Annotated in this window: 56 protein-coding genes and 1 pseudogene (1 of these 57 running past the window's edge); 29 read left to right on the top strand and 28 right to left on the bottom strand. The window is 70.1% G+C overall.

The window, feature by feature from the left end:
* Positions 1-228 carry the end of an ATP-binding protein gene (locus EJK15_RS15195; protein WP_138711061.1) on the top strand. Its footprint begins 240 nt before the window's first position, so only the last 228 of its 468 coding nucleotides appear in the window; its start codon lies off the left edge, out of view; the stop codon is at positions 226-228.
* Here EJK15_RS15195 and EJK15_RS15190 read toward each other — a convergent pair.
* Both EJK15_RS15190 and EJK15_RS15185 read right to left on the bottom strand, forming a co-directional pair.
* Positions 152-1,567, bottom strand: a complete 1,416-nt coding sequence (locus EJK15_RS15190; protein ID WP_138711060.1) for a hypothetical protein — start codon at positions 1,565-1,567, stop codon at positions 152-154. The two genes, EJK15_RS15195 and EJK15_RS15190, sit on opposite strands and share 77 nt — an antisense overlap.
* 306 nt (positions 1,568-1,873) lie before the next feature.
* The gene (locus EJK15_RS15185; protein ID WP_138711059.1) at positions 1,874-2,281 is read right to left on the bottom strand and encodes a hypothetical protein; all 408 of its coding nucleotides are present in this window, start codon (positions 2,279-2,281) and stop codon (positions 1,874-1,876) included.
* Positions 2,282-2,588: 307 nt separating this feature from the next.
* Between EJK15_RS15185 and EJK15_RS15180 the strand changes: the two genes are divergently transcribed.
* The 3 genes and pseudogenes from EJK15_RS15180 to EJK15_RS74500 all read left to right on the top strand — a co-directional run bounded on the left by EJK15_RS15180 (position 2,589) and on the right by EJK15_RS74500 (position 3,718).
* Positions 2,589-3,032 (top strand): transposase family protein, encoded by a 444-nt coding sequence (locus EJK15_RS15180; RefSeq protein ID WP_138711058.1) that lies wholly within the window; start codon positions 2,589-2,591, stop codon positions 3,030-3,032.
* A 175-nt stretch (positions 3,033-3,207) separates the two neighbouring features.
* Positions 3,208-3,339: pseudogene (locus EJK15_RS77550) on the top strand (transposase); the annotation flags it as partial.
* Positions 3,340-3,460: 121 nt separating this feature from the next.
* Positions 3,461-3,718 carry a hypothetical protein gene (locus EJK15_RS74500; RefSeq protein WP_240776994.1) on the top strand — a complete coding sequence of 86 codons (258 nt, stop codon included), beginning with the start codon at positions 3,461-3,463 and terminating at the stop codon, positions 3,716-3,718.
* Between the two features lie 141 nt (positions 3,719-3,859).
* Here the strand turns inward: EJK15_RS74500 and EJK15_RS15170 are convergent, their stop codons facing one another.
* The 3 genes from EJK15_RS15170 to EJK15_RS15160 form a co-directional block, all read right to left on the bottom strand.
* The gene (locus EJK15_RS15170) at positions 3,860-4,228 is read right to left on the bottom strand and encodes a hypothetical protein (RefSeq protein WP_138711057.1); all 369 of its coding nucleotides are present in this window, start codon (positions 4,226-4,228) and stop codon (positions 3,860-3,862) included.
* Between the two features lie 76 nt (positions 4,229-4,304).
* Complete coding sequence (locus EJK15_RS15165; protein WP_138711056.1) at positions 4,305-11,717, bottom strand: LamG-like jellyroll fold domain-containing protein; 7,413 nt, start codon at positions 11,715-11,717, stop codon at positions 4,305-4,307.
* 306 nt (positions 11,718-12,023) lie between these two features.
* Positions 12,024-12,374: a winged helix-turn-helix transcriptional regulator gene (locus EJK15_RS15160; RefSeq protein WP_138711055.1), complete on the bottom strand. Its 351-nt coding sequence runs from the start codon at positions 12,372-12,374 to the stop codon at positions 12,024-12,026.
* Positions 12,375-12,468: 94 nt separating this feature from the next.
* On the opposite strand from EJK15_RS15160, the gene EJK15_RS15155 reads away from it, so the two are divergent.
* A complete protein-coding gene (locus EJK15_RS15155) occupies positions 12,469-13,590 on the top strand; it encodes an NAD(P)/FAD-dependent oxidoreductase (RefSeq protein ID WP_138711054.1) in 1,122 nt (373 codons plus the stop codon).
* Positions 13,591-13,604: 14 nt separating this feature from the next.
* On the opposite strand, the gene EJK15_RS15150 is transcribed toward EJK15_RS15155, so the two are convergent.
* From EJK15_RS15150 to selA, 9 genes are all read right to left on the bottom strand, one after another.
* Positions 13,605-14,564, bottom strand: a complete 960-nt coding sequence (locus EJK15_RS15150; protein ID WP_240776993.1) for an ABC transporter substrate-binding protein — start codon at positions 14,562-14,564, stop codon at positions 13,605-13,607.
* A 142-nt stretch (positions 14,565-14,706) separates the two neighbouring features.
* On the bottom strand, positions 14,707-15,609 hold the full coding sequence (gene nrfD, locus EJK15_RS15145; protein ID WP_138711053.1) for an NrfD/PsrC family molybdoenzyme membrane anchor subunit: 903 nt from the start codon (positions 15,607-15,609) through the stop codon (positions 14,707-14,709).
* Entirely contained in the window at positions 15,602-16,417 is an 816-nt protein-coding gene (locus EJK15_RS15140) for a 4Fe-4S dicluster domain-containing protein (protein WP_138711052.1), read from the bottom strand. The genes nrfD and EJK15_RS15140 overlap by 8 nt, the downstream gene beginning before the upstream one ends.
* Position 16,418: 1 nt before the next feature.
* The gene (locus EJK15_RS15135; RefSeq protein ID WP_138711051.1) at positions 16,419-17,240 is read right to left on the bottom strand and encodes a formate dehydrogenase accessory protein FdhE domain-containing protein; all 822 of its coding nucleotides are present in this window, start codon (positions 17,238-17,240) and stop codon (positions 16,419-16,421) included.
* The gene (gene fdnG, locus EJK15_RS15130; protein ID WP_206060856.1) at positions 17,240-19,663 is read right to left on the bottom strand and encodes a formate dehydrogenase-N subunit alpha; all 2,424 of its coding nucleotides are present in this window, start codon (positions 19,661-19,663) and stop codon (positions 17,240-17,242) included. The genes EJK15_RS15135 and fdnG overlap by 1 nt, the downstream gene beginning before the upstream one ends.
* Before the next feature lie 12 nt (positions 19,664-19,675).
* A complete protein-coding gene (locus tag EJK15_RS72760) occupies positions 19,676-20,251 on the bottom strand; it encodes a dehydrogenase (protein ID WP_206060855.1) in 576 nt (191 codons plus the stop codon).
* A gap of 65 nt (positions 20,252-20,316) precedes the next feature.
* Positions 20,317-20,856, bottom strand: coding sequence for an LLM class flavin-dependent oxidoreductase (locus EJK15_RS15125; RefSeq protein ID WP_171074311.1), 540 nt, complete (start codon positions 20,854-20,856; stop codon positions 20,317-20,319).
* On the bottom strand, positions 20,849-22,663 hold the full coding sequence (gene selB, locus EJK15_RS15120; RefSeq protein ID WP_138711048.1) for a selenocysteine-specific translation elongation factor: 1,815 nt from the start codon (positions 22,661-22,663) through the stop codon (positions 20,849-20,851). Before selB ends, EJK15_RS15125 begins: the two co-directional genes overlap by 8 nt.
* Positions 22,654-23,949: an L-seryl-tRNA(Sec) selenium transferase gene (selA, locus tag EJK15_RS15115; protein ID WP_138711047.1), complete on the bottom strand. Its 1,296-nt coding sequence runs from the start codon at positions 23,947-23,949 to the stop codon at positions 22,654-22,656. Before selA ends, selB begins: the two co-directional genes overlap by 10 nt.
* Before the next feature lie 50 nt (positions 23,950-23,999).
* Between selA and selD the strand changes: the two genes are divergently transcribed.
* Both selD and EJK15_RS15105 read left to right on the top strand, forming a co-directional pair.
* Positions 24,000-24,992: a selenide, water dikinase SelD gene (selD, locus tag EJK15_RS15110; RefSeq protein ID WP_138711046.1), complete on the top strand. Its 993-nt coding sequence runs from the start codon at positions 24,000-24,002 to the stop codon at positions 24,990-24,992.
* Between the two features lie 69 nt (positions 24,993-25,061).
* Positions 25,062-25,601, top strand: coding sequence for a hypothetical protein (locus tag EJK15_RS15105; RefSeq protein WP_138711045.1), 540 nt, complete (start codon positions 25,062-25,064; stop codon positions 25,599-25,601).
* Positions 25,602-25,649: 48 nt separating this feature from the next.
* Here the strand turns inward: EJK15_RS15105 and EJK15_RS15100 are convergent, their stop codons facing one another.
* On the bottom strand, positions 25,650-26,534 hold the full coding sequence (locus tag EJK15_RS15100) for a MurR/RpiR family transcriptional regulator (RefSeq protein ID WP_138711044.1): 885 nt from the start codon (positions 26,532-26,534) through the stop codon (positions 25,650-25,652).
* A 161-nt stretch (positions 26,535-26,695) separates the two neighbouring features.
* On the opposite strand from EJK15_RS15100, the gene EJK15_RS15095 reads away from it, so the two are divergent.
* The 8 genes from EJK15_RS15095 (at position 26,696) to EJK15_RS15060 (ending at position 32,896) form a co-directional block, all read left to right on the top strand.
* The gene (locus tag EJK15_RS15095) at positions 26,696-28,069 is read left to right on the top strand and encodes an MFS transporter (protein ID WP_138711043.1); all 1,374 of its coding nucleotides are present in this window, start codon (positions 26,696-26,698) and stop codon (positions 28,067-28,069) included.
* Positions 28,066-28,494: a GAF domain-containing protein gene (locus EJK15_RS15090; protein WP_138711042.1), complete on the top strand. Its 429-nt coding sequence runs from the start codon at positions 28,066-28,068 to the stop codon at positions 28,492-28,494. Before EJK15_RS15095 ends, EJK15_RS15090 begins: the two co-directional genes overlap by 4 nt.
* The gene (locus tag EJK15_RS15085) at positions 28,491-29,702 is read left to right on the top strand and encodes a metal-dependent hydrolase family protein (RefSeq protein WP_138711041.1); all 1,212 of its coding nucleotides are present in this window, start codon (positions 28,491-28,493) and stop codon (positions 29,700-29,702) included. Before EJK15_RS15090 ends, EJK15_RS15085 begins: the two co-directional genes overlap by 4 nt.
* A 43-nt stretch (positions 29,703-29,745) precedes the next feature.
* A complete protein-coding gene (locus EJK15_RS15080) occupies positions 29,746-30,549 on the top strand; it encodes an alpha/beta hydrolase (protein ID WP_206060854.1) in 804 nt (267 codons plus the stop codon).
* 102 nt (positions 30,550-30,651) lie between these two features.
* Positions 30,652-31,107 carry a carboxylesterase family protein gene (locus tag EJK15_RS15075; protein WP_240776991.1) on the top strand — a complete coding sequence of 152 codons (456 nt, stop codon included), beginning with the start codon at positions 30,652-30,654 and terminating at the stop codon, positions 31,105-31,107.
* Positions 31,108-31,258: 151 nt separating this feature from the next.
* Positions 31,259-31,606, top strand: coding sequence for a type II toxin-antitoxin system RelE/ParE family toxin (locus tag EJK15_RS15070; protein ID WP_138711040.1), 348 nt, complete (start codon positions 31,259-31,261; stop codon positions 31,604-31,606).
* A complete protein-coding gene (locus EJK15_RS15065; protein WP_138711039.1) occupies positions 31,603-31,935 on the top strand; it encodes a helix-turn-helix domain-containing protein in 333 nt (110 codons plus the stop codon). Before EJK15_RS15070 ends, EJK15_RS15065 begins: the two co-directional genes overlap by 4 nt.
* A gap of 394 nt (positions 31,936-32,329) precedes the next feature.
* Positions 32,330-32,896, top strand: a complete 567-nt coding sequence (locus EJK15_RS15060; protein ID WP_138711038.1) for a hypothetical protein — start codon at positions 32,330-32,332, stop codon at positions 32,894-32,896.
* 67 nt (positions 32,897-32,963) lie between these two features.
* Here EJK15_RS15060 and EJK15_RS15055 read toward each other — a convergent pair whose 3' ends face one another.
* The 3 genes from EJK15_RS15055 to EJK15_RS15045 are packed head-to-tail and all read right to left on the bottom strand — an operon-like array spanning position 32,964 to position 36,210.
* Complete coding sequence (locus tag EJK15_RS15055) at positions 32,964-33,617, bottom strand: GntR family transcriptional regulator (RefSeq protein ID WP_138711037.1); 654 nt, start codon at positions 33,615-33,617, stop codon at positions 32,964-32,966.
* An 11-nt stretch (positions 33,618-33,628) separates the two neighbouring features.
* Entirely contained in the window at positions 33,629-34,786 is a 1,158-nt protein-coding gene (locus EJK15_RS15050) for a CaiB/BaiF CoA transferase family protein (protein ID WP_240776990.1), read from the bottom strand.
* Entirely contained in the window at positions 34,783-36,210 is a 1,428-nt protein-coding gene (locus EJK15_RS15045) for an aldehyde dehydrogenase family protein (protein WP_206060853.1), read from the bottom strand. Before EJK15_RS15045 ends, EJK15_RS15050 begins: the two co-directional genes overlap by 4 nt.
* A gap of 87 nt (positions 36,211-36,297) precedes the next feature.
* On the opposite strand from EJK15_RS15045, the gene EJK15_RS15040 reads away from it, so the two are divergent.
* On the top strand, positions 36,298-37,461 hold the full coding sequence (locus tag EJK15_RS15040; protein ID WP_138711035.1) for an acyl-CoA dehydrogenase family protein: 1,164 nt from the start codon (positions 36,298-36,300) through the stop codon (positions 37,459-37,461).
* A gap of 3 nt (positions 37,462-37,464) precedes the next feature.
* Here the strand turns inward: EJK15_RS15040 and EJK15_RS15035 are convergent, their stop codons facing one another.
* The 6 genes from EJK15_RS15035 to EJK15_RS15010 form a co-directional block, all read right to left on the bottom strand.
* Positions 37,465-38,520, bottom strand: a complete 1,056-nt coding sequence (locus EJK15_RS15035; RefSeq protein ID WP_138711034.1) for a C45 family autoproteolytic acyltransferase/hydrolase — start codon at positions 38,518-38,520, stop codon at positions 37,465-37,467.
* 68 nt (positions 38,521-38,588) lie between these two features.
* Positions 38,589-39,587 (bottom strand): P1 family peptidase, encoded by a 999-nt coding sequence (locus tag EJK15_RS15030; RefSeq protein ID WP_171074309.1) that lies wholly within the window; start codon positions 39,585-39,587, stop codon positions 38,589-38,591.
* Entirely contained in the window at positions 39,584-40,354 is a 771-nt protein-coding gene (locus tag EJK15_RS15025; protein WP_138711033.1) for an ATP-binding cassette domain-containing protein, read from the bottom strand. The genes EJK15_RS15030 and EJK15_RS15025 overlap by 4 nt, the downstream gene beginning before the upstream one ends.
* 58 nt (positions 40,355-40,412) lie before the next feature.
* Entirely contained in the window at positions 40,413-41,375 is a 963-nt protein-coding gene (locus EJK15_RS15020) for an ABC transporter ATP-binding protein (protein ID WP_138711032.1), read from the bottom strand.
* Positions 41,372-42,190, bottom strand: a complete 819-nt coding sequence (locus EJK15_RS15015) for an ABC transporter permease (protein ID WP_138711031.1) — start codon at positions 42,188-42,190, stop codon at positions 41,372-41,374. Before EJK15_RS15015 ends, EJK15_RS15020 begins: the two co-directional genes overlap by 4 nt.
* Positions 42,187-43,053 (bottom strand): ABC transporter permease, encoded by an 867-nt coding sequence (locus EJK15_RS15010; RefSeq protein WP_138711030.1) that lies wholly within the window; start codon positions 43,051-43,053, stop codon positions 42,187-42,189. Before EJK15_RS15010 ends, EJK15_RS15015 begins: the two co-directional genes overlap by 4 nt.
* Between EJK15_RS15010 and EJK15_RS15005 the strand changes: the two genes are divergently transcribed.
* From EJK15_RS15005 to EJK15_RS14970, 8 genes are all read left to right on the top strand, one after another.
* On the top strand, positions 43,052-43,258 hold the full coding sequence (locus tag EJK15_RS15005; RefSeq protein WP_138711086.1) for a substrate-binding domain-containing protein: 207 nt from the start codon (positions 43,052-43,054) through the stop codon (positions 43,256-43,258). The genes EJK15_RS15010 and EJK15_RS15005 overlap by 2 nt on opposite strands.
* A 364-nt stretch (positions 43,259-43,622) precedes the next feature.
* Entirely contained in the window at positions 43,623-43,943 is a 321-nt protein-coding gene (gene gvpJ / locus EJK15_RS78445; protein WP_138711029.1) for a gas vesicle protein GvpJ, read from the top strand.
* On the top strand, positions 43,940-44,689 hold the full coding sequence (locus EJK15_RS14995) for a GvpL/GvpF family gas vesicle protein (protein WP_138711028.1): 750 nt from the start codon (positions 43,940-43,942) through the stop codon (positions 44,687-44,689). The genes gvpJ and EJK15_RS14995 overlap by 4 nt, the downstream gene beginning before the upstream one ends.
* Positions 44,686-44,913 carry a gas vesicle protein GvpG gene (locus EJK15_RS14990; RefSeq protein ID WP_138711027.1) on the top strand — a complete coding sequence of 76 codons (228 nt, stop codon included), beginning with the start codon at positions 44,686-44,688 and terminating at the stop codon, positions 44,911-44,913. The genes EJK15_RS14995 and EJK15_RS14990 overlap by 4 nt, the downstream gene beginning before the upstream one ends.
* A 4-nt stretch (positions 44,914-44,917) precedes the next feature.
* Entirely contained in the window at positions 44,918-45,253 is a 336-nt protein-coding gene (locus EJK15_RS14985; RefSeq protein WP_240776989.1) for a gas vesicle protein, read from the top strand.
* The gene (locus EJK15_RS14980; RefSeq protein WP_138711026.1) at positions 45,246-46,076 is read left to right on the top strand and encodes a GvpL/GvpF family gas vesicle protein; all 831 of its coding nucleotides are present in this window, start codon (positions 45,246-45,248) and stop codon (positions 46,074-46,076) included. Before EJK15_RS14985 ends, EJK15_RS14980 begins: the two co-directional genes overlap by 8 nt.
* Positions 46,073-46,243, top strand: coding sequence for a gas vesicle protein (locus tag EJK15_RS14975; protein ID WP_138711025.1), 171 nt, complete (start codon positions 46,073-46,075; stop codon positions 46,241-46,243). Before EJK15_RS14980 ends, EJK15_RS14975 begins: the two co-directional genes overlap by 4 nt.
* Complete coding sequence (locus EJK15_RS14970; protein ID WP_138711024.1) at positions 46,240-46,524, top strand: gas vesicle protein K; 285 nt, start codon at positions 46,240-46,242, stop codon at positions 46,522-46,524. Before EJK15_RS14975 ends, EJK15_RS14970 begins: the two co-directional genes overlap by 4 nt.
* Before the next feature lie 50 nt (positions 46,525-46,574).
* On the opposite strand, the gene EJK15_RS14965 is transcribed toward EJK15_RS14970, so the two are convergent.
* Complete coding sequence (locus EJK15_RS14965) at positions 46,575-47,240, bottom strand: lytic polysaccharide monooxygenase auxiliary activity family 9 protein (RefSeq protein ID WP_138711023.1); 666 nt, start codon at positions 47,238-47,240, stop codon at positions 46,575-46,577.
* A 403-nt stretch (positions 47,241-47,643) separates the two neighbouring features.
* Between EJK15_RS14965 and EJK15_RS14960 the strand changes: the two genes are divergently transcribed.
* Both EJK15_RS14960 and EJK15_RS14955 read left to right on the top strand, forming a co-directional pair.
* Positions 47,644-48,681, top strand: a complete 1,038-nt coding sequence (locus tag EJK15_RS14960) for a pyridoxamine 5'-phosphate oxidase family protein (RefSeq protein ID WP_171074308.1) — start codon at positions 47,644-47,646, stop codon at positions 48,679-48,681.
* A 115-nt stretch (positions 48,682-48,796) separates the two neighbouring features.
* Positions 48,797-49,384: a Uma2 family endonuclease gene (locus EJK15_RS14955; protein WP_240776997.1), complete on the top strand. Its 588-nt coding sequence runs from the start codon at positions 48,797-48,799 to the stop codon at positions 49,382-49,384.
* Between the two features lie 57 nt (positions 49,385-49,441).
* On the opposite strand, the gene EJK15_RS14950 is transcribed toward EJK15_RS14955, so the two are convergent.
* The 3 genes from EJK15_RS14950 to EJK15_RS14940 are packed head-to-tail and all read right to left on the bottom strand — an operon-like array spanning position 49,442 to position 52,379.
* Positions 49,442-50,140, bottom strand: coding sequence for a response regulator (locus EJK15_RS14950; protein ID WP_138711020.1), 699 nt, complete (start codon positions 50,138-50,140; stop codon positions 49,442-49,444).
* The gene (locus tag EJK15_RS14945) at positions 50,110-51,228 is read right to left on the bottom strand and encodes a hypothetical protein (protein WP_138711019.1); all 1,119 of its coding nucleotides are present in this window, start codon (positions 51,226-51,228) and stop codon (positions 50,110-50,112) included. The genes EJK15_RS14950 and EJK15_RS14945 overlap by 31 nt, the downstream gene beginning before the upstream one ends.
* Positions 51,225-52,379, bottom strand: coding sequence for a sensor histidine kinase (locus EJK15_RS14940; RefSeq protein WP_138711018.1), 1,155 nt, complete (start codon positions 52,377-52,379; stop codon positions 51,225-51,227). Before EJK15_RS14940 ends, EJK15_RS14945 begins: the two co-directional genes overlap by 4 nt.
* Before the next feature lie 364 nt (positions 52,380-52,743).
* On the opposite strand from EJK15_RS14940, the gene EJK15_RS14935 reads away from it, so the two are divergent.
* From EJK15_RS14935 to EJK15_RS76285, 3 genes are all read left to right on the top strand, one after another.
* Positions 52,744-53,508 (top strand): SpoIIE family protein phosphatase, encoded by a 765-nt coding sequence (locus EJK15_RS14935; protein ID WP_138711017.1) that lies wholly within the window; start codon positions 52,744-52,746, stop codon positions 53,506-53,508.
* A 45-nt stretch (positions 53,509-53,553) separates the two neighbouring features.
* Positions 53,554-54,345, top strand: a complete 792-nt coding sequence (locus EJK15_RS14930; RefSeq protein WP_138711016.1) for an SAM-dependent methyltransferase — start codon at positions 53,554-53,556, stop codon at positions 54,343-54,345.
* Positions 54,346-54,556: 211 nt separating this feature from the next.
* Positions 54,557-54,679 (top strand): hypothetical protein, encoded by a 123-nt coding sequence (locus EJK15_RS76285; RefSeq protein WP_276615394.1) that lies wholly within the window; start codon positions 54,557-54,559, stop codon positions 54,677-54,679.
* Positions 54,680-54,956 lie beyond the last annotated feature (277 nt).

Below are 54,956 nucleotides of genomic sequence, written 5' to 3'. Positions count from 1 at the left end.
ATGGATGACGGTGGGCTGACCGTTCCCTACGTGCGCCAGCCCAGCGAAATGGAGTGCTCGGGCCGGGGCCTGCAGATCGTTGAAGAGACAGCGCTCCGCTGGGGCATCGGCGACAACGCCCTGGGCGGCAGGGTGACATGGGCCGAAGTGCTCACCACGGCCGACCCGCCGATCTCCGCCCTAGACGTGCCGGCCTACGCGACAGAGGTCTACGCGACAGAGGTGTAAGGGCACCGCAGAAGCAAGCCGGACAGACCGGATGGATCAGCCGAAGGAGCTCGGGCGGCGCTTGAGGTTGATCGGCCGGGGTGAGCGGGACGAGTAACCGGTTGTAGATCTTGGTGTAGAAGACGGCGATACGTATGCGCTCGTCGGTGAGCACGTAGCGGTTGGACCGTGGGAGTCGGCGGATCAGCCAGTTGAGGCGGAGCCAGCGCAGGTCGTAGATCATCTGGCTGGTGCTGTAGCTGGTGGTGCCGAGCAGTCCGGTCATCAAGACGCGAAGGTTCTTGTTGGTGAAGCCGGTGGCGGCGAGCAGCGTCTGGCACAGGGCGCCGGCCAGGGCCATGACCCGAGGATCGCCGAAGCGTAGCGCCGGGGTCCTCCGCCCCACCGCGTCCACGGTGGGGTGCGCGATCCGCTCAAAGGCTGGACTCGCCAGGACGCAGCCCTGGCCGGCACGTTCGACTTCCAGGATGCGCCGGTTGGCGGCGCGGGCCTTGGGCTGAAGCTCCTCAAGGTTGGGTAGCCGGACGTTGCAGCCCAGGCCACGGGGGGCGTTGACGACGGTTTCGATCCGCATCGCGCGGCCGTCTTTGAGGTACTGCTTGATCCGGGAGTGCTTGTAGAAGACGTTGACCAGGACGCCGCCGTTATCACGGCGATCGATCGCGGTGCGAAAGGTCCCCAGGGTGTCGCGACGCACCCGCCGACCGAAGATGATCTCGACGTTGTGCAGGCGGCCGATGTCGAGGTTGTCGGCGATGAGGGCTTCGAAGAAGCCGCGGGCGTGCCGGGGAGCGTCGAAGACCAGGGTGCGGGAGATCTCGATCTGCCGCATGAAGGTCTCCCACCAATAGCCCGCATCGTGGTCCTTCTCGGTGAAAGGCAATGGCAGGCGCGCCAGCCAGCGCTGGACGAATACGTTGATCGTCTCGGAGGCGAGCCGGTCGCAGATCTCCTGCAGGGCGGCTGGGTTCGTGCAGGTGGCGAAGCCGTTGGATAGCTCGGTGTAGCCGAGGCCGGCCTTGGCGGCTTGGCGTTTGGCCCATTCGTGGCCGTTGAACCAGATCTTGCCCGGGTAGGGGAAGTAGGCGCACACCTTGATGAAGGCCGGGCCGAAGTCGGCGTCCCACAGGTAGAAGTAGTAGCAGGTCACCCGCCGGTCGGCCTTGACGAAGCTCCAGCGCGGGGTGCCGGTCGAGGTCTTGCCCTCATAAGCCGTCCAGAGTCGCTGGAATTCCTGGGCCGCCCCGATCACCACGACCCCGGATCGTCCCGTCGCGGCCTGACGGGCCAGATATGGGGTCATCGTCTCCAGCTTGGCCTGGTCCTTGCTGAACTTCACCCACGGGATGTGGTTTGGCCTCGGCGAAGGAGACAACCGCGCGCCGGAATCGATCGCCCAGCTGCTTGAACAGCACGGGCGAGGGAAGCGGGAAGCCCAGGTGCCCGGACAGGAACGCCACCACCTGTGAGCTGGTCTGCAGGATCGGTACGTAGGCGTTGAGGTAGATCCGGTCCAGGCATTCGATGTCCAGCTTCACATGCCCGTCGAGAACGCCGCGTGACCGTCAGCCAAAAGAGCGAAAGTCAAGTCCTTGACCCCGAAGGCTGCGTTCTCGCATTAAGGGATTGAGCATATGGCAAAACCTCAGAGATTTACAAACTCAGCTGTGACCTCGAGATACTCGTCGTTCTGGGTCTCGCCGATAACCACCTCGATCACCCGCTCATTCCATCGACCACTGACGCCAGCGATACATTTTACGTTGCATGCAGTCGGCTGCAATTCGATTCGAGTCCAGCCTTGAGCAGTGAATCTGCCGATAATCCCTTCGACATCTGCAGTTCGGTCCACTGTGGCAGATAGCCATCCACCTTCGTCTCCGGAATCGCATCCATCCTGCCCCTCTAGAGCCGCCCCAATCGGTTCAGGCAGATACTGCGAGACAGCCCTCTTGAGGTCAGCAACTTGCTTGCTGGCTTCTTGCCTACAATCTTCCTCCGACCACCACATGTACTTGCAGCCAGACAGAGATGAGGCTATGACGACAACCATTGCGAAAACTATCGAAGATTTCAGCAGACGAGTCAAATAGACTCGCCTTCTCCACCCACGAATCGCTGATCACTCCAATCAACTGTTAACTATAGCTCTTCGAAGGAGACTGAACTATACCGGCTCTTCGAACTTAAGCGGGGAGGGGCTGGGGGCGAACCGCACTCAGGTGACTGTGAGTGACAGCATGAGGTAGCGATCGCCCCAGATGAAAGACGCCCGCGGCTCTCGTAGATCATGGCTTTTCTCGACGCAGCCGATCTTCAATAAACCACGGGCGTGAACATCTTTACAGAGACTGCCTCCGATGCGACGTTGCTGCTGGGGCTGGAAGGGCGTGGCGGTGCTACGCGTGGAACTGGACGGTGAGGGTCACCGGACGGTCCATCTGGTCAACGATGACGAGACCGCGACGGCGTGCCCGACCTGTGGAGTGTTCGCCACCCGGGTCAAAGAGTGCGTGGTCACCGCGCCACGCGACCTGTGCAGGGGTGGCGAGCCGGTGAGTTTGCGCTGGCACAAGCGTCGCTGGGTCTGCCGCGAGCGCCAATACCCACGCGGCTCGTTCACCGAACGGATCGGCCAGGTCGGTGCCAGGATGCGGACAACCGCCCGGTTACGCCGCGCCTGCGGACGAGCGGCGGTAGATGGCGGGCGCACCGTTGCCCAGGCCGCCCGCGATCACCGGGTCTCCTGGCCGGTGGCGATGCATGAACTACGCGCCTACGCCGCCGAGGTCCTGCCCGCCTAGCCCGCACCGACCGCGGCGATCGGGATCGATGAAATCCGCCGGGGCGCCCCCCCGCTGGGAGCAGGACCCCGACACCGGCAAGTACCGGCTGATCACCGACCGCTGACATGTCGGCTTTACCGATCTGGCCGGCGATCAAGGACTGCTCGGCCAGGTCGAGGGCCGGGTCTCGACCGTGGTCGCCGCCTGGCTGACCGCCCAGGGTGCCCGGTGGAGGCGCGCCGTCACCCATGTGGCGATCGACATGTGCCAGGTGTTCCGTTGCGCGGTCCGCGCCGCGCTTCCGCACGCGGTCATCGTCGTCGATCATTTCCACCTGGTCCAGCTGGCCAACACCAAGCTCGCCGAGCTGCGACGACGGCTGAGGCTTCACCAACCGCCTCCTGCGCCACCACCTCGCGCCCCTGCTGGGGCTTACTCCCGAGGCCATGACCAGCGGCCAGATCAGCTACGACCTGCGCAGACTCCGCGCCCACGGCATCATCACCCGCATCCCGCACAGCCGCACCTACCAGGTCACCCCCACCGGGATCGCACACGCGCTCTTCATCACCCACCTGGCCCAGCGATTCCTTACCCAGATCATCGATCCCGACCCACCGGCCGACAGCCGTCTACGCTCCGCCTCACGCGCCTACCAGGCTGCCATCGACGCCCTCGCCCGGGACGCCCACCTGGCCGCCTAACTGCGACTATCACCCAGCGTTACACCGCAGCCGCCACCATCAGCCACACACACCTCAACATGACTCGATCTTCAAAATCCCGGAGGCGAAAGGAAGCTACGATCGATAAAGATCGAGTCTAGGACCGCTTGCAGCATCCGTTCAACTGTAATGAGGGACAAGGGTAGCAAATCGATAAATATCTACAGCAACTAGGAGGATCAAGCCAACAACTACAATCTTTCTCCTCCACAGGAACGCGATAGACGCCGCAGTGAATAGTATGGCAAGCCCGGACGAAACAGCCGTGATTGTCACCATGTTCACATCAGTGTAATCCGGCATACTAGAGTCCCAGTCGTAGTTAGTCGGCATAAAGCTTGCTGCCATCGCAAGCACGCCCAGCATCCCGCTTATTACCCCCATTACGATGCGCGCCACTTCGGCGGTCTTATGGGCAGCCGACAGGCGACGGTGTATTTCCTGCGTATATTGGGTGCCTGCATCAGGTATTCTGTCGGACGATTCCATGCTCTAAAACCTCCCTTCCGGGGCTACCAGCTTATGGGCCCCTGAGTTGGAATCGGCTATCCCGCCGTTTGGAAGCCTAGAGCAACCCCTTCGCTATAGGCAGATAGCCCATGTATCGATCGGCATATTCTTCTGCTTTTGCTCCTGACCCATTATATTCATATGCGACTCTACGCTGAACCGTGGGCGAGGACCACGGGGCCGGCCACCCTGTTTTAATGTAGGCCATATACGCCGCGACCGTAAATATATTAACATTATGGTCCCGAATGGTTGCACGGAGAAAGTTGTATTGAACATCAGTCATTTGACTAGGCGTGTATCCTAGCGCCCTGGCGGCGTTTGCCATGTTGATCGATCCTACACCAAATGTCGTTGTCCAATCCCTCTTTCCCGTAAACCTTCCAATAACGCCATCTCGCCACGCTGTCGCTAAAGTATCGGCAGCAGTAGGCTTACCCCCAGCTTCCGCGTAGAGAATCCCCGCAAGCAAGTAAGGGGGTATCGAGAACATCTTTGCCGCGGCCTTAATAGTGTTCTTATAAGCACTTATGAAAGCCTTCTTAAATTTCTCTACATAGGCTTGCGCCCCCTTCTTGTCCCCTTTGGCTTTCAGATAGGCATAATGAGCCGCCATCTTCGTTGTCCATTCGGGGCCGTTCTTTGTGCCATACTTCATCGCCGCAACTAGAATGTCGTAGTGCCCCTTAGTAATACACCCAGGGACACCTTTCCAGGCGTAACATCCGGACTTTGCCGGCGTAGCTTTACCTGCACTTGAAGGGGCCGCCCAGGCATTTTTCAACCCACTAGAGCCGAGCGTGGACCACAGTTCGGCTAGATCCTTATCAGACATGCCCATCACATAGGCGACCATGTATGCTTCGCGGACCTCGCCTTTTTCCTTCCAGTATCCCCTTGGCGCCGGTCGGCCGTTCTCCATGACACCGATCCGCTTCGCTTCTTCCACCGAGAATCCGGGGTCCCATTCGACGGCCTCGATCCAACTCGGATCTACGATGGCGGCACCGCAGTCGCCGTAGGTGGTGCAGCCGATGGCTCCGCCTCCCGCATCGCCGATGGATTTGCAGCTCCCGATATACAGTCCGCTTCCTCCACATCCTCCAAGCACGATGCCGTACTGGGCGTAGACGTCGCCGGCCGATTGGTGGTCGATGCCTGGCGTGTAGGAGGAACTGCCGATGCTGGCGGTGGCATGGCCGGTGGGGTCGGTGCCGGTCAGGGGTGAGGCGTTGGCGTAGGTGTAGCGGTTGGCCTGGACGGACGGGTTGGGGGTGAGGGTGGCGGTGTCGCGGCTGGTGAAGGTGCCGCTGCCGGGCTGATACCAGCGGGCGTGCATGTTGACCTTGCCGGTGTCCGGGTCGGTGTATTCCCCCTGGTAGCCGAGCTGGGTCTTGGCGCCTGTCTGGGCGGTGACGGTACCGAACGGGTCGTAGGCGGCAGACGTCTGCAAGCTGCTGGTGAAGGTGGCTACCAGGTCGCCGTGCAGGTCGCTCAGTGCCGCCACCGCCGCGCTGGTGCCTTCCTGCAGGCCGAGCAGAGCGCCGGCGGGGTCGCGGGCGTACCGGGCTTGGACGGCGCCGCCGCTGCCGGCGATGGCCGCCAGGTCGTTGCCCAGGCCGGAGTAGGCGAAGCTCTGCTTGGCGGTGCCGCGGATGCGGGAGGTGACCCGGTCGAGGGCGTCGTAGCTGTAGAGGCTGTCGCTATCGGCGATGAGCCGGTCGAAGGCGTCGAACGTGTACTGCGTGGTGGTGCTGTTCTTGGTCTGGCTGGCCAGGGTGCCGCGCGGGGTGTAGCTGTAGTCGGTGCCGTCACCGCTGGTCAGGCGGTTGCGTTCGTCGTAGGTGAAGGTCGCGTTGCCAGCCCTGGTGCGATTGCCCGCGGCATCCCACTCATAGGCGGTGGTGGCGCCGCCGGGGGCGGTCCAGGAGGTGAGCCGTCCGGCGTGGTCGTAGGCGTAGGTGTTGGTGCCCGCTCCGGCGGTGCCGGTGGTGGTCTTGGTGGTGAGGTTGTCGTCTTTGTCCCACCCGTAGATGATCTTGGCGAGCTGGGTGCCGGAGCCATTCTTCAGCGTGTGGCCGGTGAGACGGTACATGGCGTCGTAGTCGAAGCTCTGGGTGCCGGCCTGGCCGCTGGTGGCGCTGACGGTCTTCAGGCGACTGGCCGGGTCGTAACCGTAGGTGAGGGTACGGCCGGTGACCGGGTCCGTGGCGGTCGCGAGACGGTTGGCGGTGTCGTAGGTGAAGGTGGCGGTGCCGGCGGCGTCGATGCGCTGGGTGGGGTTGCCGAGCGCGTCGTAGGCGTAGGCGGTTTCCTGCGTGGTGCCGCGTGAGACCTTCAGCGGCAGGCCGCGGTCGTTGTAGTCGACCGTCAGGTCGCCAGCGGTGGTGGGGCGGCCAGCAGGGTCATAGCCGAGAGTGCGCTCGGCGCTGGCCGCGCCGCCCCCGACGCCGGTCTCCTTGGTGACACGGCCGAGGTGGTTGAAGGCGCGGTCGATGCGCACGCCGCCGGGCTGGACGGTGGCCACCTGGTTGCCGGCCGCGTCATAGAGGTGGGTCCAGGTGCGGTCGGCTGGGTCCGGATGCGCACTCGTGATCGGCTCGGTCACCGTTTCGACCAGGCCGAGGCTGTTGTAGCCGGTCCAAGTGGCGTTGCCGCGGCCATCGGTGAGCCGGGTACGGGCACTGGTGGCGTCGTAGCCAAAGCTCGTCGTGATCCACTCACTTGCGGAGACCGGCTCGATGAGCGAAGTAGGGCGACCCAGCGCGTCGAAGGTCTGCTTCGTCACGTGCCCCTCGGGCGAGGTAGCGCTAATCGGGTTGCCTACGGCGTCGTAGCCGTAGCCGAAGGTGCGAAGCACCGTGCCGGTGGCGTTCAGGTCCTTGGTGGCGATCTTGCGTCCGGCCAGATCGTATTCGGCGACGGTGGCGTTGCCGTTCGCGTCGGTCGTCTTGACGAGACGACCGGCAAGGTCGTAAGCCATGGTGGTCGTACTGGGCGCAGGGTCGGTGGTGGCGGTGACCTCGCTGGCCGCGTTGACCGTGAAGCTGGTGACCTTGTTTCCCGGAGCGGTCTGCTTGACCAGCCGACCGGCGTCGTCGTACTCCATCGCAGTCGTGTAGGCGGCAGTGGCGGGCTTGCGCTCGATCTGCGTGGCGGTGATCTGCCGCCCGAGATCGTCATACGTGGCCTGGCTACGCGCGCCGGTCGGGTCGACGCCGGCCAGCTTCTCCCCGGCCAGGTCGTACTCGGTCACCCAGGTGCCCGCGTTCTGGCCGTCAGGGGCAGGGTCGGTGACACGGACCTGACGGCCGAGCTGGTCATAGTCGAAGGTGGTGACGTAGCCGCGCGGGTCGGTGGTGTTCTTGCGCTGCCCGGCCGCGTCGTAGGCGTGGCGGACGGTCGAGGTGATCGCGCTGCCGCCCGGCGGCGTGTACTGCGGCGCAATGCTGCTGGTCAGCCGTCCCGCCTTGTCGAAGGTGGAGACGACGGTGCGGCCTTCGGCGTCGCTCTGGTGGGTCTGGTTGCCCACGGTGTCATAGCCGACCTTGGCGGCCGGGCGGGCCTGGCCAGTGGTGCCGTTCTTGTCCACCTGCACCTGCGGAGCGATAGTCTCCACCAGTCGGTCGAGGATGTCGTAGCGCAGCGTGGCGGTGTAGTCGACGGCGTTCGCCCCATCGGCGTTGCCGCGCGGGTCGGTGGTGGAGACGATCAGGCCGCGATCGTCGTAGCCGGTGGTGGAGACCAGGTCCTGAGCGCCGTTCTCGATCGTTTCCTTCGTGGTCTGGTTGAGCTTGTTGTAGGCGTAGCTGGTGGTCTCGGTGCGGCTCGTGCCGGCGGCGGTCAGCGTGGACTGGGTGACGTTGCCGTTGGCGTCGTAGGCGAAGGCGGTGGTACGGGCCAGCGCGCCGGGGTCCAGGATCTGGGCGGTGAGCCGGCTGGCGGCGTCGTAGTCGAAGACGGTGGTGGTGAGGCCGCCGCCGGTGGTCTGCTCGACCAGGTTGCCGGCCGGGTCGTACTCCTCGGCCTTCACGACCACGTCCCGGGGCGTGGTGGAGCCGTTGAGCTTGGCGTCGTCGGCGAGTTGCTGCTTGAGCCGGTTGTCCATCCAGTACACGTTGGTGGTCTTGCGGCCCATCACGTCCACGCTGGATGTCAGGCGTCCGGCCGGGTCGTAGCCGCGGGTCTCCAGCACCACGTCCGTGGCCGGCTGCGGGTTGACCGGGCTGCCGGTCCAGCCCTTCAGCGTCTGCGTGGTCAGCTCGCCGCGCTTGCTGTAGCTCTGCTCGATGACCGTGCCGCGCGCGTCCGTGGTGCGGATCGGCCAGCCGCGGTGGTTCCACTCCTGCCGGGCGACGCCACCCTCGGCGTCGGTGACGGAGTTCTGGCGGCCGTGGTCATCGTAGGTGTAGGTGGTGGCGCGCTCGGCTTCGCCACCGGTCAGGTCCGCGATCGTCTGCGTCAGCGGACTGCCGTCCGGATCGTAGGTGATGCGGGTCTGCGCGGTGTGCGTGACGTTGCTGATCTCGTTCTTCACGCCGGGGACGGTGCTGGTCAGCGGGCGGCCGCGCCCGTCATAGGTGAAGGTGGTCTTGGCGCCGTTCGGGAACGCTTGGGAGATGCGGGTGCTGGCGATCAGACGGCCGATCGGGTCGTAGTCGAGCTTGGTGACCAGGGCTTCGGGGTCGGTCTGCTCGGCCAGATCACCGGCCGCGGTGTAGCGGTAGCTCCACTGGCTGCCGCGGGCGTCGGTCTTGGTCTTCACCAAACCGGCCGGGGTGGTGCCGCCGCCGACCGCGGGCTCACTGCCGTCGGTGTAGGCGGTGCTCACCGAGCGGCCGGAGGGGAAGTCCGCGGTGGCCGGAGTGGTCTGGTTGGTCTGCTCCCCGTAGGTGTTGTACTCGGTCTTGGTGGCGTAGGTGTTGTCAGTGTCGCCGGCCGAGCGGCCGTCGCGGTAGGCCGTCACCTGGTCGTTGCGCGGATCGAATGGATCATCCGGGTTGAGGTAGTAGGACCAGAACTCGATCGCGCACTCGCCCGGCGCCCGGCAATACTTGCGGCCCAGCGTGTTGCCGCGCTTGTCCTGATAGATGTCGTGGACGATGTCGTTGCGGTCGATCACCTTGGTCAAGAAGCCCGCCTGGTCGTACTCGTGCCAGGTGGTATGACCGAGCTGGTCGGTCTCGCCCCGAATCCGGTATCCACGCCACGCGTCGTACAGGTAGACGAGCGTGTTGTTGTCCGGGTCGGTCACCGTCACCTGCGCCTCGCCGTACTGCTGCTCGACGCCGATGTTGCCGATCTTCCAGGTGCCGCCGTTGCTGTCGGTGTGGGTGGCGATCCGGTCGGTCTTGGCGTCGTAGGTGTTGACCGCCCACACCCGACCGGACGGCAGCGTGGTCTTGGTGAGTTTGTGCGGCGCCCCGGTGCGGGTGGCGTAGTGGCCCTGCACCTCGGCCGCGGTCAGCGGCTTGCCGTACAGCGCGACCTCATCGAGTTGGCCCTGGAACGGGAACGCCTGCACCGTGGACGGGACGGCCGGGGATTTGGCAGGGTCGGTGACGCCGTTGCCGAGCGTGGCATACGTGCGCCACGCGGTCACCTGGCCGGTCATGGTGCCGACCTGCTGGCCGTCCAGGTACAGCGTCTGGTCCTGCCCGGCCACGGTCAGCGCCACGTGATGCCACTGCCCGTCATTCACCGCCCCGGCCGAGGTGATCGGCGTCATGACGGCGTCCAGCGAGCCGCGCAGCTTGCCGTCGGTGCCCACGTACAGCATCGCCCCGCGCGCCAGGTTGCTGGACTCGGCGGTGCCCGCCGCCATGATCACACCGGATTGGGTGGTCTTGAACCATGTCTCCACCGATAGCTGATCACCCAGATGCGGGACGGTGCTGGAAGGCAGCTTGACCACCGACCCCGCCGCGAAGGTGGCCGCGGTGTCGGTGGTGCCGGCCAGCGCGCCCGGCTGGGCCAGCGTGATGCCCTGATAGGTCAGGTCGCCGGCGCCGGTGCCCAGGTCCTCGCCGCTGGTGGCACCGGCGGCCTCGCCCAGCCGCCAGTAGCCGAACGGGTCGGAGTTGAGCACGCTGCTGCGATACAGCGACCCGTTGCCGTACTCGTAGCTGGTGCAGTTCGGGGCCGCCACCGGCGCGCACACCTGCGTCAACCGGCCCGCGTCGTAGCCGTAGGTCCAGGTCAGCGCCGTGCCGTCGATGGGGTCGCTGGAGATCGATGCCACCCGGTCCGCCTGCCAGGTGAACGTCAGCGATCGGCCGCCGACACTGGTGACCTTGGTCAGCTTCCCGCCCGTGTCGTAGGTCAGTTCCTGAGCCCGGCCGCGCTGGTCGGTGATTGAGGTGAGCCGGCCGGAGGTGTCGAAGCGGTAGTTGGTGGAGGCCTTGTCCATCAGCCGCCAGGTCCCGCCGCTCTGCTCGGCGAGGGTGGCGTGCGTGCCGGGCGGCGGCTGGAAGGTGCCATCCCCGTTGGCCCGGAAGCGCACCTGCCGCCCGTTCGGGTAGGTGACCAGCGCCGACGTCGACGCTCCCCGCACTTCCTTGACGATCTTCATGTCCCAGCGCGTCGACCAGCCCGGCCCGAACATCCCGTCGGTGCGCGGATCCAGGCCGTTGTAGGTGCGCACCACCGACAGCGGCGGCCCCGCCGTGGCCACCTCCAGGTCGGTGAAGGTGCTGGTGTAGTTGCCGTTCTGCTGGTTGAACTCCTGCCCCGCAACCCCGGAGTTGGCCAGGTTCGAGGTGATCGCGGGCTGCCGCACGCCGGTGGTGAACGTCAGCACCGGCGAAGTGGTGGTCGAGGAGTCGTAGGAGTCCCGGACCGTGACCGTCCACCAGTACTGCTTGCCCCAGGCCAGCTTCCCGGCCGGCACCGTCCAGGTGTTCTTGTTACCCGCCACATCGCCCGACGACGTACACCCCGTGCCGGACATCGACTCGACATCACAGATCTTGAACGAGTACGACATGGCGTAGTTGCCGTTGTTGCTCTGCCCCCACGCCCGCAGCGACGGCGTCAGCGAATCGACCAGATATCCCTGCTTCGGGTACACATCCACCAGGCTCGGCACCGCCAGCAGCGCCGCGTCGGCAGCTTCAGCCCGCAGCACCCCTCCCGGCAGCCGCTTCGACTCAGGCGTATCGGCCTGCGTCGTGTCTGGTGTCCGGTCTTCCTGCGGCACCGCACCCTTGGGCGGCTGCACCTCAGCGCGCCAACCGCCCGAAGCATTGGCCACCGCGGGCAACTGCGTGGCCGGCAGCAACGACGGCAGCCCCGCAGCCGAACCGGTCATCTGCTGCGGCAGCACCGGTAAGGCCCCGGAATCCTGCTCCATCGCCGCCGCGGCCGCCGCCAGCACCGGTTGCCCCTGCACCACCAACAGGCCAGGCGCCAGACCAACAAGCGTAAGAACCGTTCCAACCGAACGACGCCATGACAGAACCCGGCGCATGCGCCATCACACTCCGAACCACAACGAAAGACACCGACAAGGGCACCAACCGTCGCTCTCCGCTACAGGGCGACAAGCACTCCCCCGCGCAGCTCGGAGCCGATCAACATCCGACGATCGGCGTAAGAAAATCCGACCAATCCGGCAATAGGCTCGAACATCACGAATCAGAAATATCTGGTAAGAGACGCTCCGTAACCTGGCATAGCGCACATGCCGCAGCCATGACGACTAAAAGTCGCCAATACGGACAAACGCCATGGCATCCAGCCAGGGCTTAGGCCGTCTATTCGGCGATAAGGAGCTCTAGCCCGCGTCCGGCGGCAGGTGCTCCTGTGCCCACTTCGAGATCTGCTCCAGGGCGGGCATGAGCGCCCGGCCGCTCTCGGTCAGCTCGTAGGAGACCGTGACCGGCGGCCCTTCGTCGACGGTGCGGGCGATCAGCCCCGCCTTGGCCAGCTCGGACAGCCTGTCGGACAGCACCGAGTCGCTGACCTTGCCGATCGCGCGCGAGAGCTCCCGGAAACCGGCCGCCCCCGGGCTGAGGCTGCCGAGCACGACGCCGCTCCAGCGCTTCCCGAGGATCGCGAAGGCGCGCGTCAACGCGGCGTCACCGCGCACGCAGCTTTCCACCTCATGGGAAGAGACCGTCGCCATGCCCTTGATACTAGCGGATTCACTGCCACTTTGATTTCAGAAGCGAGTATGCATATCCTAGCTGCACTTCGAAAGCTAGTGAGGAGAGATCCCTATGACCGAGAATGCTGGTGGGCGGACGAGCGTGGTGGTCCTGGGCGGCGGATACGGCGGCAACAGGGTGGCCAAGCTGCTCGACGACGTCGCCGACGTGACGCTCGTCGACCCTTCCGACGCCTTCTTGCACAACGTCGCCGCGCTGCGGGCGCTGGTGGCGCCGGAGTGGCTGGACCAGATCTTCCTGCCGTACCGGCGGCTGCTGTCCAACGGGCGGTTCCTGCGCGATCGCGCCGTGGCCGTCGACGGGCGGCAGGTCACGCTCGCCTCCGGCGCGCGGCTGGAGCCCGACTACCTGGTCCTGGCGACTGGATCCTCGTACCCGTTCCCCGCCAAGATCGATGAGCCGGCCGCCGAGACGGCCAAGGCCAGGATCAGGGAGGCGCACGCGGCCCTGACCGGCGCGCAGCGGGTGCTGCTGGTCGGTGCCGGTCCCGTCGGCCTCGAGCTCGCCGGCGAGATCAAGTCGGCCTATCCCGGCAAGCACGTCACGATCGCCGACGTCGCGCCCGACATCCTGGCCGGACCGTACGACCAGGCGCTGCGCGACGAGCTGCGCGCGCAGCTGGACAAGCTCGGCGTCGAGCTCAAGCTGGGCACCCCGCTGCGCGAGCTCCCCACCGCCGCTCCCGCCACGGCGGCCCCGGTCGCGGTCACCACGGAGGCGGGCGAGGAGCTGACCGCCGACATCTGGTTCCGCTGCTTCGGCGTCACCCTGCAGACCGGCTACCTGCGCGGCTCGCTCGCCGCGGCCCGCGACGCCCAGGGGCACCTCCGAGTCGACGAACACCTGCAGGTCAGAGGGCATGACCGGATCTACGCCATCGGCGACATCGCCGACGCCGACCGCAACATGGCGGGCTTCGCGGGGATGCAGGGCGAGCTGCTCGCCCGGAACCTTCGCACCCACATCACGGGAGAGGGCGAGCTCACCACCTACCAGCGGCACCCGACCGTGATCGTCGTCCCGCTCGGCCCGGAGGGCGGCGCCGGCCAGCTCCCGGGCCAGGACGGCATCGCGGGTCCCGAGGCCACGGCCGAGATCAAGGGCCGCGCCATGATGGTCGAACGGAGCACCGCCCTCTTCGACGTCCCCGACCCGGTCGAGTCAGCCGCCTGACCCTCCCTGGCCCGTCAGGATCCGGTCGCGACGAGGCTCTTGACGTCCAGCGGGCGGTTGACGTATCGGTGCTGCTGCATGAGGTCGGCCACCCGCTGCAGCCGCTGGAGGTCGAGGGCGGTGGGGTAGGCACCCAGTGAGGTCTGCGCGGCCGTCTTCGCGTCGATCTTCATGTATGTCGGCAGCACCGCCTCGACCTCCTTGCGGCTGCCCGCGGCGACCTGCTGGGCCTTCGCGATCGCCCGCTGGAAGGCCGCCAGCGTCTGGGGGTTCTTCTCTCTCCACTCGTCGGCGGCCATCCAGCCTCCCACCGGCAGATCCGTGATCCGTCCCGCCATGGTGTCCGGGACCGGGCGCAGGAGCCCGCGCGACCCACCGTCGGTGAGGAACGGCTCGGCCAGCCACGCCGCGTCCACCTGCCGGTCAATGAGCTTGCGCACCATCTCGGGAAAGGGCACCTCGGCGAACTTGACGTCGCTCGCCTTCATGCCGGCGTCCTCCAGCATGGCGGTGACGGTGAGCGTGGCGAGCCCGTTCAGGATGTTGACCGCGACCTTCTTGCCCTTGAGGTCCTTCAGCGACTCGATCCCCGAGTTCTTCCCGGCCATGAGACCGAAGGTGCCCGGACCCGCCTGAGACATCGCCCCGACGACCTTGAGCGGGAGGCCGTGGGAAACGGCCGTGAACGTGGAGATGTAGTCGGTCTGCCCGATGTCCAGCCGGTCGCTCAGCAGCGACGGCACCGCCTGGGCACCGCCGACTATGAACTGCGGCTCGACGATCAGCCCCTCGTGCGTGAAGTAGCCCTTCCGCAGGGCGATGAACAGCGGCGCGGCGTCGGCGGTCGGCACGACGCCCACCTTGATCGTGTTCTTCTCCAGCACGGGCTTCGGCGGCGGGGTGACGTCCGCGGTGCAGGCCGTGGTCACGACGGCCAGGGCTAAGGCGGCGATGCCACGGGTTACGCGTTCCATCGTGGGTGCTCCTCCACGGTCGGCGGTGTGGAGCGTACCGGATCATGATCGCCTTCGGGGTCAAAACGCTTATGAACGGGAGGGCGAAGTTGGAAAGCCCGAACTGACGTCCAGACCAGAACGGCACCTCAGATAGGCGATTTCACACCTGGATGCTGAAGATCACGACGGCGCGCAGGGCCAGCACGCCGGCCAACACCAGCAGCGGCACCGTCAGCGAATGGCGGAGGGCCGCCGTGCCGTCCGCGGACAGCCGCTCGGTGGCCAGCCCGTAGAGGCCGGGGATCAGCCCCGCGAGGACCACGAGCCACAGCACGAGCCAGGGCAGGCCGAACACCCGGCCCTGCGTGCCCGCCGCGAACAACGTCACCGCGAACACCACGATCAGCGCCAGCTCCAGCAGGGCGTACAGCCGCTCGGAGACCGACAACATCCCGGCGCTGGGCCGCGCCTCCGGGCGGAAGCGGACCAGCAGCAGCATCAGCGCGGCCGAGCCGGCCAGGCCGGAGGCGAGGAAGAGGCCGCCGAGCGCCCACGTGTCGCTCCACACCGGCTGGTTCGACACCGACAGCAGCACGCCCGTGTAGCCCGCGATGAACAGGCCGAACAGCGATCCGAAGACGTTGAACGGGCGGCTGTCGAGCCACGTCACGAGCGGGAGTCGGAGCTTGCCGTCCCGGACGAGCGCCGCGGCGAAGGAGACCGTGGTGATCGCGCCGAAGACGACCAGCGCCCAGGAGCCGATCGACATCGGTGACCAGTACTTGAAGTTCAGCCCGGGCTGGCCGGGGGTGGTGTTCCACATCATGTGCCAGAAGCGCAGCGGCTGGCCGAGGTCGAGGGCCAGCAGGAGCGGGGCGATGAACATCGGCGGGAAGGCGATGTAGTAGCCGATCCTCGCCATCGGCTCGTCGCCGGGGGCGCCGCGCAGCCTGAGCAGGGTGGCGAGCACGTACGAGCCGCCGGACAGACCCGCGAGGAAGAAGTAGGCCAGGATGTACCACAGCCAGTCCGGCGGGCCGGCGAAGTGCTGGACGTCACCCATCCTCGGCCTCCACCTTCTCCTTGCGGCGGCCCAGCGCGATCAGGCCGCCGAGCACGCCCAGCACGGCGGTGACCGCGGCGGTCAGATAGCCGCCTGCGTTGTTGCGGCTGGGCAGGACGGCGTTGCGCTCGTCCGGCAGGCCGTACTTCTCCGGCCGGTCCATGAGCAGGAAGAACGCGTTCAGGCCGCCGTACACCTTCTCGTCGTGGCCGTACAGGTTGGCCTCGGTGACGCCCTGGGCGTGCAGGGTCTCCAGGCGTTTGGCAGCCGTCTCGCGCAGCTCCGAGACCGGGCCGAACTTGATCGACTCGGTGGGGCAGGCCTTGGCGCAGGCGGGCGTCATGTCGTTCTGCAGGCGGTCGTAGCAGAGCGTGCACTTCTGCGCGATGCCGTTCACGTGGCTGGCGCCGATCACGTCGTACGGGCAGGCCGCGATGCAGTTGCGGCAGCCGTTGCAGACGTCGGGCTGGATGAAGACGCTGTCGAACTCGGTACGGATGATCGCGTTCGTCGGGCAGACCTCCATGCAGCTGGCCTCTTTGCAGTGCTTGCAGACGTCCGACATCAGCAGCCACGCCTTGCCGTTGCCCGCGGTGACACTCTCGTCGGGCACGTCGTCGTGGAACTGCACGTGCCGCCAGTTCTCGGCGTCCAGCCTGCCGGTGTTGTCGAAGCCGTCCAGGAACGACGGCTCGTTGCCCTCGAGCTGGTTCCACTGTTTGCAGGCCACCTCGCAGGCCTTGCAGCCGATGCACACGCTGGTGTCGGTGAAGAACCCGTACGCCTGGCCAGGTGTGATGTGCGGCATCTCAGAACCCCATCAGGTTGGGCGTGATCTTGGTGTAGCCCTGGTCGGCCATGTGCAGGTCGATGGGCACCGCGGCCAGCTCGTCGACCTGCGGCACCGCCCTCGGGTCGCGGCCCAGGTCCACGTCGATCAGGTAGCGGTGGCACGTCTGGCAGGCCTCGGCGCGCAGGTGCGGGAACAGGGCGGCGGCGTCGGCGGCGGCGCGGCCCACCTGCGGGCCGGCCCGGGGCTCGGCGTAGAGGGTGCGCCTGCCCGGCTCGCCGCAGCCGGGGCAGGTGGTGGCGGAGAAGTTCCACTGGTTGCCGCATTTGGCGCATTCCAGCATGCGGCGGCCGCTGACCAGGGGGTCGTCGCTGGGCGTGCGGTAGCTGAGCTGCGGCGGGCCGCCGCACGCGGGGCAGCGCCCCGGCGTCGCGCCCGGCGGCCGCTTCTCGGACGTGGTCTCGCGCGGCGGGTCGCGCGTGTCGTGGAGGGGGACGACGCGCATGGTGGCGCGGGCGAGGTAGCGCTCGATGGGCGTGAGCTCCTCGTCCGCGAGCCAGGCGCCCAGCAGGCCCCCACTTGCGGCGGCCGCGTCGAGGAAGCCGTTGCGGGCGGCCGTGTCCACCGCCGCGGCCAGGAGCGGAGGGCCGTGCCGGGCGGTGGCCTCGACCACGCGGGGCAGCACGTGGGCCTGTGCCCATTCGACCGGCCCGCCGGGCGGCACCCGGTCGCCGACCGACTCCCACACCTCCGCCAAGGCCATGTACAGCCGGAGCACCTCGGCCGCGTGCGGATACCGCTCCCGCAGCTCCCCGGCCCGCGCCCGGTTCCTGGCGAACATCAGATCTTCTCGATGTTGACCAGGAACGCCTTGTACTCCGGCGTTCGCGCGCTGGCGTCCCCGACGAACGGGGTGAGGGCGTTGGCCAGCCAGTGCTGCCCGGTGTTGATGCCCACGAACCCCCAGTGGATGGGGATGCCGATCTGGTACACCGTGCGCCCGTCGATGTCGAGCGGCCCGAGGCGTTTGGTCACCACCGCCCGCACCTCGAGCTTGCCGCGCCGGGACGACACGCGTACGCGGTCGCCGGTCTCGATGCCCTTCTCGCGGGCCAGCGCGGCCGGCACCTCGACGAACGCCTCCGGCTGCAGCTGCACCAGGTGCTCGACGTTCTGGGTGACGTAGTGCTCGTGCTCGGTGAGCCGGTACGAGGTCGCGACGTACGGGTAGTCGGCCACGGTGCCGAACCGGTTCGGCCGCCCGGCGCGCTCGTCGTACCGGAAGGCCACCGGCGTCGCGGACACCTGCGGGTGCAGCGGGTTGGCGATCGGCGACTCGATGGGCTCGTAGTGCTCAGGGAACGGCCCGTCCGCCACGGCGTTGCTGAACAGCCGGCCCACGCCCTCGCCGGTCATGATGAACGGCAGAGGCGCGTCCTTCCCCGGGCCGGTCGTCGGCGGGTAGTCGGGCACGTCGCCCACCCACTCGCCGTTCTCCCAGGCGATGCCGGGCCGTTCCGGGTCCCACGGCCGGCCGTTCTCGTCGGCGGAGGCCCTGTTGTAGAGGACCCGGCGGTTGGCCGGCCAGCTCCACGCCCAGTTCGGATAGAACCCCATGCCGGTGGGGTCGTTCTTGGCGGGGTCCTGGACGCCGTCGCGCCGCCTGGTCAGGTTGCCCTCCTCCGGGTAGTGGCCGGTGTAGATCCAGTCGCCGGCGCTGGTGGTGCCGTCGTCGTTGAGGTCGACGAAGGTGGCCAGGCGCTTGCCGGTCCGCAGGTCGCGGCCGTTGATCTCCTGCGCGATCTCGTCCAGCTCGGGCTTGCGCGGGTTCCGGTACGGCAGCGCCAGCTTCAGCACCGGGTCGGGGAACTTCCCGCCCTGGGCCTCGTACAGGTCTCTGACCCGCAGGAACAGCTCGGACAGGATCCAGTGGTCGTGCCTGGCCTCGCCCTCCGGCGGCAGCACCTGGTCCTTCCACTGCGCCCAGCGGCCGCTGTTGGTGAACGAGCCGTCCTTCTCGATCCAGTGGGTGGCCGGGAGCATGAACACCTCGGTCTGGATCTTCGCCGGATCCATGCCGGGCGCCTGCCAGAACTCGGAGCTGGTGGTGGCGAACGGGTCCATCACGCACAGCCACTTGAGGTTCGACAGCGCCTGGAGGACCTGGTTGGAGTCGGGGCCGATGCTGGTCGCGGTCATTCCGGACAGCATGACGCCCTGCATCTTGCCCCTCAGCGCCTGGTCGAAGATCGAGATCCAGGAGGCGTTGGCGGCGGGCTTGGGCAGGTGGTCGAAGGCGAACTCGTTGTCCTTGGTGGCGGCGTCGCCGTACCAGGCCTTGAGCAGGCTGACCAGGTAGCGGCGGTAGTTCTCGCCGAAGAAGTTCACCGCCCTGGGGTGCTGCTTGATGCTGGCGCTCTCGTCCAGGTACGCCTTGATGTCCTTCTGCCCGGGGGCCGGGATGCGCAGGTAGCCGGGCAGGATGTCCCAGGAGATGGCGTGGTCGGTGTTGCCCTGGATGTTGGCGTGGCCGCGCTCGGCGTTCATGCCGCCGCCGGGGCGGCCCATGTTGCCGAGCAGCAGTTGCAGGATGGCGCCCGAGCGGATGAGCTGCACGCCGGTGGTGTGGTGGGTGAGGCCGACGGCGTACACGATGGTCATGACCTTGTCCGGCCGGCCCATCTCGCCGACCTGCCTGGCGACCTGGAGGAACTGGTCGCGCGGTATGCCGGTGATGCGGGCGACCGTGTCGGGGTCGTAGCGCTGGTAGTGGGCGCGCATCAGGTTGAGCACGGAGCGCGGGTGGTCGAGGTCTATCTTGGCGTGGCCCTCGTCGTCGGTCTCGTACGCCCACAGCTTGGTGTTGTAGACGCCCTGCTCCTGGTCGTAGCCGTTGAACATGCCGTCCTTGAAGGCGTACCCGTCCTTGATCACGAAGCCGGCGTTGGTCGCCCACCGGACGTACTCATCGTGATGAAGGCGATTTTGCAGGACGTAGTTGATGAGCCCGCCGAAGTAGGCGACATCCGACCCCGTGCGGATCCGGACGTACGTGTCGGCCACCGCCGAGGTCCGCGTGAACCGCGGATCCGCGTGGATGATCTTCGCGCCCCGGTCGAGCTTGGCCCGCATGAGCCAGCGGAAGCCCACCGGATGGGCCTCGGCCGGGTTGGCGCCGTTGACGAGGATCAGGTCGGCATGCCTGATGTCACGCCAATGGTTGGTCATGGCCCCTCGGCCGAACGTGGCAGCCAAACTGACCACCGTGGGACCGTGTCAAACACGGGCCTGTTGTTCGAGGTGAACCAGGCCCAACCCCCTCATCAGCTTCGTGGCGAGATATCCCTCTTCAGAGCTGAACGCCGCCCCGCCCGCGAAGGCGATGCCCTCGCAGCGGTTGACGACGTTGCCGTCGGCGTCCTGGGTGACGAACGTGGCGTCGCGCGAGGCCTTGATGTTCCTGGCGAGCCGGTCGAGCGCGAACTCCCAGGAGACCTGTTTCCACTCGCTCGCTCCCGGCGCGCGGTAGAGCGGGTGCGGCACCCGCCGGCGCGAGACCGCCAGCTGCAGCGACGTCGCGCCCTTCGGGCAGAGCGTGCCCTCGTTGACCGGGCTGTCCGGGTCGCCCTCGATCTGCAGCAGCTCCGTCTTGCCGTTCGCGGCCTTCTTGGTGTGGGCGATGAGCGAGCACCCGACCGCGCAGTACGGGCACACCGAGTGGGAAAGCGTGGCCCCTTCGATGCGCAGCCGCTGCTTGACCCTGATCGACTCGGTCAGGTCGAACCCCAGAGCCGAGCCTCCGAGCACCCCTGCCGGGCCGATGCTCAGGAACTGCCGTCGGCTGACCTCCATGACCGGACTCCCTTACGGGTTATTTCCGTTCGTTTTTTCACCGTATGACCCGGCCGGATGTCCGTCTAGCCCTGTGCGAGCTGAAGGTCGTGGCGGCCGCCCGGGTCGTCGGGGTTCCGCAGGAGGTCGAGCAGTCTCGGGTCGGCCGGCACGAGGACGCCGTGGTCGCCGTGTTCGGCCGCCAGGCGCAGCGCCTCGCGCCAGGCGGGCCGCCCGAGCGGCACGGCGACCGGCGTCCACCGCCCTGCCCCGGCCTCCTCGTACGTCCCGCCGCCCGCGAGCCGCACCACCGTCCGCACGCCGCCGGGCCGGGGGCCGTCCTCGATGAGGACGAGCCGGCCGCGGCTCAGCTGCTCCACCGTCGCCAGCGCCTGGGGCGCGGGCGTCTGGGGCACGGCCACGGCCAGGAGCGATCGGTACGTCATCGCGGCGAGGGCGGCGGCCAGGGTGAGCGGGTCGAGCGACGGCGCCGCGCCGTGCTCCACCCACAGGGCGTCGGCCCCGGCCGCCTCGAACGCCACCGCGTCCGACAACCACTCCCCGGGGTCCGCCTGCGGCCGGGGCAGAACGACTCCGACCTTCACCCGCTCGATCAGGTCAGTCATGGTGGGCACCCGCCTCTTCTGATCCGTCATGGCCGGGGCCCGTGACGACGACGCGGAGCCGGTCATCGACCCTGCGGGTGAGGCTCAGCCTGTCGAGGTGCTCCAGCAGCGGGATCACGACCCGCCGGTTGGTGCCGAGCGCGACGCGCGCGTCTCCCGCCGTGAACGGCTGGGGCAGCTTCGCCAGGATCCGCGCCGCCTCGGTGTCGGCCCCCGGCAGCAGCACGACGCCGTCGGCGAGCCGCAGCACCATCCCGGCCCGTGCGGCCAGCGCCACCGTCCGCCGGCTGAGGCCGAGCTCGGGCAGCCGGGCCGCCTCGGGCGCCAGGTACGGCGTCTCCGCCAGCTCCGCACGCAGCCGCTCGACGGCGCCGACGACCTCCCCGGGCACGCCGTCGCCGTCGATCCGCCCGTCGGACAGGTGCAGCGGCGGGCAGCTCTTGACCAGCGCCTCGAGCAGGTCGCGCGCCGGCAGGCCGAGGGCGGTCCGCGCGGCGTCCACCGGGATCCCAGGCTGCTCGGCCACGATCGCCCTGAGCCGCTCGGCCAGCGTCGTCCATTGTCCGGGGTCCACCGCCCAATCACCGGCCCCGGGCACGTCGAGGCCGGTGGGATCGCAGCCCATCGCGGCCAGCTCGGACCGCCGCGCCGCCCCGCGCCAGCCGAGCACGGTGGCGGCGTCCGGCATCCGGGTCCCGGCGTCTCCATCGGCGAACGGCGCCAGCTCCGCCGCGCGTCCCGCGGCCGCGCCCCGGCGGCGTAGTGCCGGTGGGCGCACGTCGAGCACCAGCACACTGGTGATCGGCCGTCCCGAGCAGCGCAACAGGGCCCGGTCTCCGATGCGGAGAGGGAGCGGGTGCGCCAGCGTCAACCGCGCCGTGTCCGCACCCACGCCCACGCCCGTGCCCGGGCTCGTGCTGGGGCTCGGGCTTGCGTGCGGGGTCAGGGGGCGGACGCGTGCCGGCACCGAGGCCGAGCCGATGTGCAGGACGGCCTCGCGTGGCACCGGTCCGCCGTCCAGCCGCACGTCCACCACGTCGGTCTCCAGCCAGGCGTCCGGGGTGAGCAGCGTCTTTCCTCGGACCGCCCGGTCGCGCTCGATACCGCGCAGATTGACCGCCACGCGGGCGGTGGCCGTGACCTCGTCGGCCGATTGCTCCGTGACCTGCAGCGCCTTCACCCGTACCCGCTCGCCGTCCAGGACGAGTGTGTCGCCGGCGCGCAGGGTGCCGGCGGCGAGCGTGCCGGTGACCACCGTGCCCGCACCCGTGATCGTGAAAGCGCGGTCGATCCAGAGCCGTACCGGAGCGTGCGGGTCGGGCGGTGGCAGGGAGGAGATCAGCAGGTCGAGCCCGCGGCGGAGGTCGTCGAGCCCTTCCCCCGTGCTGCCGCTCACCGTGACCACGGGCCAGGGGATCCGCTCGCGGGCCTCCTCCACCGCCAGCGCGGGATCCATGAGGTCGCACCGGGTGACCACCAGCAGGCCCCGGTCCACGCCGAGCGCCTCTATCGCCTCCCAGTGCTCCTGGGACTGGGCCTGCCAGCCCTGGTCAGCGGCCAGGACGAACATCACGGCGGGCACCGGGCCGAGCCCGGCCAGCATGTTGGTGACGAACCGCTCGTGCCCGGGCACGTCCACGAAGGCCAGCCGGCGGCCCGACGGCAGCGTGGTCCACGCGAAGCCGAGGTCTATGGTCATGCCGCGGCGGCGCTCCTCGGCCCACCGGTCGGGCTCGATGCCGGTGAGCGCGCGGACCAGCGTGGACTTTCCGTGGTCGACGTGCCCGGCCGTGGCGATCACGTACATGCCAGCACCGCCTCCACCAGCTCGTCGTCCTGATCGGATGGTACGGAACGCAGGTCGAGGAGAAGCCTGCCGCCCGCGACCCGCCCGACCACGGCGGGGTCGCCCAGGCGCAGTGGGAGCGCCAGCCGCGCGGGCAGGGAGAGCGCCACGCTGGGCAGCTCACAGCCGGGCGCTCCCCCACCGCCCACGACGGACACGCTCCCGACGACGCCGCAGTCCAGAGCAGCCTCCTGATGCCAGCCGCGTTTGAGCAGGTCTGCGAGGCGGTGGGCGCGGCGATGCAGGTGTTCGGCGTCGGCGTGGAGGGCGAGCCGTACCGGTGGGTCCGAGCGGAGCGTGGCCTCCAGGGCCGCCAGGGTCAGCTTGTCGACGCGGAGGGCGCGGGCCAGAGGATGGCGCCGTAGCCGGTGTACCAGGTCGGCGCGGCCCAGGATCAGCCCGGCCTGCGGCCCGCCGAGGAGCTTGTCGCCGCTGGCCGTGACCAGAGCGGCGCCCGAGCGCAGCGCCGTACGCACGTCCGGCTCTTCCGGCAGCAGCGGTTCCGGGGAGAGCAGGCCCGAGCCGACGTCGAACACCACGGGCACCGGCAGCGCGCTCAGCTCGGCGATCGAGGCGGCGGCGGTGAAGCCCTCGACGCGGAAGTTGGACGGATGGACCTTGAGGACGAACCCCGTGTCGTCGCCGATCGCGCCGGCGTAGTCGCGGACGTTGGTGCGGTTGGTGGTGCCGACCTCGCGCAGCCGCGCCCCGGTGGACTCGAGCAGGTCGGGGAGGCGGAAGCCGTCGCCGATCTCCACCATCTCGCCGCGGCTGACGACGATCTCCCGCCCGGCCGCCAGCGCGGTGGCCGCCAGCACGAGCGCCGCCGCGTTGTTGTTGACGACGTGGACGTCCTCCGCCTCGGGAACCGCCGCCGCCAGCGCGGCCAGCGCCGCCCGGCCGCGCCGCGCCCGCTCCCCGGTCATCAGGTCGAATTCGACGTCCGTGTACCCGGCGGCGGCCCCCATCGCCTCGACGGCGGCCGGCGAGAGCGGGGCGCGGCCCAGATTGGTGTGGACGAGGACGCCGGAGGCGTTGATCACCCGCCGGGGACCCGCGTTCAGTGCGGACACGGTGGCCGCCACGACCTCCTCCGGGGCGATCCTCCCCTCCCTGGCCTGCTGCTGCGCGGCGACGACCGCGGCCTTGACGACGGCATGACCCGCGCCCCTGGCCGCCTGGGCCACCCGGGGGTCGGCCAGGACGGTGTCGGTACGCGGGATGCGACGGCGCGGATCTTCGGTCATCGGGACCTCGCGGTCATGGGATCGCGCCTCCAGGGACGATACTTCAGGCTATGACGGATATTAGGCTCACGCAGTACGCCCGTGGCGGCGGTTGCAGCTGCAAGATCCCGCCTGGCGAGTTGGAGGCGGTGCTGGCCGCCGTACCGACGCTCGGCGGGAATGCCGGACAGGAGTTGTTGATCGGGCTCGAGCACGGGGACGACGCGGCCGCCGTGCGCATCGACGGCGATCGCGCCCTGATCTCGACCGTCGACTTCTTCGCTCCGGTCGTCGACGATCCATACGACTTCGGGCGGATCGCCGCCGCCAACGCCCTGTCGGACGTCTACGCCGTCGGCGGCGAGCCGCTCGTCGCGCTGAACCTGCTCGGCTGGCCCCGCGACGTCCTCCCCATGGAGCTCGCGCACGAGGTCCTGCGCGGCGGCCTCGACATCGCCGGCCAGGCGGGCTGCGCCGTCGGCGGCGGGCACAGCATCGACGACGCCGAGCCCAAGTACGGCATGGCCGTCACCGGCCTGGCCGACCCCGCGAGCCTGCTGCGGCTCGACGGCGCCCGTCCGGGGCTGCCGCTGAGCCTGAGCAAGCCCCTCGGCGTCGGCGTGCTCAACTCCCGTCACAAGGCCACCGGCGAGGTCTTCCCCGAGGCGATCGCGTCCATGACCACGCTCAACCGGGACGCCGCCCGGGCCGCGATCAAGTCCGGCGCCCGCTGCGCGACCGACGTGACCGGGTTCGGGCTGCTGGGCCACCTGTTCAAGCTGGCCAGGGCCAGCGGCGTCACCGCCGTCGTCGACGCCGCGGCGGTGCCGTACCTGGCGGGGGCCCGCGAGGCGCTACGCGAGGGATACGTCAGCGGCGGCACCCGCCGCAACCTGGCCTGGGTGTCCCCGCATCTGGAGGCCGACGGGATCGCCGAGGAGGAGCTGCTCCTGCTGGCCGACGCGCAGACCTCGGGCGGGCTGCTGGTGGCCGGGGAGGTACCGGGAGCGCCGGTGATCGGCGAGCTGGTGCCCGCCGGGGATCGGGCGCTGATCGTCCGATAGCCCACCCGGTTCATCCAGGGTTACGTTGAAGAGGCCCCACAGGCACACTTGCGAAGGAAGTGGTTCCCCATGCTCTACCTGTTCGGCTTTGAGCGGATCGGCGTGGCCGTGAGCGACATCTACTTCGTCGACCCGGACCCGCTCCGAGGTCAGGAGGGCGCCGAGCGGGGCGTGCGACTGGAGATCCGCAGGCTCGAACCCGGCGAGCTGAAGGGCTCGATCTACTCGGCGCGGCCCATCACCGTCGACCGGCCCCTGTGGCGGGTGGACCTGCTGGAGTCGGTCACCGGGGTGCCCGGGAGCTTCGACCGCACCCACCACCACCCGTCCATCGAGGGGTGGGAGCCGGGGGCGCGGGTGTTCGACCAGCAGTTGTCCGGCGAGCCGCTGAAGTGGCTGGGCGAGCGGCTGGCCGACCTGGAGAGCGTGCTGAAGGAGGTCGGCGCCGGCCGGGACGAGGTCTCCTCCGCCGATGTGGCGGGGCTGCGCGACCGGGCGCCGGAGATCGTCGACACCGTCGGCCGCCTGCTCGACCGCGTCCGTTCCGGCGAGCTCGGCACTCCTGCCGACTCCGACTCCGCCACCAGCGTCCGCGCCAGCTGGCTCTAGTCCGGCGCAGTGCACGGTGCGTCGGCCAGCTGCGGAAGGTCGCAGGGGTCAGGGGTGGTCGGTGGTCGAGGGGCGGCGGTGGAGGAGGGCGAACTTCGACCACATGGCCTCCGCCGCCTCGATGGAGGCGCCCGTGCGGGCCGGGTCCACCGCCGCCAGCTGCGTGACCAGCGCCTGCGCCACCGCGATCCCGGCGGTCAGCGACGGGAAGAACGCCTCCCCCTCGGCCGGCACCATCACCACCTCCTCGGCCGCGTTCGCCAGTGCCGGGCTGGCCGCGTCCGTCAGCGCGAACACCCGCACCCCCCGCGAGCGGGCCTCGTTCGCGGCCAGCACGGTGCTCTCGTACAGCCGCCAGAAGCTGATGGCGATCAGCACGTCGCCGTAGCCGATGGCGGCCACCGTGTTGGCGAGCTCCGCGTCGCCCGCGGTCACCGCCGTGACGTGGTAGCCGGCCAGCCGGGCGTTGTGCGCCAGAGCCAGCCCGACGGCGGCGTAGCTGCCGTCGGCGACGATCACCGTGCGGCGCGCGGCGGCGATCGCCTCGGCGATCGTGAGCAGGACCGTCTCGTCCAGGCGCCGGTTGAGCAGGGCGAGGCTGTCGAGGTCGCGGCGGAGCGACCGGGAGCTGGGTGAGCCGGTGCCGCTGTGCTCGGCGGCGACCTGGCCGGCGCTGAGCGAGGACAGGTAGCGGGCGCGCAGCTCCTGCTGGAGCGCGGGCCATCCGGCGAACCCGAGCGCCTGCGCGGTGCGCGTCACGGTCGCCACGTTGACGCCCGCGATCTGCGCCAGCTCCCCCGCCGACCCGAACGACGCCCGCCGCGGCTGCGACAGCAGGACCTCCAGCACGGCGGCCGACTTGCCGCGCAGCCCGCGCTCGGGCGTCCGGGCGCGCAGCCAGCCCTCGAAGTCATCAGTGGCGCGCTCTGTCACGGATTCCTCTCCCTGGATGACGGCCCCGCGTGCAGGCCGGGAACATGCTACGCGGTTGTAACACCCTCGACTTGCAAAGAGTATTGCAAATCTATGGAATTGCACTATATGTTGCTTCGCAATCGACTTGCAGGGCCATGACCTGGCGAAAGGTGTGTTCGATGACCTTGTTGGCCCGTCTGGACCGGCTCCCTCTGAGCCGGCCGCACTACCTCCTCCTCCTGATAGGCGGCCTCGGCTACACCTTCGACGGCATGGACGGGGCCGTGGTCGCCTTCCTGCTGCCGAGCGCGCAGGAGGCCTGGAGCCTGTCCAACGGCCAGCTCGGCCTGATCGGGTCGGCGACCCCGTTCGGGTTCCTCTTCGGCGCGGCCGCCGCCGGCCTGCTCGGCGACCGCATCGGCCGCAAGAAGGTCATGATGTACGCGCTGGCGATCTACGCCGTCTTCTCCGTGGTCGCCGCGTTCGCGCCGAGCTACGAGGTGTTCCTCGGGGCCCGGGTGCTGGCCGGGGCGGGCGCGGGGGCGGAGAGCGCGATCATCGCGCCGTTCCTGTCGGAGTTCGTGCCGGCCAAGAGGCGCGGCTGGTTCATCGGCGCGCTGGCCGGGTTCTTCTCGTTCGGGTTCGTCATGGCCGCGCTGATCGGGCGGTTCGTGGTGCCGACGATGGACGACGGCTGGCGGGTGGCGCAGGTGATCACCGCGCTGCCGATCGTGATGCTGCTGTGGTGGCGGCGCTCGCTGCCCGAGTCACCGCGTTACCTGCTGCAGCACGGCCGCGTGGACGAGGCCGAGGCGGTGGTCGCCGACCTCGAACGCCGCGTCGAGCTGGCCACCGGCAGACCGCTGCCGCCGGTGCCCGAGTCCGCGACGCCGCCGTCGGCGGAGACGCCGAAGGTGAACCTGCTCAGCGCGCTGCGGTTCCTGTGGAGCCCGGTCATGGCCAAGCGGACGGCCGTGATCTGGCTGATCTGGTTCGTGATCACGTTCTCGTACTACGGGTTCTTCTCCTGGATCCCGACGCTGCTCGTTCAGCGCGGCATCACCGTCACCAAGAGCTTCGAGTTCTCGATCATCATCTATCTGGCGCAGATCCCCGGCTACTTCTCCGCGGCCTGGCTGTCAGAGAGGCTGGACCGCAAGAACACGATCGCCCTCTACCTGTCCGGCTCGGCGGTCAGCGCGTTCTGGCTGTCCCAGATGGACTCGCCGGTCACCATCACGCTCGCGGGCGCGGTGCTGTCGTTCTTCCTCAACGGCACGTACGCGGGCGTCTACTCCTACACCCCCGAGGTGTTCCCCACCTGGATCCGGGCGTCGGGGACCGGTCTGTCGAGCGCGTTCGGGCGGATCGGCAGCATCATGGCCCCGACGATCATCGGCCTGTCGGCCGCTAGCCTGGGCTTCGCCGGCGTGTTCGGGCTGACGACGGCGGTGCTGGTGGCCGGGGTGATCTGCGTGGTCGTGTTCGGCCTGGCCACGGCCGGGCGTTCGCTGGAGGAGCTGACCGAGCCCGCCAAGGAGGCGACCAAGTGACCGTTCTGGAGGAGCTGGAGGCGCGCGTGCGCGGGGAGCTGGGCGTGCGGTTGTTCACCGTGCTCGCCTGGGTGCCCGAGCGGCGCGCGCTGCGCCGGGTCCACAGCAGCCATCCCGGGGAGTACCCCGTGGGCGGGGAGAAGACCGTGGAGGTGGCGCAGGGGTGGCTGGCCACGTGCATCGAGGCGCGGGAGCCGTACCTCGGGCCTGACCGGGCCGCGGTGCGGGAGGTGTTCGCCGACCACGCGCTGATCGAGAGCCTGGGCTGCGGCGCCATCATCAACGTGCCGGTCGTGGACGGGGGCGAGGTGCTCGGCGTGCTCAACATCCTCGACGCCGAGGGAGCCTACGACGAGGGGTCGGTCGCCGTGGCCGAGTCCCTGGCCCCGCTCGCCGTGCCCGCGCTGCGCGGGGGTGAGCGGTGAGCCTGCTGCTGCGCGATGTCCTGGTCCTCGACGTGGCCACGGGCGAGTACGCCGAGGGGGATCTGCGCTGCGCGGACGGCCGCGTCGTCGAGGCGGGTCCGGGGCTGCGGGCCCCGTCGGACACGCGGGTGATCGACGGGGCCGGCGCGTACGTGGTGCCCGGGCTGATCGACGCGCACGTGCACGTCACCGCCTCGACCGCGGACCTCGGCTCGCTCGGCGCCATGTCCCCGTCGTACGTCGCCGCGCACAGCGCCCGCATCATGGGCGAGATGCTCGGCCGCGGCTTCACCACGGTCCGCGACGCCTCCGGCGCCGACTACGGGCTGGCCGACGCGCAGGCGGAGGGGCTGATCCGCGGGCCGCGGCTGCTGTTCTGCGGCAAGGGGCTGAGCCAGACCGGCGGTCACGCCGACTTCCGCGGCCGCGGCGAGCACCTGCGCGACGATCATCCGTGCTGCGCGGGCGTCGGGCGCGTGGCCGACGGGGTCGACGCGGTTCGCGTGGCCGCCCGCGACGAGCTGCGCAAGGGGGCGCACCACATCAAGGTCATGGCGTCCGGCGGCGTGGCGTCGCCGACCGACCGCATCGACTCGACGCAGTACTCGATGGAGGAGCTGCGCGTGGCCGTCGAGGAGGCCGCGGCCGCCAACCGGTACGTGGCCGCGCACGCCTACACCGCCCGCGCCGTCAACCGGGCGCTGGAGGCCGGGGTGCGCTCCATCGAGCACGGCAACCTGATCGACGACGGCAGCGTGGAGCTGTTCCTGCGGCACGACGCGTTCCTGGTGCCGACGCTGGTGACGTACTGGGCGCTCAAGGAGGAGGGCCGGGCGTTCGGGCTGTCCGAGCGGAGCTGGCGCAAGGTCGACGAGGTGCTCGAGGCCGGGCTGGTCGCGCTGGAGCGGGCCGCGCGGGGCGGGGTGCGGCTGGCGTACGGCACGGACCTGCTCGGCGGCATGCACCGGCACCAGAACCACGAGTTCCGGCTGCGGGGCGAGGTGCAGCGGCCGATCGACGTGCTGCGGGCGGCCACGGCGGGGGCGGCCGAGCTGGTCGGCATGGCGGGCGACATCGGCACGCTGGCCGTGGGGGCGCACGCCGACCTGCTGGTGCTCGACGGGGACCCGCTGGAGGACATCGGCGTGCTGGCCGATCCGAAGCACATCCGCCACGTCGTCCAGGCCGGCGCCGTCGTGCCTGGCTAGGGGGTCGTGTCCCGGCGGGCGGTGTTTGCGTACCGTTTGATGGGTGACGTCCCTGACGCGTACCACTCTCGTGATCGTCGCGGTGCTGATCGTGCTGCTCGGGCTGCTGTGGGTGTTCCAGCGGCAGCTGATCTACCTGCCCGACAGGTCGTCGCCGCCGCCGGCCGGCGAGGTCATCCCGGGGGCGCGGGACGTGTCGTTCACCACGGGCGACGGGCTGCGGCTCGGGGCCTGGTTCGTGCCCGGGGACCGCGACGTGACAGTGCTGGTCGCGGGCGGGAACGCGGGCAACAGGTACCATCGCGCGCCGCTGGCCCGGGCGCTGGCGGCGCACGGGCTGCCGGTGCTGCTGATGGACTATCGCGGCTATGGCGGCAACCCGGGCAGCCCGACAGAGGAGGGGCTCTACCGCGACGTCCTCGCGGCCCGCGCGTTCCTCGGGGACGGGCCGGTCGTGTACTTCGGCGAGAGCCTGGGCGCGGCCGTGGTGACCCGGCTGGCGCTGGAGCACCCGCCGGACGGGCTGGTGCTGCGCTCGCCGTTCACCGACCTGGCGGCGGCGGGGCAGGTCAGCTACCCGTTCCTGCCGGTGCGGCTGCTGCTGCGCGACCGGTTCCCGGTCGCCGAGCACCTCGCGACCGTACGGGCGCCCGCCGTGGTCGTATACGGCACCCGCGACACGATCGTGCCCGCGCGGCTGAGCAGGGCGGTCGCCGAGGCCGCCGGAGACCAGGTCACGATCGTCGAGCTGGCCGGGGCGGGGCACAACGACCTGTCCATGCTGGCCGGAGCCGAGCTGATCCGCGCCGTGGTGAACCTGGCCGACCAGGTCGGCGGGCGACCCTAGGGAACCGCCTGCGAATCGCACTAGGCGGGGCGCGCCCGCACATGTACCGTCGGGGCGCCCACGCGTGTACGGTCAGGGCGCTCCCGCCGGAAGGAGATCTCCGTGCGCCTCATTCCCGCCGCAGCGATTCTGCTCCTCACGACCGTCCTGGCGGCTCCCGCCGCGGCCGACTCCGGCTCCGCGGCGCTGGTGCGGACCGACAAGGGCCTGGTCAAAGGCGAGGTCCTCCAGGACCACCGGGCCTTCCGCGGCGTCCCGTTCGCCGAGCCGCCCGTCGGCGAGCTGCGCTGGAAGGCGCCGCGACCGGCCGAACCCTGGCCGGGCATCCGCGACGCGACCGCCCCCGGCAGCCAGTGCGCGCAGCCGACGACCCCCTACGGCGGCCAGACGACGCCTCTCGACCTGGCGATCGACGTCTTCAGCCGCGGTCGGCAACTGGACGCGCCGACCGGCGGAGCCAAGGTCCGTGACGGCACGGGCGACGCCTGGACGGAGGTGGTGGGCGAGGATGTGGCGCCGGTGATGCGACGGGTACTGTCGGAGCCGGCCTCGCTGTAGTTCGACCGCAATCTGAAGCTCGTCCTGGACGACATCGCCACCGGCCTCGCGCCGTAGAATTCGGGGTCCCGATCAAGAATTCCAGGCTTCCCCCTCACATAAGGATCCCTTATATTGAGAGCATGGTCTGGGAGATCACGCGCACGCCGAAGTGAACGCCTGGTTTCTCGACATCTGCAAGAACGACCCCGCCACCGCGGAGAAGATCGAAGAAGCTCTGGACGAGCTATCACTGCAAGGACCAAAACTCGGCCGGCCACTGGTCGATCGGATCCACCACTCCCGCGTTCTGCACAACCTCAAAGAGCTACGGCCCCGCGTGCCGGGTGAGGCGGAGATCCGCCTGCTATTCGTCTTCGATCCCACTCGCGAGGCGATCGTGCTGGTCGCCGGGGACAAGGCGGGAGAATGGAACCGATGGTACCGAACGTCGATCCCCCTGGCGGAGGAGCGCTATGCGGAATACCTCGCCGAGAAGGAGAAGGAGGAACGGCAATGAGCGAGTTCGTGAAGTGGTCCGACACCAAGGCCAAGATCCGAGAGATCGACCCCGACTGGGACTCTCCCGAGCGGGTCGCCGCTCGAGATGCCAGCCGTGAGCAACTGCGTGCGGAACTGCGCGGCACCCAGCTCGCCGAGATGCGCAAGCGGCTGGGTGTCTCTCAGAAGCTCCTCGCCGAACGCATGAGCATCTCCCAGGCACGCGTGTCCCAAATCGAGCATGGGCAGATCGGCGGGCTGGACACCCTGCGCTCCTATGTCGTCGCGCTGGGCGGGACGCTTGACGTGGTGGCAGACTTCGGCGACCACTCCGTGAAGGTCGCCTGACCGTCCTCTCGCGGCAGGGATGCTCATTCCAGAGGCTCCGTATCGCGAGCGGTCTGGCTCGTAGGATTCCGTGCCATGAGTGGTTTACGGGTGGTCGCGAGTGTCGCGGTGGCGGCAGCGCTGGTCGTCGCGGGTTTTCTGCTGCTCCGCGACGGCGGGAATGAACAGCGGCCGGTTCGCGACCATTTGGCCATCGGGCCCACCGTGGCGCGCAAGAGCGTACTGGTCGGTACGACCACGTGGACGGCACGTCGATCCCGGGCCCCATCTGGAAGGACTCGATGAGGGCGGCGCTGAGCGGCCTCCCGGAGACGACGTTCGTGAAACCCGACACGGGACGATTCGGCGGCTGCCGCGACCACTGCGCCGGGTGACCCGAGAGTACGATGAGCGCGTGGATCGTACTCAATACGCTGGGTACACTCCCGCCACCGAGAGCCGCCGGCTCATCGCCCACGGACTGCCCAAAGTGCTGCCAGAGACCCTCGGCGGACGGCACCGTTTCTCGCCGCTCTCCCTCTACGTCGGCGACCGGCTCGCGGCGGCGGCCTTCGCCCGGCTCGACGACGTCGGGTTCTTCTGGCTGGACATCTGGGTGCTGTCGCAGAAGCGCGGCGGGAGCTGGAGCCTGCGCGGTGGCAGCAGCACGGCGGCGGGTCCCGGCGACGACCTGCTGGCCCCCAGCCCCGCGGCAGCCGTGCTCAACGGACACGCGCGAGCGGACGGGACGGCGCGGTCCGACCTCAACGCGGAACGCTGGTTTCCGTGGCCGGCGAAGTGGGTGGCGTACGGCATCGTGCGGCTGTCGGCCGAGGTGGGCACCGTCAGGTTCGAGGGCAGGCACATAGCGATTCCGGAGCACGGCCTGCAGGCGCTCGCCTGGCGGCCGGGCCAGAAGGCGACGACCGTCGAGCTGCTCGACCAGAAGGGCGATCCGATCTCTGCGATCCCCCTGGACTGACCGATCTGCGCATCTCGGCGGTCTGGGCCACCGCGGGCAGGGGCGGCATCGTGGTCGTGAGTCCGGCTTACGAGGCCTGGCCGAGCACTGACTCCAGCTCGGCGACCGCGTGTGCGCGGTGGACGTTGAGCGTGGCCACGGCATCTTCGGCGGCGCGGCGGCGCAGCGCGTCGAGGGTGGCGCGGTGCTCCTTGACGACCCGCTCCCGGTTGCCCGCATCCCCGTAGTACATCGACCGGTAGGCGTCGGTCGTGTCCCACAGCGTCCTGATCAGCCGGGCCAGCCGCGGCATGCCCGCGCAGTCGAACAGCGTCATGTGGAACAGCCGGTTGGCGGTGGCCATCGCGAGCACGTCTCCCGCGGCGGAGGCCTGCTCGACCTCGTCCTGGGCCGCCTCCAGCCGGTCGAGGTCGGCGTCGGTGAGGCGGGCGACTGCGCGCCGCACGGCCTCCTCTTCGAGCAGCTCGCGGATGCGGTAGACCTCGCGCAGGTCGTCGAGGGAGAGCGTGGCGACGCAGTAGCCCTTGTGCGCCTTGTACGTGACCAGGCCCTCGCCCTCGAGCGTCTTGAGCGCCTCGCGCAGGGGGACGCGGCTGACCTGGAGCTCCTCGGCCAGCGCGTCCTGCCGGATCGGGGCGCCGGGGCGCAGGCGGCCGGTCGTGATGGCGCGGCGCAGCTCGGCCAGCACGAACTGCTGGGCCGTCGGGGGCCGACGTCTCACCTCATCCGGACTCACCGGCCCAATATCTCACGAACCCACGCCTCGTCCTGCCCGAGCGCGGGCGGCGGGCGGCGGTAAGAGGGCGGAGTGGCGCTGAGGCGGATCGGGTTGGCGACCTGGCCCACGCCGCCCAGCTCCACGGCGGGCTCCAGGCCGAGGTCCTCGGCGAGCGCGAAGGCGGCGGCCAGGTCGTTGATCGGGCCGCAGGGCACCCCGGCGGCGGTGAGCAGCTCGAACCAGTCGTCCGCCGGGCGTTCTCGGAGTGCGGTGTTCAGCTCGGCGACGAGTTCGACGCGGGCGGCGACGCGGCCGGCGTTGGTGGCATAGCGGGCGTCCTCCGCGAGGTCCGTCCGATCGAGCACCCCGCAGAGGGCCTGGAACTGGCGGTCGTTCCCGGCCGCGATCACCAGCGGGCGGTCGGCGGTCTCGAACACCTCGTACGGCACGATGCTGGGATGCCGGTTGCCCATGGCGCGCGGCACCACCCCTGCGGCGGCGTAGGCGGAGGCGTGGTTGGTCAGCGCGGAGAGGAGCGAGGACAGCAAGGAGACCTCGATGCGCTGGCCCTCTCCGGTCTGGTCACGGTGGTGCAGGGCGGCCAGGATGCCGAGGGCGGCGTGGAGGCCGGTGATCACGTCCACCAGTGCCACGCCCGCCTTCGTCCCGGGCCCGTCCGGCTCGCCGGTGACGCTCATCAGCCCGCCCACCGCCTGCGCGATCAGGTCGTACCCCGGCAGCCCGGCTCCCGCCCCCGACCCGAACCCGGTGATCGAGCAGTAGATCAACCCCGGATTGAGCTCCCGCAGCGCGTCGTACCCGAGCCCGAGCCGGTCCATCGTCCCCGGCCGGAAGTTCTCCACGAGCACGTCCGCGCGGGCCGCCAGGGCCCGCGCGACCTCCACGTCGGCGCGCAGGTCGAGCGCGATCGAGCGCTTGTTGCGGTTGACGCCGAGGAAGTACGTGGCCTCGCCCCCGGGGGCGTACGGCGGCCCCCACTCGCGGGTGTCGTCCCCGGCCCCGGGCCGCTCCACCTTGACCACCTCGGCCCCCAGGTCGGCCAGCAGCATCGTGGCGTAGGGCCCGGCCAGCACCCGGCCGAAGTCGGCCACGAGCAGCCCGGACAGGGCACCGCTGCTGCGTTTGATTGTTCGCTCGCTGCGCTCGCTCACGCCGGCGCCCCGAGGTAGACGGTCACCGTCTGGGTGAAGAACTCGCGGGCGGCCCGCCCCTGTTCCTTGGGCCCGAAACCGCTCTGCTTGGTCCCGCCGAACGGCACGTACGGGAACGTCCCCGCCGACTCGGAGTTGACGTGCAGCACCCCCACCTCCAGCCGTTCCACCGCCTTCAGCGCGACCCCGAGGTCCCGGGTGAAGATGGCCGCGGACAGACCGTGGTCGCTGAGGTTGGCCAGCCCCAGCGCCTCCTCGGGACCCTCCGCCCGCACGGCGCCGACGACCGGCCCGAACAGCTCGGTGTGCCAGAAGTCCACTCCGGTCCCCGGCAGGTCGAGCACGGTCGGCGGCACGAACCAGCCTTCCCGGCCGTCGGAGCCGCCGCCCGCCAGCGGCTTGGCGCCCTCCTCCACGGCCCGTAGCACCCCGGCCGACACCCGGTCGCGGGCGGCCGAGCTGACCAGGGGGCCCATCTCGACGCCCGCCTCCAGCGGGTCGCCGACCACGAGGCGCGAGGCGCGGGCGGCGACCCGGTCGAGCAGCTCGTCGGCCACCTCGGAGGCCACGATGAGCCGCGACGTGGCCGTGCACTTCTGCCCCGTGGACCGGAACGCCCCCAGCACGACCTGCTCGGCCGCGTGGTCGAGGTCGGCGTCGGCGAGCACGATGGAGGCGTTCTTGCCGCCCATCTCGGTCTGCACCGGCTTGCCCAGCTCGCCGCAGCGCGCGATGACGGCCCGGCCGACCGCCGTGGAGCCGGTGAAGGAGACCGCGTTCACGCCGGGGTTGCCGACGATGGCCGTGCCGACGTCGGCCTCGCCGTACACGAGGTTGAGCACCCCGTCCGGCAGGCCCGCCTCGGTCAGCGCCTGCGCCAGCCGGTACGCCAGCAGCGGCACCAGCGACGACGGCTTCCACACCACGGTGTTGCCGTAGCTGAGCGCGGGTCCGATCTTCCAGGCCGGGATGACGATCGGGAAGTTGAACGGCGTGATCATGCCGATCACGCCGATCGGCTTGCGGACGACGAGGACGTTCTCGCCGGCCCGCGGCGAGGCGTAGATCTCGCCGCTCTCCCGGTCGGCCTCGCCCGCGTAGTAGCGCAGGATACGGGCCGCGCCGCGGACCTCGGCGACCGCCTCGGGCAGCGTCTTGCCCTCCTCGCGGGCCAGCTCGGCGCCCCATTCGCCGGCCCTTCCGTCCACGATGTCCGCCGCCGCGACCAGCACGGCCGCGCGGGAGTGGTGCGGGGTGGCCGCCCAGCCGGGCGCGGCCTCGCGGGCCGCGGCGACGGCCCGCTCGACCTCCCGCGCCGTGGCGAACCGGCCGCGGGCCACCACTTCGACCGGCCGGGCCGGGTTGGTGCCGGCGAACTCCTCGCCGTCCCCTTCGGTCCAGCGGCCCCCAATGAGATTCAACACAGGGAGATTCATAACGTCCATGGTCAACGCACTCTAACTGTGTCATATTGGATTTTCAATATTGGATCCAAAATACGGAGGCTCGCAATGATCGCGCCGACCGCGCTGTTCGCCCTGGACACACTGCTGACCGACGAAGAACGCGAGATCAGGGACACGGTCAGGAAGGTGTGCGACCGCGAGATCCGGCCGCACGTCGCCGGCTGGTTCGAGAGCGGGGAGCTGCCGGCCCGCGAGCTGGCCCGCACCCTCGGCGGGATCGGCGTGCTCGGCATGCACCTGGAGGGGTACGGCTGCGCCGGCCTCGGCGCGGTCGCGTACGGGCTGGCCTGCCTGGAGCTGGAGGCCGCCGACTCCGGGCTGCGCAGCCTGGTGTCGGTGCAGGGCTCGCTGGCCATGTACGCGATCTGGAAGTACGGCAGCGAGGAGCAGAAGCAGGAGTGGCTGCCCGCGATGGCGGCCGGCGAGCGCATCGGCTGCTTCGGCCTGACCGAGCCGGACTTCGGCTCCGACCCGGCGGGCATGCGGACCACGGCCAAGCGCGAGGGCGGCGACTGGGTGCTGAACGGCACCAAGATGTGGATCACCAACGGCTCGGTGTCGGACGTGGCGGTGGTGTGGGCCCGCACGGACGACGGGATCAGGGGCTTCCTGGTCCCGGCGGGCACGCCCGGCTTCACCGCCGGCGACATCAAGCACAAGATCTCGCTGCGCGCGAGCGTAACGAGCGAGCTGGTGCTCGACGGGGTGCGGCTGCCGGACGCGGCCATGCTGCCCGGCGCGAGGGGCCTGTCCGGGCCGCTGGGCTGCCTGAACGAGGCGCGGTTCGGGATCGTGTTCGGGGCGATGGGCGCGGCACTGGACTGCCTGGAGACGGCGATCGCGTACGCGGGCGACCGCGAGGTGTTCGCCAGGCCGCTGTCGTCGTACCAGCTCACCCAGGAGAAGCTCGCCGACATGACGCTGGAGCTGGGCAAGGGCCTGCTGCTCGCGGTGCACCTGGGCCGGTTGAAGGAGGCGGGCACGCTCACCTCCGAGCAGGTGAGCGCGGGCAAGCTGAACAACGTGCGCGAGGCCCTGGACATCGCCAGGACGTGCCGCACGCTGCTCGGTGCGAGCGGCATCACCCTCGAATACCCGGTGATCAGGCACTCCGTGAACCTGGAGTCCGTGCTGACCTACGAGGGGACCTCGGAGATCCACACGCTGGTCCTGGGCAGGGCGCTGACCGGGATCGCCGCGTTCCACTGACGGTCAGAACGTCTGCCAGGTCGCCTCGGTGACCTGGCAGGGCCCGCCCTGGTGCACCCGCAGCCGCCCGGCCGGCAGGTCGAGCGCGATCGTCGCCAGGGTCTCCCACCGCTGGTTGATCGGCTGGGAAGGGTCCGGATGGGCGCAGACGGGCGCCGCGCCGGGGCCGTGACTGAGCATGGCCAGCGCCCGCGCGGTGTGGTCGTCGCCGGACAGATCCTCGACGTGGTCGCGCAGGTGCTGGAGGCGGGCGTACGTGCCGGGCCGGGCGGTGGCGTGCCGCTCCCCCTCCGCGAGCGCGGGGTCGAGGAAGTGGTTGCAGTGCTGCAGGACGCCGCCCGGCTCCGGCGGGATGACGGTGACCCCGGCCGGGGAGATCTCGATCGAGCCCGCGTCCGCCGAGGTCACGGCCGTGATGACGGTCGAGGCCGAGACCGTGGCGGAGCGGGCGAGGTCGGCGGCCTCCTCGACGGTGGCGGCCTCGTCCAGGATCCTGCGGGCGATCAGGTGCACGGGCACGCCGAGGTCGGCGGAGTCGGACTCGTGGCGCAGGATGTTGAAGTGGATGCCGAGCCCGGCCGTGTTGACCCCGATCTTGGCCAGCGCCCCGGCCTCGGTGAACGTGCGCACGACGTGCCCGGGGCGGCTCTCGAGCTCCCAGAGCATGGGCGCGTCGCGCAGGTGGTCGTGCCAGTCCCAGGTCTGCACCGTACGCGGCCCGGGCAGCACGACGGACGTGGAGCACTCCCCCTCGCCGACCGCGCCGATGGCGGCCAGGATCTCGGTGCGCGCGTTGATCACGGCCACCTGCCAGGACTCGAGACCGGCGCCCGCCGCGATCCCGGCGATCTCCTCGGCCAGGTGCGGCGCCCACGCGGCACTGCGGTCGAGCGCCCGCTCACCCCACGCGCGGACCTGCGCCGGGGTGGCCCCGGCGACCGTGAACAGGTCGATGTAGCCGGCGAGGTTCGCGGCGATCTCCGAGCGCCGGTGAGTGCCGAGCTCCTTGCCGCGGGCTCGGGGGTCGAGTTGCGTGGACGTGAACGTGGGAAAGGTCACACGGAAAGCGCTACCCCTGGCGGTAGCGCGGCGAACCTGTCCCTGGATGCGGGGGTCGGCTCCCATGCTCACTCCACCGCGCTCAGGATCGCGTCCCACGCGACCTCGGACGCCAGCGTCCCCAGGCCCGTCGGCTTGACGCCCACCAGGTCCACCTCGTCGGTGGTCATCGCGAACAGCACGTCGCCGTCGGTCAGCGTGTGGAACGGCTGGATGCCGCGGTGCATGGAGCTGTGCACCTGGCGGCCGATCTGGAGCAGCTCGACGTCGGTCAGCCGCACGTTCGTCAGCATCACGGTGAGCGTGGTGTTGCCCATGACGGCGGGCGCGGGATTGCCGATGGCCTCGGCGTAGTCGGCGCTCGGGTGGCGGCGTACGCCCTCCTCGGCATGGTAGTTGCCGCGCATGATCCGCCCGTCCCGGCCCATCACCGCCCCCACGGCGTTGACCACGGTCGCCACCAGCACCTTGACCTCGCCGAACGTGCCGGACGCCGCGCCCTGCCCGGCGAACTCGGCCCGGCCGAACTCGACCTTGCCCGCGCTCGCCGTGCGCCCGGCGCCGCACCGGCCCACCGGGAATTCACCCTCGACGGCGTTGCGCAGCGCGGCCCGGCCCAGCTCGCCGTCGGGGTAGACGGCGGTGTCCCGGGCCGGGAAGTCGTAGATCACCGCGCCGGAGACGAGCTGCAGGTCGTCCCAGCGGACCCGGTTCTCCCGGCGGGCCAGCAGTTCATCGCTCACGCCGGCCGCGGCGGAGAGCCCGTACACCGAGCCGCCGGCCAGGCAGATGGCGTGGTTGAATTCGTAGCCGCCGCTCATCCCGACCGCGCCGCCCCGCGCGTCCACCGCCGTCCTGGCGCCCGCCGGGACGTGGATCACCGTGCAGCCCGTGGGGCCCTCGGCGTACTCGGCGGTGCCCACGTACACGCCGGGCAGGTCGAACGCCACCGACCCGCGGCCCGGGCTGGGCTGCGGGGTCAGCGGCAGGTCCGCGTTGCGTGGAACCCCGGACGCGAACGCGGACGGCCGGGCGAGCCGTGGCTCGTTGGTCACAGTGTCTTTCACAGGGCCTCCAATAGCTGCTTCGAGTACTCATGGGCGGGTGCGGCGTAGAACGTGGCGGTGTCGGCGGTCTCGACGATCTCGCCGGCGCGCATGACCGCGATCCGGTCGGCGACGTAGCGGACCGCGCCGAGGTCGTGGGAGATGAACAGGGCGCTGAAGCCGTACTCGGCCTGCAGGTCCTTGATCAGGTTGAGGATCTGCACCTGTACGGAGACGTCGAGCGCGCTGACGGCCTCGTCGAACACGATGAAACCGGGCCTGGTGACCAGGGCGCGGGCGATGGAAACGCGCTGCCGCTGGCCGCCGGACAGCTCGTGCGGGTAGCGGCCGGCGAACGACGCCTCCAGGCCGACGTGTTCGAGCATCTCGGTGACTGTTCCCATGAGCTCGGGAGCTCCGCTCCCCCTGTTGTCGCCGGCCGGGCGGCCGAGCACCGTCAGGGGCTCGGCGACGCTCTGGCCGACGCGCATCCTCGGGTTGAGCGACCAGTGCGGGTGCTGGAGCACGGCCTGCATGCGGCCGGCCAGCTCGCGCCGCCGCCTGGGGAAGGGGCGGCCGTCGAACCGGACCGCGCCGGAGGTCGGCCGGTGCAGGCCGAGGGCGACCCGGCTGGTGGTCGTCTTGCCGGAGCCGGACTCGCCGACCAGGCCGAGGGTCTCGCCCTCGGCGACGGACAGGGAGACGTGCTTCATGGCGTCCAGGTGGATGCGCCGCAGCGGCGGCCCGGCGGTGAAGGTGACGGTGACGTCGTCGAGTTCGAGGATCATGCGGTCGCCTCCGGCTCGGGTCGCGGGATCACACGGGCACCTCGTTCGCGTCGCGGGATCATGCGGTCACCTCCGGCGCGTGGCCTTGGACCAGGTGGTCCTCCAACTCGGCGGCCCGGTGGCAGAGCACCTGCTGCTCGCGGACCCGGACGGGCTCCGGGCGCTCATGATCGCAGCGCTCGACCGCGAACGTGCAGCGGGGCGCGAAGGCGCAGCCGGGCGAGGGGCCGCTGAGCACGGGCGGGCGCCCCGGCACGGGCTCCAGGCGGACGCCGTGGGCCGCGGCGGCGGGTGCCGACCCGGCCAGGGCCGCCGTGTAGGGGTGGGCGGGCTTGCCGAGCACCTCGCGGGCGGGGCCGCGCTCGACGACGCGGCCGCCGTACATGACCGCGACCCGGTCGCACCGGCGGGCGACGGCGGGCAGGTCGTGGCTGAGCCACAGGATGCTCGTCCCGGCGCCGTCGGCCAGCGAGAAGATCATGTTCAGCACCTCCTCGCGCACCTGGCTGTCCAGGGCGGCGGTCGGCTCGTCGGCGACGAGCAGCTCGGGCGAGGTGGCCATGGCCATGGCGATGGCCACGCGCTGCGCCATGCCGCCGGAGAGCTGGTGCGGGTACGAGCGCACCACCCGGGGGTCGTCCAGCTTCACCCGCCCCAGATGGAAGCCCACGTCGGCGCCGCGCCCGAGCACCAGGCGGAGCTGGGCGCCGACGCGCATCGTCGGGTCGAGCGAGGCGATCGGGTCCTGGAAGACGAACCCGAGGCGCTTCCTGCGGAGCTTGCGCAGCGCATGGGGAGCCAGGTCGAACACCGGCTCCCCGGCGACCAGCACCTCCCCCTCGGTACGCCGGGCGCTCCTGGTCAGCAACCGGCCGACCGCGGAGCCGAGCGTGGACTTGCCCGACCCGCTCTCGCCGACCAGGCCGACCGTCTCCCCCTGCCCCACGTCGAGATCGGCGCCGTCGAGCGCCCGCGTCTCCGCGTAGTCGATCACCAGGTTGCGCACGGCGAGCAGGCTCATGTCAGTGACCTCGTCTCCCTGGGCTCGAACCGGTCGCGCAGCCCGTCACCCACCACGTTGATCGCCAGGATCGCCGCCACGAGCACGACCCCGGGGCCGAGGATCAGCCAGGGCGCGGCGATCATGTACGTGCCGCCCTGCTGGATGAGCACCCCGAGCGACGCCTGCGGCGGCTGCACGCCGAAGCCGAGGAAGCTCAGCCCGCCCTCGACCGCGATGCCCACGCTCAATGCGTACGTGCCCTGCACCGCGATCGTGCCGGCCACGTTCGGCAGCACGTGGCGGCCGAGCACGCGCGGCAGCCGGGCACCGCTGATGACGGCGGAGGTGACGTAGTCGCGCTGGGACACGGCGACGGCGGCGGCCCGCACCAGCCGGGTCATCAGCGGGATCGTCACCAGCACGATGCCGGCCAGCGCCGCGAGCTGCCCCGGGCCGAGCACGGCGGCGACCAGGATCGCGAGCACGATGGCAGGGAAGGAGTAGAGCACTTCCACGAGGCGCATCACCAGCTCGTTCAGGTAGCCGCCACGATATCCGGCGACGATGCCGAACGTCGCGCTGATCGCCGCCGTGACCAGCACGGCGACCGACGACAGCAGCAGCGTCGTGCCCACTCCCTCCATGACGCGGGGCAGCACCGAGCGGCCCAGGTTGTCGGTGCCCAGCCACCAGCCGGGCCCCGGCGGCTGCAGGCGGGGGCCGACGATCGCGTCCGGGTCTCCCCCGGCGCCCACCAGCGAGCCCAGCGCGAACACCACCAGGACCAGCAGGCAGGCCAGCCCTCCGATGGACAGGCGATCCAGCCTCTTCACGAGCGCCTCCCCGCCAGCACGCCGAGCCTCGGGTCCAGAACGCCGACGAGCAGGTCGATCAGCACGTTCATCACGATGAACACCGCGGCCGCCAGCAGCACCCCGGCCTGCACGACCGCGTAGTCGCGGCGGCCGACGGCCTGCACGATGTACGACCCGACGCCCGGCAGGTTGAACACGTGCTCCACGATCAGCGCCCCGCCCAGCAGATACGCGATGATCGTGCCGAGCAGCGTCACCACCGGCGTGGCGGCGTTGCGCAGGATGTGGTGCCTGACGATGAACCACGGCGACTCACCGCGCCCGACGGCCGCCGTGACGTACGGCTCCACCAGCACGCCCATGACGGCGTCGCGGGTGGTCCTGGCCGTGACCGAGATGGCGAACACCGACAGCACGGCGGCAGGCAGCACCAGCGTGGCCAGGTTCGCGGCCGGATCCTGGGTGAACGGCACCCAGGCGCCGACCTCCAGGCCGAGCGTGTACCGGGAGAACACGAACACCACCAGGCTGCCCAGCACGAACTCCGGCACGCTGACGCCGAGCCCGCTGAGCAGGCGGCCGGCCGCCCCGCCGCCGCCCGGGTCCCGCCCTCCCCTCGCGCGGACCGCGGTGAGCACCCCCAGCGGCACCCCGGCCAGCGCGCTCACGGCCACAGCCAGGACGGTCAGCTCGGCGGTGATCGGCAGGCGGGCCAGCAGCTCCGTGCCGACCGGCTGGCGGCTGATCATGGAGATGCCGAAGTCGCCGCCCGCGACGGCGGCCAGCCAGTGCCCGTACTGCATGATCAACGGCTGGTCGAGCCCGTAGCGGGCGGCCAGCTCCGACTTCTGCTCGGCCGTGGCGGAGGCCGGGGTGGACATGCTGCTCGCCTCATGCGTGGACGGCGCGGGGACGCGGCTGGCCGACCCGCCGATCACGGCGATCGACCTGCGTCCGAAGGAGGCCGGGGCGAGCTGCGCCGAGCTGCTGTTCGAGCTGCTGTCGGGCGCGGCGCCGGTGGGGACGGAGCGGGTGCACCCCATAGAGCTGGCCGTCCGGGCCTCGACCCGTCCGCGCTCCTCGTAGGGCCCGGCCGCCGGCTATGCGACGGCGGCCGGGTGTAATGCGATCTTCATGTTCCAGCCGGGGTCCGACGGCTAGGAACGCTCCCGCGGGTGACGGTATCTGACGGAATAATTCCGCACAAATGATGATCCATGTCAATGCCTCCCCGTACCCCGTGCGCCCTGGCCGACGTGCCCGATGAGCAGCGGAAACGACGTGCCGCGGCCCGCGCCGGCCGGGTGAAAGTTTCGAAGACGGCGATCGAAAAATCCGAAGTTGTCATCCAATCCGGCCTATCTCGACGAATAGGTCAAACGACATAGAAGTCGACGAAGAACCGACACAGGATGAAATTTCATCGTGCTCTCTAAAGGAGGGAGAGATCATGTCAACCCCGGCTGTCGTTGAGCGCTCCGGCTCCAGCGGCCTGGGTGACGTCGTCGAGCTCATTCTGGACAAGGGGCTCGTGATCGACGCATTCGTTCAGGTTTCACTGATCGGCATAGAGGTGCTCACCATCCAGGCGCGGGTCGTGGTGGCCAGCGTCGAGACCTACCTGCGATACGCGCAGGCCATCGAACGACTCGACATCCGCGGCGAAGAGATCTCCGTCGACGTACGAGAGCCGATCGGCCCGGCGGCGCAGAAGGAGACCCAGGTCGTCGTCAAAGGCGTGACCGTCGAGACGGATGGTGAACAGTCATGACAAACCAGTACATCTACGGCGTCACGTACACCGACACCAGCCTGCCGGCCGACCTGCACGGGATCGGCGGCGCGGCGGTGACGCTGGTGACGCACAACCAGTGCGGCGCCCTGGTCAGCGACCTGCCGGCGGATCGCCCGCTCGGCACCCGCGACGACCTGCTCTCCCACGAGCGGGTGCTGGAGGAGCTGGCGCGCCGGCACATCCCGGTGCTGCCGTTCCGCTTCGGCGCGGCCATGACCGGGCCGCAGGAGATCTCCGACGAGCTGCTCGCCGCCAACCAGGACGCGTTCCTGGCCGACCTGGAGCAGATCCGTGGCCGGGTCGAGCTGGTCGTGAAGGGCCGGTACGAGAACGACTCCGCGTACCTGGAGGTGCTGCGCGAGGAGCCGGCGGTGCTGGAGCTGCGCGAGCGGATCCGCGGGGTGCCCGAGGAGGCGAGCTACGACGAGCGCCTGCGGCTCGGCGAGGTCATCGCCCAGGCCATGGCCCGCAAGCAGAGCGGCGACACCGATCGGCTGGCGGCCGCGCTGTCCCCGTACGCCGAGCAGGTGGCGCCGCGGCCGCCGGCCAGGGAGGACGAGGTGGCGAACCTGGCGTTCCTGGTCGAACAGGGACAGCAGGACGGGTTCGAGGAGGCGATCGAGGAGCTCGGCCGCCAGTGGGCGGGCCGCGTGCGGCTGCGCCTGATCGGCCCGCTGCCCCCGTACGACTTCGTGGGCTCCCTGCAGGGGCGGCAGTCGTGATCACGCGTCTGGTCACGTGGCCGCTCGCGCCCGCGTTCGCGGTCGTGCGGATGGCGGAGTTCCTGCGGGACCGCGCGGAGGAGGAGCTGTACGACCCGGTGCGCATCAGGCGTGCGCTGGAGGACGTGGCAGCCGACCTGGCCGCCGGCGAGATCTCCGAGCAGGAGGCGGCCGCGCGGGAGGAGGAGCTGCTGGACCGGCTGCTGCGGGCGCCGAGGAGGTGAGGTCGTGGCCGACATCTCCTGGGTACGCTCCGGGCCCGCGTCGGAGCCGGCCCGTCGCGAGCCCGCCGACCTGGCCGACATCCTGGAGCGGGTGCTCGACAAGGGCATCGTGGTCGTCGGCGACGTCCGGGTGAACCTGCTGGACATCGAGCTGCTCACCATCAAGATCCGGCTTCTGGTCGCCTCGGTGGACCGGGCGAAGGAACTGGGCATCGACTGGTGGGAGCACGACCCGTCGCTGTCCTCGCGGGCCCGCCGGGACGTCCTGGTGGAGAACCGCGAGCTGCGGGCCAGGATCGCCGAGCTGGAGCGGACGCCGGGGAGGGATCCGCATGACTGACACGGCCGTCTACCTGTACGCCGTCACCGAATCCCGCCACGCGGCCCTGCCGCGCCTGGCCGGGGTGTCCGGCAGCCCGGTTCGCGTCGTCGAGCACGCCGGGCTGGCGGCGGTCGTCAGCACGGTGCCGCTGTCGGAGTACGGCGAGCGGGCGCTGCGCGAGAACCTGGAGAACCTGGCGTGGCTGGAGGCGACCGCGCGTGCGCATCACGCCGTGGTGCGAGCGGTCGCCGCCCTCGCCCCCACCGCCCCGGTACGGCTGGCCACGGTCTTCCACGACGACCGCCGGGTCGGGGAACTGCTGGCGGAACGGCAGCCGGGGATCCGGCAGGCGCTGTCGAGGGTGGCGGGCCGTGCGGAGTGGGGCGTCAAGGTGTACGGCACCGCTCAGGTCGGCCCCCTCTCGCGAACCGGTGACGAGGGGTCGCGTCCTGGCACGGCGTACCTGCGGCGGCGGGGCGCTCAGCGGCGCGGGCGCGAGGACGCCGCACGGTCGCTGGCGGACCGGGCCGAGCAGGCGCACGATCGGCTGGCGTCCCACGCGATCGCCTGCCACCGGCACCGCCTCCAGGACCGGCGGCTGTCGCGGCACGACGGGGTGATGGCGCTCAACGCGGCCTACCTCATCGAGGACTCGCACGCCTTCGCCGAGGCCGCGGCGGAGTTGGCCACCCGATGGGACGACATGCGCGTCGAGGTGACCGGCCCATGGCCCGCCTACTCCTTCACCACGATCGAGGAACGGGAACGCGCCGTGCTCGAGGAAGGGGAACGTACCGCGCTGGAGGAGCGGGAAGGCACCACGCTCGAGGAGCGGAAATGACCGCGGAACTCGCCCAGAGGGAGATCGCGCTGGTCGATCTGCTCGACCGGCTGCTGGCCGGGGGCGTCGTCCTGAGCGGCGACCTGGTGATCTCCATCGCCGAGGTGGACCTGGTCCACGTGTCCCTGCGCGCCCTGATCACCTCCGTCCGCGCGGAGCTGACATGACCCGCCGCCTGGAAACCGACCCCGACCAGGTCGAGCACGACCTCATCTGCCTCGTGCTGACCTTGGTCGAGCTGATCCGCCAGCTCATGGAACGCCAGGCTCTGCGCCGCGTGGACGAGGGCGATCTCACCGAGGCACAGACCGAGGCGCTCGGTCTCGCCCTCATGCGCCTCGACAAGGCCATGACCGATCTCAAGGACCGCTACGACATCGCGGACGACGACCTCAATCTGGATCTCGGCCCCCTGGGCACCCTCCTCCCGAACGAGCCCCGCTCATAGCGCACCCGCCGGGCGCACGAGGCACGCCCGGCGGAGCCATCACGTCAAGCTCAGGAGAAGTTGACGTCGCTGCAGATGTAGTAGGTCTGGTCCATGTGCGAGGCCTTCCAGACGGTGTAGATGACGTGGCGGCCGGTACGCGATCCCTTGCTCAGACCGTTGATCATGTATGTGTCGCTCTGCCCGTACCTGGGGGTCTCGCGGACCAGCTCCAGGTGGTTCCACCCCAAGGGCGTGGTCGTGGCGTCGTAGCCCTGGCGGGTGATGTACACCCTGATGTAGTCGGCGCCGTGCCTGGCCTGGTCGTTCAGGCGGATGTCGAACGTGCTGCCGAGGTTCGTCATCGTCCACGGGCCGGGCGTGTCCATGGAGCGGTAGCGGGCGCCTTCGGCCAGGCCGCCGCTGCACAGCTGGCCGTTGGGGACGGCCGCCTCGTGGTTGCCGCCGACCTCGTTGCGGTAGAGCCCGTTCCAGTTCCACATGGCGTTCGGGTTGTCCTGCCAGGCCTGCCAGCACATCGGGTCCTGCTGCTGCATGGCGGGGTTCTGGAAGTCGTGGCCCCAGCGCAGCCAGCAGCCGTAGTTGCGGGAGGCCGGATCGACGACCGACCCGTGCGCCGACGCGGTGTCCGTCAGCGGGACAGCGAAGATCATCGCCATGGACATCAGCAGGGCCAGGGCGCGCAGCGCCCAGCGGTGTGGTGCTACTTGGGGCATAGTGCGGTCTCCGTGTTCCGGTCGGGGTTCCGGTGGCTAGGAGCGCTCCCGGTGGGCGACGGTATCTGACTGCATAGATCCGTACAAATGACGAACCTTTGTCAACATTCCGGCTTGACGATCCGGCCTGGCCACTGGGCCAGTGAACAGCGGAAAAGGCTTTCCGGAGACGCCCCCGCCCGGTGAAAGTTTCACCTGCTGAGGCCGCTGGTCCTGGCCGTGGTGCGGCCGGCCGCGGCGCGGCGGCGGGGACGCCCGCACCGTGACCCCGCTCCCGCACCGGACCGGATGATGTCGTACCGCGGCACCCGGATCCGCCAAGTCAGGATCGAGTCAGCGCCAAGCGGCCCCCTCCACACTGCGGAACACAGACCAGATCGACATGTCACATCCAGGAGACCTCATGTCCGAAGCGGCGCTCGCCTTCCCCGCTCCGCTCGTCCCCGTCATCGACGGGTACCGTACGTGCGAGTTCGTCACCATCGGCAGGAGCGGCGTCCCCATCGCCTGGCCGACGATTCCGCTGCGCCGGGACGACGGCACGATCCTGATCACCACCTCGATCGCCCTGCCGCAGAAGGCCTACAACATCCGGCGCGATCCCCGGGTCGCGCTGCTGTTCTCGGATCCGACCGGAAGCGGTCAGCACTCCGCGCCGCAGGTGCTCGTCCAGGGCACCGCCACCTGCCCCGACCAGGTGGTGACCGCCGTCGACGGCCTGGAGAGGTTCTGGGCCCTGGTGTACGAACGCCAGCCGGCATCCCAGCAGTACAGCGCGAACGCGCTCACCCGGCACCTTCTCGATTTCTACTACATGCGCCTGCTGATCACCGTGACGCCCACCGCGGTGCTCACCAGGCCGCCGCTGGACGCACCGGTCCCCTTCGCCGAACCGGCGCCCGGCGGACCGAATCGGGACGCGTACGACGAGACGACCGCGCACCTGCCCTCCTACCACAGCGCCGTCCTGGTCGTCGTCGACGATCGGGGCTTTCCCCGGCCGCTGAGGGTACGGCTGCGCGCCGACCCGAGGTCCAAGGTGTTCGTGGTGGACACGCCCGACGCGGCGGAACTGCGGCCGGGGCCCGCGTCGATCCTCTGCCACCGCCACGACGAGAAGCTGTGGGAGCTTCGCAGCTTCGTCACGGCCGGGCGGATCAGCCGAGGTGATCAGGGATGGGTCTTCGCACCTACCCGTTTCATACCCGGCGCCCTGGGCAACGCTCCCGCCGCGGTGATCCGCACGGTGCGGTCCTGGCGGAGGACCGCCGCCGGCTATCTGGCGGCCCGCGGGCTCCCCCGCCCACGGATTCCCTGGGAGGACCATGCGGCGATCAAACGCGAGGTCACCCGCCACGCGCCACTGCCCCAAGTGGACGGGGTCCAGGAGGGACGGCAGGTGGCGCGTACGGCGGCGTCGAAACGTCGGACGACTGGCTGACCTGGACCGAGACATGCACGACGCAATGTGACACGTCGATGACTTCAAGTGATGGTATTTGGGGAACTAGCATGTTGGCGAGGGCGAGACTCCCGATACTGAGTGGGTGACCGCGATGGCAACGATCGAACCAACCCCGAGGGGCATTGTCCTTCCCGGTGACCCACCTCTCACGGTCGACCGCCTGCTTGAGTTTCCGTGCGACGGGAAGCACTACGAGCTCTTCGACGGGAGCCTGCTGGTGAGCCCAGCCCCTACCCGCCTGCACCAGCGCATCATCTACCGGCTGCAGCGCATTCTCGATGATGCGATGCCGCCTGAGCTGGAGCCCTTGTCGACCGTCAATCTGCTGGTGACCGACAAGGACTACTACATCCCCGACCTTGTCGTCGTGCCTGAGGAATCGACGGAGAGCGAGGGGCTCATGTTCTCGCCTCGCGACGTTCTGCTCGCCGCAGAGATCGTCAGCCCGAGCACCAAGATGCGGGATGCTGGTCTCAAGACCCATGCATATGCAAAGGCGGGCATCCCTATCTACTGGCGGATCGAGCCGGATGAAGGGCCGACTCTCTATGTCTACGAGCTAGACGGCGACCGCTACGGTCCGCCGACCGCCTATAAGGGCGGTACTGTCGCGAACCCGACAGCACCATTCCCGATCAGCTTCGACCCTGCCGATCTTCTCATCCGTGGGAAGTCGTGACCTGGGCCCCGGCCCTGCCGGCCCCCTCCTGCCGGTAGGGCCGAGGTCCAGGAGCTTTCATCCCTCGCCGGGCGGTGTCTTGGCGGCCAGGGACGTGTAGACGGTGACCTCGTCGGGCTGGACGAGGCCGTCCTGGATGGCGCAGATCAGGAGCTTCTCCTTCGTAGGGGCGGGGCGGCCCGCCGCCGCGTACTTCACGCGGGCCCGGTCGATGTACTGCCGCACGGTGCGCTCCTTGATCCCCATCCGCGCCGCCACCGACGCCTTGGACATCGACTGGAACCAGAACAGCAGCGCCGCCCGCTCCTTGTCCGACAGCTGCGGCCGGTGCGGCCGTTCGTCCGTCGCGATCGCCTGCGCCATCGGCGGCGTCACGCTGGGCCGGTCGGCGGCCACCTCGAGGATGGTCTCGACGCAGGACTCGCGGGTGGCCCGTCCCTTGCCGATGAAGGCCGAGGCGCCCGCGTCCAGCACGGCGCGCACCGTCTCCGGCTCCTCGTGCTCCGAAAAGACGATGACCCGCTGCCCGCTCCCGCACAGCTCGGCGACCCGGTCGATGACCATGGTGCCGTTGAGGTTGAGGTCGAGCAGCAGCACGTCGGCTTCGGTGCCGAGGACGGATTCGATGGTCGGCCCCTGCGCGACCAGCTCCACCGGGCTCGGCGGGCCGAACCACGACCTGACCCCGTCCACGACGACCTGGTGGTCCTCCACCAGCGCCACCGTCACGGGCCCTGCCAGATGCTGTTGACCCATACCTCCCCTCCCTGCCGCTGATAGGTGACGACGACGCCGCTCGGCTCGTGGATCGGAGTGGCGCTGACGGGCAGGTCGTCGTTGTCGGCCACGACGGCCACGCTCACCATGGTGGACATCGCGGACACGGTGACGCGCGCCCGCGATCTGGCCCCGTCCAGCGCGCGGATGGGCGCTCTGAGCAGATCCTCCCGCACGCCGTCCGGGATGCCGGGCAGGTAGTCGCCGAACGGCGGCGCCGTCACCATGACCTTGCGCCGCTCGGCCGCGTCGATGCGCTCGCGCAGCGCCGACACCAGCTCGTCGGGTACGTCCTCCCGCTCCGTGATGAGCCGGCGCAGACGCAGGGCGCCGGCCGTGCAGTCCTCGCGTACGCGGGGATCGCCGGGGTCTGCGCCGTCGGCGAGCTGGGTCAGCAGCGTCTCGGCCACGTCGCGGATGGCGGCGTACCTGCGGAGCCGGTCGGCGTGGATGCGGTGGGCCGACTCCTGCCAGGCGTCGTCGGCGGCGAGCCGGCGGGCCAGCAGCACGGCGTCCTCGGCACGGGCCCGCAGCACGTGGCAGCCCCACGTGTAGCCGAGCTGCATGGTGATGCCGCCGGCGATGACCACCAGGTATTTGGAGACGGACACGCGGTCGAACGTCCCGGTCAGGGCCATCGCCACCAGCATGATGCCGGCGTTGGCGGAGAGGAACGCGATCAGCTCGGCCCGCCAGCGCGGCCGGCCCCACACCAGCATGACGCCGATCCAGCCCACGGAGCCCCACGCCCAGTCGCTGATGCCGAGCAGCTCTCCCGGGCGGAGGGACACGATCACGGCGACGTCGACGCCCAGCGTGACGAGGGCGAGCTCGCGGATTCTGACCGGCCCGCGCGAGGTGCGCGACAGGGGCAGCAGGGCGACCACGAAGACCGCGGAGTAGACGGCCCAGGCCGCCACGGCCAGCCAGGGCCAGCGGAAAGCGGGCCAGCCGGTGATCGTGACGGTGAGGTCGTATCCGATGTGCCACACGGCCGCGATCACCGCGGCGCCGAGCGCGGTGTAGCGGGCGTACCGCTGCGCGACCTGCTCGATCTCCTCGGTCATGGCCGCCACCAGAGGCGCACGCGGGTGCCCTGGTCGCCGGAGGAGATCTCGGCGCCGCCGTTCGGCAGGGAGCGCATCGTGTCGAGGATCGATCCGCGTACGCCGAACCGGTCGGGCGGCAACCGGTCCTGGTCGAACCCGCGGCCGGTGTCGGCGACCTCCACCCGGACCTCGCCGTCGCGCGTGCTGGAGACCAGCTCGGCCTCGCGTACGCCGGCGTGCAGCGCGACGTTCGCCAGGGCCTCGGTGACGGCGCGAGCGAACCGCTCGGCGACGTTCCCCGGCACGGTCTCCGGTGTCAGGCTCCGGTGGACGTCCAGGCCCCTCGCCCGCCCGGCCACCTCGTCCAGCAGGGCGTCCAGGGCGATCGGGACGGAGTCGGCGCGCGGCCGGTCCCGCAGCTGCTCCAGAGCGGCGAGGTCGGTGGCGACCTGGTCTCGCAGCGTGGGCGTGGGCCGGTCGTAGGTGCCCAGGCCGACCATGGTCAGCGTGTGCAGGGCCGTCTCGTGGATGCTGCCGACCTGCCGCAGCTCGTCCTCGCGGCGCAGCCGTTCGACCATGCGCGCGATCTCGGCGCGCGCGCTCTCCTTCAGGAAGGCGTCGGCGGAGGTGGCCGAGCGGCGCAGCAGCGTCATCAGCATCACGATCGCGAGGAGCTGGACGAGGTGGATCATCAAGGTGCCGGCCACGTCCTGGGTGGGGGACGCGAGCCGTACGCCGGCCGCGAACGCCCCCGCGACGCCCAGCCCGACGGGGACGGCCACCTTCGGCCCCCAGGAGAGCCCGGCGATGACGATGGTCATCGTGACCAGCCCCGCGACCCAGCTCGACCCCGTGACGAGCGCCTCCGTGGCGACGAGGTGGCGCTGCGCGAGGCACAACGCGACGGTGATGGCCACATCACCGGCCACCAGCCAGTTCGGCAGCGGCTCCTTGTGCCACCACACGCGCAAGAACAGCGCCGTCCACACGAGATGGATCGCCAGCATGGGCGCCAGCCACGCGACCGAGACCGGCGCGACGGCGCCGAACGCCGCCGAGACGACCGCCACGGAGCCCACCGCGCTGCGCGCGCCCGCGCCCGTGCGCGCGACGGCCTTTTCGAATTGCCTGGTGGCCGAGTCGTATCTCGTGGAACCGGGGTGAGCCATGGGCCGTCCGCACACTCTGGGAGCACAAGACGGGTCTCACGATAACGCAGGGCAAGGTGGGCAAAAAGAAATGGATTTGGGTTTCTCCGGTAAACCTGGATGGATTTTCTCCGGTCGGGACGGCGGACGGGGTCATGGGTCGCATGGCTGTTTTCCTTGGGCCGGCTTCCTGCGGTCTGCACCGCCCTTCCCCACCCTGGCCCGGCGGCCCTCGTCCGGGCATGACGGCTGATCGGCCGTCATGCCGGGACCTGGGTTGATCAGTCCTCATAGCGCTACGACGGCTGATCGGCCGTCAGCCGCTGCGCCGCGCACGGGCGTCTACTGAGCCCGTGCCGCGGCGGCCGCGGCGGAAGGGGACCTCATGACCGTCTTCGTGATCTCGATACTGATCGGCTGCCTGTCCGTGATGACCGTCCGCGGCAGGCGCGGGCAATGGCTCACCGGCATGCCGGTGGCGCGGGCGCGGCTGGTGGCGGTGGGCGGCACGTACGAGGGGTCGCACGGGCGGGCGTCGGACGCGTACGTCATCCAGGAGCGGCTCATCGCCGCCGCCGACGGCGCGGCCGGAACGGAGCTGGGCCACACGGCGGCCGCCCTGGCGCTCGGCGCCGTGGTCGCGGGCCGCCCCCAGCACGCGGGGACGCGGGAGCAGGACCTGGAGGAGTGCGCCCAGGCGGCGCACCGCGCCGTACGCAACGCCGCCCTGCGCAACCCCGCCATGCCCGCCCTGGTCAGCACCCTGGACCTGATCGTCCTCGACCCCGGCGAGAGCCCGCGCCTGCGCTTCGCCCACGTCGGCAACGGCGCGATCTGGCACTGCGCGAAGGGCGCGCCACCGGTGCCGCTCACCACGCCGCACCGCTCCGACGACGGCCCGCCACCGCGCGGGCTCGGCGTGTCCGCGGCGCTCAATCCCGAGGTCGGCACCGTGCCCATCCGCCCCGGCGACCGGGTGGTCATCGTGACGGACGGCGTCGTCCGGGCGCTCGGCGCGCAGCGCATGACGGAGCTCCTCACCGAGGGCGCCTCCCCGGTCGCGTGCCTGGACCGGTTTTACGACGAGCTCGCCGCCGTCGAACCGAAGGAGGACGCCACGGTCGTCATCGCGGACTTCGTCACCGTCTGAGTACGGGGACCGCTCGCCCGCCGCGGATGACCTAAGATCCTGTACGTGAGCGCACCGCACGGGATCAACCCCAACGTCCCCCACTCGGCCCGCGTCTACGACTACTGGCTCGGCGGCAAGGACAACTTCGAGGCCGATCGCCAGGTGGCCGAGCAGACGATGGCGGCGGTGCCAGGCGTGCGCGAGAGCGCCAGGAACAACCGGGCCTTCCTCGGCCGGGCCGTGCGCCACCTCACGCAGCTCGGCGTCAGGCAGTTCCTCGACCTCGGCACGGGCATCCCCAGCCAGGGCAACACGCACGAGGTCGCGCAGGCGGAGGCGCCCGAGGCGCGGGTGGTCTACGTCGACAACGACCCCATCGTGATGAGCCACGCCCGGGCCCTGCTGACCAGCACGCCCGAGGGCAAGACCACGTACATCGAGGCCGACGCCCGCGACCCGCGCAGCATCCTCGACCACCCCGAGGTGCGGGAGACGCTCGACTTCACCAAGCCGATCGCGCTCGTGATGGTCGCGATCCTCATGCACATCTCCGACGAGGACGACCCACCCGGGCTGGTCAAGGCGTTCACCGACGCCATCCCCTCGGGCAGCTACCTGGTGCTCAGCCATCTGACACTCGACTTCCTGCCCAAGAACGTCGCCGACGACTACCTGGCCACGACCCGTAACCAGGCGATGCATCGCACGCCCAGGACCGGGGAGCAGATCGCCCGCTACTTCGACGGGTTCGACCTGGTCGAGCCGGGCCTCGTCGCGGTCTCCGAGTGGGGCGACACCCCGCTCTTCCCCGACTCGGCGACCTGGATGTACGGCGGAGTGGGCCGCAAGCGCTGACCGAAACGGTCCATCGGACCCGCCCTGAGGGACTTTGGTCCCTGCCGTGACCGCGGCGGGCCCCGGCATGTTGATCCGTCAGCTGTAAACACCCGTACCGGGATGTCCCGGTGACCGATATCGGCGCGAGCCCCGGGTCCCCCGGTGCGGGGTCGCTCGCCGACGGGAGCCGCCCTTCGCCACCCATGCCGCCGCCGTCGCGGCGCCGTCGGTGGACAACACCCAGCCGTGGCGCTTCCGGCGCTTCGACGGCGCGGCCATGGAGCTGTACGCCGACCTCGACCGGCTGCTCACCGTCACCGGCCCCTTGGGGCGCGGCCTCGGTATCAGCTAGTGGGGGCGGCCGACCGGCGGGCCGCGGGTGACGGTGCGCCGGGACGGGATGATGCGGCGCCCTCCTCTCCGGAGGGCGTCACGCACCTGACCGAAACCCAGACAGTGAGGAAGTTTCGGTCAACCTATTCCCCCAGAGGGGCATCCGCGATATATCTACGCAGGGCACTGGAAAGCGGTTTCCCGGCGCCCTGAACCGACATGTCGCCAGAAGTCGGACGATTGGCATCCCGTCCACGGGCTACCCGACCCCCTCACCCCGAAGGACCCCCCATGAC

Origin of the sequence: Nonomuraea basaltis (assembly GCF_005893125.1) — a bacterium.
Classification (GTDB): domain Bacteria; phylum Actinomycetota; class Actinomycetes; order Streptosporangiales; family Streptosporangiaceae; genus Nonomuraea; species Nonomuraea basaltis.
Note: the sequence above shows the minus strand (reverse complement) of the source record. Positions and strands in the feature narration are given on the sequence as shown.

What these genes read in the sequence shown, in the direction of transcription:
- EJK15_RS15040 (WP_138711035.1), top strand. Translation starts at nt 36,298, where the DNA reads ATGATCGCGCCGACCGCGCTGTTCGCCCTGGACACACTGCTGACCGAC.
- EJK15_RS15140 (WP_138711052.1), bottom strand. Translation starts at nt 16,417, where the DNA reads ATGCCGCACATCACACCTGGCCAGGCGTACGGGTTCTTCACCGACACC.
- EJK15_RS15010 (WP_138711030.1), bottom strand. Translation starts at nt 43,053, where the DNA reads ATGTCCACCCCGGCCTCCGCCACGGCCGAGCAGAAGTCGGAGCTGGCC.
- EJK15_RS14950 (WP_138711020.1), bottom strand. Translation starts at nt 50,140, where the DNA reads ATGGGTCAACAGCATCTGGCAGGGCCCGTGACGGTGGCGCTGGTGGAG.
- EJK15_RS74500 (WP_240776994.1), top strand. Translation starts at nt 3,461, where the DNA reads ATGACCAGCGGCCAGATCAGCTACGACCTGCGCAGACTCCGCGCCCAC.
- EJK15_RS14975 (WP_138711025.1), top strand. Translation starts at nt 46,073, where the DNA reads ATGACCGCGGAACTCGCCCAGAGGGAGATCGCGCTGGTCGATCTGCTC.
- selB (WP_138711048.1), bottom strand. Translation starts at nt 22,663, where the DNA reads ATGTACGTGATCGCCACGGCCGGGCACGTCGACCACGGAAAGTCCACG.
- EJK15_RS14980 (WP_138711026.1), top strand. Translation starts at nt 45,246, where the DNA reads ATGACTGACACGGCCGTCTACCTGTACGCCGTCACCGAATCCCGCCAC.
- EJK15_RS15165 (WP_138711056.1), bottom strand. Translation starts at nt 11,717, where the DNA reads ATGCGCCGGGTTCTGTCATGGCGTCGTTCGGTTGGAACGGTTCTTACG.
- EJK15_RS14965 (WP_138711023.1), bottom strand. Translation starts at nt 47,240, where the DNA reads ATGCCCCAAGTAGCACCACACCGCTGGGCGCTGCGCGCCCTGGCCCTG.
- EJK15_RS15025 (WP_138711033.1), bottom strand. Translation starts at nt 40,354, where the DNA reads ATGATCCTCGAACTCGACGACGTCACCGTCACCTTCACCGCCGGGCCG.
- EJK15_RS15160 (WP_138711055.1), bottom strand. Translation starts at nt 12,374, where the DNA reads ATGGCGACGGTCTCTTCCCATGAGGTGGAAAGCTGCGTGCGCGGTGAC.
- EJK15_RS15065 (WP_138711039.1), top strand. Translation starts at nt 31,603, where the DNA reads ATGAGCGAGTTCGTGAAGTGGTCCGACACCAAGGCCAAGATCCGAGAG.
- EJK15_RS72760 (WP_206060855.1), bottom strand. Translation starts at nt 20,251, where the DNA reads ATGGAGGTCAGCCGACGGCAGTTCCTGAGCATCGGCCCGGCAGGGGTG.
- selA (WP_138711047.1), bottom strand. Translation starts at nt 23,949, where the DNA reads ATGACCGAAGATCCGCGCCGTCGCATCCCGCGTACCGACACCGTCCTG.
- EJK15_RS15135 (WP_138711051.1), bottom strand. Translation starts at nt 17,240, where the DNA reads ATGTTCGCCAGGAACCGGGCGCGGGCCGGGGAGCTGCGGGAGCGGTAT.
- EJK15_RS15185 (WP_138711059.1), bottom strand. Translation starts at nt 2,281, where the DNA reads ATGGTTGTCGTCATAGCCTCATCTCTGTCTGGCTGCAAGTACATGTGG.
- EJK15_RS15125 (WP_171074311.1), bottom strand. Translation starts at nt 20,856, where the DNA reads ATGACTGACCTGATCGAGCGGGTGAAGGTCGGAGTCGTTCTGCCCCGG.
- EJK15_RS15170 (WP_138711057.1), bottom strand. Translation starts at nt 4,228, where the DNA reads ATGGAATCGTCCGACAGAATACCTGATGCAGGCACCCAATATACGCAG.
- EJK15_RS15150 (WP_240776993.1), bottom strand. Translation starts at nt 14,564, where the DNA reads ATGGAACGCGTAACCCGTGGCATCGCCGCCTTAGCCCTGGCCGTCGTG.
- EJK15_RS15020 (WP_138711032.1), bottom strand. Translation starts at nt 41,375, where the DNA reads ATGAGCCTGCTCGCCGTGCGCAACCTGGTGATCGACTACGCGGAGACG.
- EJK15_RS14955 (WP_240776997.1), top strand. Translation starts at nt 48,797, where the DNA reads ATGGCAACGATCGAACCAACCCCGAGGGGCATTGTCCTTCCCGGTGAC.
- selD (WP_138711046.1), top strand. Translation starts at nt 24,000, where the DNA reads ATGACGGATATTAGGCTCACGCAGTACGCCCGTGGCGGCGGTTGCAGC.
- EJK15_RS14995 (WP_138711028.1), top strand. Translation starts at nt 43,940, where the DNA reads ATGACAAACCAGTACATCTACGGCGTCACGTACACCGACACCAGCCTG.
- EJK15_RS14935 (WP_138711017.1), top strand. Translation starts at nt 52,744, where the DNA reads ATGACCGTCTTCGTGATCTCGATACTGATCGGCTGCCTGTCCGTGATG.
- EJK15_RS15005 (WP_138711086.1), top strand. Translation starts at nt 43,052, where the DNA reads ATGCTGCTCGCCTCATGCGTGGACGGCGCGGGGACGCGGCTGGCCGAC.
- gvpJ (WP_138711029.1), top strand. Translation starts at nt 43,623, where the DNA reads ATGTCAACCCCGGCTGTCGTTGAGCGCTCCGGCTCCAGCGGCCTGGGT.
- EJK15_RS15105 (WP_138711045.1), top strand. Translation starts at nt 25,062, where the DNA reads ATGCTCTACCTGTTCGGCTTTGAGCGGATCGGCGTGGCCGTGAGCGAC.
- EJK15_RS15095 (WP_138711043.1), top strand. Translation starts at nt 26,696, where the DNA reads ATGACCTTGTTGGCCCGTCTGGACCGGCTCCCTCTGAGCCGGCCGCAC.
- EJK15_RS15180 (WP_138711058.1), top strand. Translation starts at nt 2,589, where the DNA reads ATGCGACGTTGCTGCTGGGGCTGGAAGGGCGTGGCGGTGCTACGCGTG.
- EJK15_RS15155 (WP_138711054.1), top strand. Translation starts at nt 12,469, where the DNA reads ATGACCGAGAATGCTGGTGGGCGGACGAGCGTGGTGGTCCTGGGCGGC.
- EJK15_RS14960 (WP_171074308.1), top strand. Translation starts at nt 47,644, where the DNA reads ATGTCCGAAGCGGCGCTCGCCTTCCCCGCTCCGCTCGTCCCCGTCATC.
- EJK15_RS14945 (WP_138711019.1), bottom strand. Translation starts at nt 51,228, where the DNA reads ATGACCGAGGAGATCGAGCAGGTCGCGCAGCGGTACGCCCGCTACACC.
- EJK15_RS14940 (WP_138711018.1), bottom strand. Translation starts at nt 52,379, where the DNA reads ATGGCTCACCCCGGTTCCACGAGATACGACTCGGCCACCAGGCAATTC.
- EJK15_RS14970 (WP_138711024.1), top strand. Translation starts at nt 46,240, where the DNA reads ATGACCCGCCGCCTGGAAACCGACCCCGACCAGGTCGAGCACGACCTC.
- nrfD (WP_138711053.1), bottom strand. Translation starts at nt 15,609, where the DNA reads ATGGGTGACGTCCAGCACTTCGCCGGCCCGCCGGACTGGCTGTGGTAC.